At 44.8% G+C, this 54,626-nt stretch carries 49 protein-coding genes and 4 tRNA genes (1 of these 53 cut by a window edge); 14 read left to right on the top strand and 39 right to left on the bottom strand.

From position 1 onward, the window contains the following. Window positions 1-246 precede the first annotated feature (246 nt). From E7027_05265 to E7027_05210, 12 genes are all read right to left on the bottom strand, one after another. Window positions 247-810 (bottom strand): prepilin-type N-terminal cleavage/methylation domain-containing protein, encoded by a 564-nt coding sequence (locus E7027_05265; protein MBE6421519.1) that lies wholly within the window; start codon window positions 808-810, stop codon window positions 247-249. A 150-nt stretch (window positions 811-960) separates the two neighbouring features. Continuing rightward, window positions 961-1,584, bottom strand: coding sequence for a hypothetical protein (locus E7027_05260; GenBank protein ID MBE6421518.1), 624 nt, complete (start codon window positions 1,582-1,584; stop codon window positions 961-963). A gap of 19 nt (window positions 1,585-1,603) precedes the next feature. Then, window positions 1,604-1,674: transfer RNA gene (locus E7027_05255), tRNA-Gly, on the bottom strand. Window positions 1,675-1,730: 56 nt separating this feature from the next. Continuing rightward, on the bottom strand, window positions 1,731-3,284 hold the full coding sequence (locus E7027_05250) for a CCA tRNA nucleotidyltransferase (protein MBE6421517.1): 1,554 nt from the start codon (window positions 3,282-3,284) through the stop codon (window positions 1,731-1,733). Next, a complete protein-coding gene (locus E7027_05245) occupies window positions 3,253-4,875 on the bottom strand; it encodes a long-chain fatty acid--CoA ligase (protein MBE6421516.1) in 1,623 nt (540 codons plus the stop codon). The genes E7027_05250 and E7027_05245 overlap by 32 nt, the downstream gene beginning before the upstream one ends. Window positions 4,876-4,930: 55 nt before the next feature. Then, entirely contained in the window at window positions 4,931-5,806 is an 876-nt protein-coding gene (locus E7027_05240) for an ABC transporter permease (protein ID MBE6421515.1), read from the bottom strand. Between the two features lie 3 nt (window positions 5,807-5,809). Continuing rightward, window positions 5,810-6,835 carry an ABC transporter permease gene (locus tag E7027_05235; GenBank protein ID MBE6421514.1) on the bottom strand — a complete coding sequence of 342 codons (1,026 nt, stop codon included), beginning with the start codon at window positions 6,833-6,835 and terminating at the stop codon, window positions 5,810-5,812. A 22-nt stretch (window positions 6,836-6,857) separates the two neighbouring features. After that, the gene (locus E7027_05230) at window positions 6,858-8,003 is read right to left on the bottom strand and encodes a M20/M25/M40 family metallo-hydrolase (GenBank protein MBE6421513.1); all 1,146 of its coding nucleotides are present in this window, start codon (window positions 8,001-8,003) and stop codon (window positions 6,858-6,860) included. Window positions 8,004-8,005: 2 nt separating this feature from the next. After that, on the bottom strand, window positions 8,006-8,812 hold the full coding sequence (locus tag E7027_05225; protein ID MBE6421512.1) for an ABC transporter ATP-binding protein: 807 nt from the start codon (window positions 8,810-8,812) through the stop codon (window positions 8,006-8,008). After that, entirely contained in the window at window positions 8,809-9,786 is a 978-nt protein-coding gene (locus tag E7027_05220) for an ABC transporter ATP-binding protein (protein ID MBE6421511.1), read from the bottom strand. The genes E7027_05225 and E7027_05220 overlap by 4 nt, the downstream gene beginning before the upstream one ends. 112 nt (window positions 9,787-9,898) lie before the next feature. Beyond that, a complete protein-coding gene (locus E7027_05215) occupies window positions 9,899-11,062 on the bottom strand; it encodes a tetratricopeptide repeat protein (GenBank protein MBE6421510.1) in 1,164 nt (387 codons plus the stop codon). A 16-nt stretch (window positions 11,063-11,078) separates the two neighbouring features. Further along, window positions 11,079-11,837 (bottom strand): hypothetical protein, encoded by a 759-nt coding sequence (locus E7027_05210; protein ID MBE6421509.1) that lies wholly within the window; start codon window positions 11,835-11,837, stop codon window positions 11,079-11,081. 285 nt (window positions 11,838-12,122) lie between these two features. Between E7027_05210 and E7027_05205 the strand changes: the two genes are divergently transcribed. Then, window positions 12,123-12,194: transfer RNA gene (locus E7027_05205), tRNA-Arg, on the top strand. 602 nt (window positions 12,195-12,796) lie between these two features. Here E7027_05205 and E7027_05200 read toward each other — a convergent pair. The 8 genes from E7027_05200 to E7027_05165 all read right to left on the bottom strand — a co-directional run bounded on the left by E7027_05200 (window position 12,797) and on the right by E7027_05165 (window position 21,893). After that, a complete protein-coding gene (locus E7027_05200) occupies window positions 12,797-16,114 on the bottom strand; it encodes a DUF4145 domain-containing protein (GenBank protein MBE6421508.1) in 3,318 nt (1,105 codons plus the stop codon). Between the two features lie 4 nt (window positions 16,115-16,118). Beyond that, window positions 16,119-16,859, bottom strand: a complete 741-nt coding sequence (locus E7027_05195; GenBank protein ID MBE6421507.1) for a hypothetical protein — start codon at window positions 16,857-16,859, stop codon at window positions 16,119-16,121. Next, the gene (locus E7027_05190; GenBank protein ID MBE6421506.1) at window positions 16,843-17,421 is read right to left on the bottom strand and encodes a hypothetical protein; all 579 of its coding nucleotides are present in this window, start codon (window positions 17,419-17,421) and stop codon (window positions 16,843-16,845) included. Before E7027_05190 ends, E7027_05195 begins: the two co-directional genes overlap by 17 nt. 27 nt (window positions 17,422-17,448) lie before the next feature. Next, window positions 17,449-18,096, bottom strand: coding sequence for a hypothetical protein (locus E7027_05185; GenBank protein MBE6421505.1), 648 nt, complete (start codon window positions 18,094-18,096; stop codon window positions 17,449-17,451). Beyond that, the gene (locus E7027_05180) at window positions 18,060-18,635 is read right to left on the bottom strand and encodes a hypothetical protein (protein ID MBE6421504.1); all 576 of its coding nucleotides are present in this window, start codon (window positions 18,633-18,635) and stop codon (window positions 18,060-18,062) included. The genes E7027_05185 and E7027_05180 overlap by 37 nt, the downstream gene beginning before the upstream one ends. Continuing rightward, window positions 18,635-20,098 carry an SAM-dependent DNA methyltransferase gene (locus E7027_05175; protein MBE6421503.1) on the bottom strand — a complete coding sequence of 488 codons (1,464 nt, stop codon included), beginning with the start codon at window positions 20,096-20,098 and terminating at the stop codon, window positions 18,635-18,637. Before E7027_05175 ends, E7027_05180 begins: the two co-directional genes overlap by 1 nt. Window positions 20,099-20,205: 107 nt before the next feature. Further along, complete coding sequence (locus tag E7027_05170) at window positions 20,206-20,772, bottom strand: hypothetical protein (GenBank protein MBE6421502.1); 567 nt, start codon at window positions 20,770-20,772, stop codon at window positions 20,206-20,208. Further along, window positions 20,769-21,893 (bottom strand): hypothetical protein, encoded by a 1,125-nt coding sequence (locus E7027_05165; protein ID MBE6421501.1) that lies wholly within the window; start codon window positions 21,891-21,893, stop codon window positions 20,769-20,771. The genes E7027_05170 and E7027_05165 overlap by 4 nt, the downstream gene beginning before the upstream one ends. 903 nt (window positions 21,894-22,796) lie before the next feature. Between E7027_05165 and E7027_05160 the strand changes: the two genes are divergently transcribed. Both E7027_05160 and E7027_05155 read left to right on the top strand, forming a co-directional pair. Continuing rightward, a complete protein-coding gene (locus E7027_05160) occupies window positions 22,797-23,252 on the top strand; it encodes a MarR family transcriptional regulator (GenBank protein ID MBE6421500.1) in 456 nt (151 codons plus the stop codon). 11 nt (window positions 23,253-23,263) lie between these two features. Next, on the top strand, window positions 23,264-24,505 hold the full coding sequence (locus E7027_05155) for a heavy metal-associated domain-containing protein (protein MBE6421499.1): 1,242 nt from the start codon (window positions 23,264-23,266) through the stop codon (window positions 24,503-24,505). 61 nt (window positions 24,506-24,566) lie between these two features. Here E7027_05155 and E7027_05150 read toward each other — a convergent pair whose 3' ends face one another. Beyond that, window positions 24,567-25,001: a GNAT family N-acetyltransferase gene (locus tag E7027_05150; GenBank protein MBE6421498.1), complete on the bottom strand. Its 435-nt coding sequence runs from the start codon at window positions 24,999-25,001 to the stop codon at window positions 24,567-24,569. A gap of 89 nt (window positions 25,002-25,090) precedes the next feature. On the opposite strand from E7027_05150, the gene E7027_05145 reads away from it, so the two are divergent. After that, complete coding sequence (locus E7027_05145) at window positions 25,091-25,714, top strand: chloramphenicol acetyltransferase (GenBank protein MBE6421497.1); 624 nt, start codon at window positions 25,091-25,093, stop codon at window positions 25,712-25,714. 43 nt (window positions 25,715-25,757) lie between these two features. Here the strand turns inward: E7027_05145 and E7027_05140 are convergent, their stop codons facing one another. The 5 genes from E7027_05140 to E7027_05120 all read right to left on the bottom strand — a co-directional run bounded on the left by E7027_05140 (window position 25,758) and on the right by E7027_05120 (window position 33,488). Further along, a complete protein-coding gene (locus tag E7027_05140; GenBank protein ID MBE6421496.1) occupies window positions 25,758-26,555 on the bottom strand; it encodes a hypothetical protein in 798 nt (265 codons plus the stop codon). Beyond that, the gene (locus E7027_05135) at window positions 26,552-30,964 is read right to left on the bottom strand and encodes a hypothetical protein (protein MBE6421495.1); all 4,413 of its coding nucleotides are present in this window, start codon (window positions 30,962-30,964) and stop codon (window positions 26,552-26,554) included. Before E7027_05135 ends, E7027_05140 begins: the two co-directional genes overlap by 4 nt. Window positions 30,965-31,022: 58 nt before the next feature. Further along, entirely contained in the window at window positions 31,023-31,799 is a 777-nt protein-coding gene (locus E7027_05130) for a hypothetical protein (protein ID MBE6421494.1), read from the bottom strand. 237 nt (window positions 31,800-32,036) lie between these two features. Then, a tRNA-Arg gene (locus tag E7027_05125) sits at window positions 32,037-32,111 on the bottom strand. A gap of 63 nt (window positions 32,112-32,174) precedes the next feature. Next, complete coding sequence (locus E7027_05120) at window positions 32,175-33,488, bottom strand: Na+/H+ antiporter NhaC family protein (GenBank protein MBE6421493.1); 1,314 nt, start codon at window positions 33,486-33,488, stop codon at window positions 32,175-32,177. Window positions 33,489-33,644: 156 nt separating this feature from the next. On the opposite strand from E7027_05120, the gene E7027_05115 reads away from it, so the two are divergent. Next, the gene (locus E7027_05115) at window positions 33,645-34,883 is read left to right on the top strand and encodes a competence/damage-inducible protein A (protein ID MBE6421492.1); all 1,239 of its coding nucleotides are present in this window, start codon (window positions 33,645-33,647) and stop codon (window positions 34,881-34,883) included. A 14-nt stretch (window positions 34,884-34,897) separates the two neighbouring features. Here E7027_05115 and E7027_05110 read toward each other — a convergent pair whose 3' ends face one another. The 3 genes from E7027_05110 to E7027_05100 form a co-directional block, all read right to left on the bottom strand. Next, window positions 34,898-35,650 (bottom strand): hypothetical protein, encoded by a 753-nt coding sequence (locus E7027_05110; protein MBE6421491.1) that lies wholly within the window; start codon window positions 35,648-35,650, stop codon window positions 34,898-34,900. A 22-nt stretch (window positions 35,651-35,672) separates the two neighbouring features. Next, entirely contained in the window at window positions 35,673-36,455 is a 783-nt protein-coding gene (locus tag E7027_05105; GenBank protein ID MBE6421490.1) for a hypothetical protein, read from the bottom strand. A 119-nt stretch (window positions 36,456-36,574) separates the two neighbouring features. Beyond that, window positions 36,575-36,988, bottom strand: a complete 414-nt coding sequence (locus E7027_05100; protein MBE6421489.1) for a sel1 repeat family protein — start codon at window positions 36,986-36,988, stop codon at window positions 36,575-36,577. Window positions 36,989-37,051: 63 nt separating this feature from the next. On the opposite strand from E7027_05100, the gene E7027_05095 reads away from it, so the two are divergent. Continuing rightward, window positions 37,052-37,870 carry a radical SAM protein gene (locus E7027_05095; GenBank protein MBE6421488.1) on the top strand — a complete coding sequence of 273 codons (819 nt, stop codon included), beginning with the start codon at window positions 37,052-37,054 and terminating at the stop codon, window positions 37,868-37,870. A gap of 55 nt (window positions 37,871-37,925) precedes the next feature. On the opposite strand, the gene E7027_05090 is transcribed toward E7027_05095, so the two are convergent. The 9 genes from E7027_05090 to E7027_05050 all read right to left on the bottom strand — a co-directional run bounded on the left by E7027_05090 (window position 37,926) and on the right by E7027_05050 (window position 48,612). After that, window positions 37,926-39,320 (bottom strand): PTS sugar transporter subunit IIC, encoded by a 1,395-nt coding sequence (locus tag E7027_05090; protein MBE6421487.1) that lies wholly within the window; start codon window positions 39,318-39,320, stop codon window positions 37,926-37,928. A 99-nt stretch (window positions 39,321-39,419) separates the two neighbouring features. Further along, entirely contained in the window at window positions 39,420-39,677 is a 258-nt protein-coding gene (locus E7027_05085) for a hypothetical protein (GenBank protein MBE6421486.1), read from the bottom strand. 124 nt (window positions 39,678-39,801) lie between these two features. Further along, the gene (pckA, locus tag E7027_05080) at window positions 39,802-41,418 is read right to left on the bottom strand and encodes a phosphoenolpyruvate carboxykinase (ATP) (GenBank protein MBE6421485.1); all 1,617 of its coding nucleotides are present in this window, start codon (window positions 41,416-41,418) and stop codon (window positions 39,802-39,804) included. Window positions 41,419-41,420: 2 nt separating this feature from the next. Beyond that, complete coding sequence (locus E7027_05075) at window positions 41,421-42,629, bottom strand: pyridoxal phosphate-dependent aminotransferase (GenBank protein MBE6421484.1); 1,209 nt, start codon at window positions 42,627-42,629, stop codon at window positions 41,421-41,423. Window positions 42,630-42,733: 104 nt separating this feature from the next. After that, a complete protein-coding gene (locus E7027_05070) occupies window positions 42,734-45,376 on the bottom strand; it encodes a hypothetical protein (protein MBE6421483.1) in 2,643 nt (880 codons plus the stop codon). A gap of 94 nt (window positions 45,377-45,470) precedes the next feature. After that, window positions 45,471-46,310 (bottom strand): Mrp/NBP35 family ATP-binding protein, encoded by an 840-nt coding sequence (locus tag E7027_05065; GenBank protein MBE6421482.1) that lies wholly within the window; start codon window positions 46,308-46,310, stop codon window positions 45,471-45,473. Window positions 46,311-46,323: 13 nt separating this feature from the next. Beyond that, complete coding sequence (locus E7027_05060; protein ID MBE6421481.1) at window positions 46,324-46,773, bottom strand: hypothetical protein; 450 nt, start codon at window positions 46,771-46,773, stop codon at window positions 46,324-46,326. Continuing rightward, window positions 46,742-47,716: a DUF4401 domain-containing protein gene (locus E7027_05055; GenBank protein MBE6421480.1), complete on the bottom strand. Its 975-nt coding sequence runs from the start codon at window positions 47,714-47,716 to the stop codon at window positions 46,742-46,744. Before E7027_05055 ends, E7027_05060 begins: the two co-directional genes overlap by 32 nt. Continuing rightward, window positions 47,713-48,612 carry a DUF2157 domain-containing protein gene (locus E7027_05050; protein MBE6421479.1) on the bottom strand — a complete coding sequence of 300 codons (900 nt, stop codon included), beginning with the start codon at window positions 48,610-48,612 and terminating at the stop codon, window positions 47,713-47,715. The genes E7027_05055 and E7027_05050 overlap by 4 nt, the downstream gene beginning before the upstream one ends. A gap of 122 nt (window positions 48,613-48,734) precedes the next feature. Here E7027_05050 and E7027_05045 point away from each other — a divergent pair, with 122 nt between their 5' ends. Together E7027_05045 and E7027_05040 are read left to right on the top strand one after the other, a co-directional pair. Continuing rightward, window positions 48,735-49,610, top strand: a complete 876-nt coding sequence (locus E7027_05045; GenBank protein ID MBE6421478.1) for an alpha/beta hydrolase — start codon at window positions 48,735-48,737, stop codon at window positions 49,608-49,610. Window positions 49,611-49,692: 82 nt separating this feature from the next. Further along, window positions 49,693-49,777 (top strand) — tRNA-Ser (locus tag E7027_05040). Between the two features lie 233 nt (window positions 49,778-50,010). Here E7027_05040 and E7027_05035 read toward each other — a convergent pair. Next, window positions 50,011-50,961, bottom strand: a complete 951-nt coding sequence (locus tag E7027_05035) for a DUF3137 domain-containing protein (GenBank protein ID MBE6421477.1) — start codon at window positions 50,959-50,961, stop codon at window positions 50,011-50,013. A gap of 32 nt (window positions 50,962-50,993) precedes the next feature. Here E7027_05035 and E7027_05030 point away from each other — a divergent pair, with 32 nt between their 5' ends. The 6 genes in view from E7027_05030 to trmD are tightly spaced (at most 47 nt apart) and all read left to right on the top strand, a layout consistent with a single transcriptional unit that may run on beyond the window. After that, window positions 50,994-51,950, top strand: a complete 957-nt coding sequence (locus E7027_05030) for a methionyl-tRNA formyltransferase (protein ID MBE6421476.1) — start codon at window positions 50,994-50,996, stop codon at window positions 51,948-51,950. After that, complete coding sequence (locus tag E7027_05025) at window positions 51,950-52,951, top strand: PASTA domain-containing protein (protein MBE6421475.1); 1,002 nt, start codon at window positions 51,950-51,952, stop codon at window positions 52,949-52,951. The genes E7027_05030 and E7027_05025 overlap by 1 nt, the downstream gene beginning before the upstream one ends. 14 nt (window positions 52,952-52,965) lie before the next feature. Next, window positions 52,966-53,643 (top strand): ribulose-phosphate 3-epimerase, encoded by a 678-nt coding sequence (gene rpe / locus E7027_05020; protein MBE6421474.1) that lies wholly within the window; start codon window positions 52,966-52,968, stop codon window positions 53,641-53,643. Between the two features lie 47 nt (window positions 53,644-53,690). Continuing rightward, the gene (rpsP, locus tag E7027_05015; protein ID MBE6421473.1) at window positions 53,691-53,939 is read left to right on the top strand and encodes a 30S ribosomal protein S16; all 249 of its coding nucleotides are present in this window, start codon (window positions 53,691-53,693) and stop codon (window positions 53,937-53,939) included. Window positions 53,940-53,956: 17 nt separating this feature from the next. Beyond that, window positions 53,957-54,187, top strand: coding sequence for a KH domain-containing protein (locus tag E7027_05010; GenBank protein MBE6421472.1), 231 nt, complete (start codon window positions 53,957-53,959; stop codon window positions 54,185-54,187). Further along, window positions 54,187-54,626, top strand: partial view of a tRNA (guanosine(37)-N1)-methyltransferase TrmD gene (trmD, locus tag E7027_05005; GenBank protein MBE6421471.1) — the 5' portion only. It continues 277 nt past the right edge of the window; the window shows 440 of its 717 coding nt (coding positions 1-440); its start codon is at window positions 54,187-54,189; its stop codon lies off the right edge, out of view. The genes E7027_05010 and trmD overlap by 1 nt, the downstream gene beginning before the upstream one ends.

Raw genomic sequence — 54,626 nt, 5'->3', positions numbered from 1 at the left:
AAGAAAAAAAAAAAAACGGGTCAAGTCCTCGTCGAGAAACCCCTTCTTTTTCCGCGCGCTTTCGACAAGGGTAGCCACACTGTTTTAGAAATGTTGCTCTTTTTTTCTTCAATAAAAAAACAACTTTTTCTTCCACCGGAAAAAGAACCAAAAAGAGTGCCCGCTTAACAGCACAAAAAATAAAATTTTCCTAAAGATGAGCAAAAAAATCCCCGATACTAAAATATCGGGGAGTTAAAACTAATACTAATCTAAAAAATACTGGGAAGCCGTTGATGAGGTCCGCTTGCTTTCCCCGCCTGCCATTTTGGCACACAACTTTAGGGAACGACCGTTTCCTTTACACACGATTCGGCCCGCAGCCTGTGGTATGCGATATTGTTTGGGATAAAAGACCAACCACATTTCGTTATCGTCCGTAAAGTCCACCTGCATGGAAATCACCCCGCCTTCTGCCGCATCGCCCGGGCGCAAATCTACGCGTACACGCTCCCCGGACATACTTTGGTTAGAGGAACCCGTCGTCCTATTAAAAAAGGCACGTTGGCCGGCGCCACCGTCCAAGGCGGTATCAAACAATTCTGTACCTGCCGGCAAAGAAATGTCCATTTCATCAAAGGTACTGCAATATACGCCATTGGCCAAATAGCACAATTCCTGCGAAGCGGACAACGCTTTTCCCAACACCAACCAACGCGATAAGCGGCTTTTGGAAACCGCATCTTGGTATTGCGGAAGCGCTACGGCAGACAAGATGCCGATTATCAGCACGACCACTAATAATTCAATAAGTGTAAAACCCTGTTTCATAAATAATTCCTTTGAATAGATTTTGTTAAGTAAAATTTGTAGGTTTTTTTGGGATACAGAATACCTACATATATAGTTTAATACAGGAAACTATTTATTTCAAGAAATAAAAAACCCCCGATTTCTCGGGGGTTTTTTATTAAAAAATCATTATTCTAACACCAACAGAGAGCGTCCGTCTTTTTCGTCCGAGTAGGGATCCAGGGTGTTCACACCGTCGATAACATATAAGAATTTATAAGTACCGGGCGCAATGGAAAGGGTGGTTTCCCAATAGCCGTCTTTCTTTTTGAGGGCTTGCGGTTTAGCCATGGTAAATCCGCTGACGATGGATACCTTTTTCCCTTCGCCAAACCAACGGAAAGTAACACGGCGATATTTGCTTTTGGGGTTTACTTTAACCAGAACACTTTCCTTTTTATCGGCAGCGGAAACTTGTTCCGTTTGTTCGGTTACGGCCGCCACTACTTCGGTCAGTTTTTCTTCTTTGGGGGTTGCCTTTTCTTCTTTGGGGGTTGCGGCCACAGATTCCACCGCAATGGGGGCACTTTCCGTTACCAACACGGCCTCGTCCTCAATGGCCAACGGTTCCACCACTTCGGTTTGTTCTTCCACAGAAGCAATAGCGGAAGGGTTAAAAATTTTAGTGGAAAAATGCTTGTACAGGAAAAACCCGAACACGCATAATAAAATGATGTCTAATATAATGAGAAAAAGCCACAGGTCTTTATTTCCGGCAGGTTTTACGTCGAATTCCAGGTTTTCGTTTTCCATAGTCTTTCCTGATAAAAAAAGCGGGCGAAGGGAATCGAACCCTCGTCTAAAGCTTGGGAAGCTTCCATTCTACCATTGAACCACGCCCGCATAACGTAAGCGTTCACAGCACATTTATTGTAGCAAAGTTTTTCGCCCCTGCACAACTATTTTTTACAGGGAGCGGTGATATGTTGTTGTTTAATATCCAGCGTACGAATAAACGCGAGAGCGCTTTCGCGGTCAACCACCAATCCCTCCACCTGTGCAACGGCCACCGCTTCCAAAATTTCGCCGATTTTGGGACTGGGCGGCAGGCTTAACGCATCCATTACATCCCGTCCGGTAATCAAACGGCTGGGCGTTACTTTTTTGGGCTGGTCAAAATATTTTTTGAACAAAAGCGAAAGCACCTGCATATGGCGAAGCGTTTTGCCGATATTAGCCGTGCGCTGGGCTTGGGCAAGAGTCATCATTTTTTCACCGCTTTTAGGCATAATGCGCTTAAGTTGATAGTCGCTTACATAACTGGCGTAATCGCTCCAACACAAAAGGAGCATGGGAATTGCCGCTTCTCCCAAATCGCGGAAGAAGTGGTATGCGCCGCGGTCGGTAATTACATCGTTACTGGCCAAATTGGAGGGGCGCAAATGCTCGCCGATCATGGCACAAATCAAACGGATTTCCGCCCGGCTGTAATGCAACCTTTCCAAAATGGTTTTAGCCATTTTAGCGCCCTTTTCTTCGTGATAGAAAAACCGCAAGCGGTCGCCCTTTACTTTGGCGGTAGCCGGCTTGGCAACATCGTGCAGAAGCGCCGCCATTTTATAAAGGGCTTTATTTTGAGCAAACGGAGCCAACTTTTTGGCATATTTGGGAAAAGCCTTGGGCAGGTTATCAAGTAAAAATTCAATGCGCTTAAACACTTCCAGCGTGTGTTTTAATACCCCGCCTTTCCCGTAATATACCTCGGCACAGGTGCGTTGGGGTTCCAATTCGGCAAACAAGGCCGTTAACAAGCCGCAATCATCCATCAAGCAAATATTTTCGTACGCTTTGGAAGTAGCAAACAACCGCTCCAGTTCTTCCCGCACCCGCTCCCCGGCAGATTGCGTAATCAGCGCGGCATCTTTTTTGATTTGCTTTAATGTGCGCGGAGAAATGGTAAATTTCAGTTCGGCGGCCGAACGGAAAGCCCGAAGCATACGCAAGGGGTCTTCCGTAAATACGCGGGGGTTGTTGCGGTCAATCACTTTGGCAGAAACGGCTTTCAAACCGCCGCTATAGTCCACAATCAAATTCTTTTTTAATTTTTTAAGCAGAATCCGCGCATGGCCATCTTTTTGTTTATTGATGACAATTTCCGGGCACGCCGATACAGGATACGCAAGAGCATTAAAGGAAAAATCACGCCGTAACAAGTCGGCCTTTAAGTCCTTTCCTTGATAAGCGGTTAAGTCTATTTGAATTTTTTCTTTATGGGTAACCAGCCGCCACACGCCAAATTCGGCATCCATTTCAAACACCGCGGCTTTTAACTTTTTAGCAAGAAGCATAGCGGCAGAGCGCACTTCTGCCGGCGGAAGTGCCAGGTCAATATCGCCGGACTCCCGCTTTAGAAGGCTACTACGAACAATTCCCCCCACATAATGAGCGGAGGGAATTGTTTCTGCCAAAATCTGCGCTAAATTAGGCAACGGAATCGTCTCCTTCTGCACCACCGCGCGCCGCCAATTTGGCTACGGCATCTTTGCGGAGTTCGCGTTTGAGTACTTTGCGTAAAGCATTTTTGGGAAGTGCCTCTAAAAATTCGAAATCACGCGGACGCTTGTAGTTGTCCAAATGCGTTTTCAAGAATTTTCTAAATTCGGCATCGGAATATTCCACTCCCTCGCGTTTCACGGCATAGAGTTTAATAAATTCGCCGCCGCGGCCGTCCGGCACGCCGATAATGGCGCACTCTTCAATGGCCGGGTGTTCGCAAATGACGGCTTCCACCTGGGCAGAAAAGACTTTCAAACCTTTAATGATAATCATGTCTTTTTTGCGGTCTTTAATAAAGATAAATCCGTCATCATCAATTTCCACGATATCGCCCGTTTTGAACCAGCCGCTTTCGGTAAAAGCATCGCGGGAAGCCGTTTCGTTACCCCAATAACCTCTAAACACATTGGGCCCTTTTACACAAAGTTCGCCTTCTTGGTTGCGGCCGACTTCGTTACCGTTATCGTCCAGCACAATCAAGTTCACACCGGGAATAGCCGGCCCCACCGATTTGATTTTTTGGAGTTCTTCGGTGTTCACGCTGACCACGGGGCTCGTTTCCGTTAAACCATACCCTTCCAATATCGGCACGCCGATTTTTTCTTCGAAACGATCTTTGATATCCTGCGTTAAAGGAGCCGCCCCGGATACCGCGAAGCGAACATTTTTGAACGGCCAGTAGCGCAAATACAAACGCTTGAGACCCTTGGCTTCTTTGGAAAGAACCGAGTAAATTTGCGGAACAGCCAAAATGAGGGTTACTTTTTCCGTACCCATCGCCCCCAACCATTTGCTGGCCGGCATTACATTGGCCACAATAACTACTTTCAGGTTGAGGTACATGGGAATAACCACGCAGGCCGTCCAAGCAAAAGAGTGGAACATCGGGAGCAGACAGAGGAACACATCGTCGTCCGTAATCTTGAAAATCTGCGCGCAGGAAATAACGTTGGAAGCCAAGTTACCGTGCGTGAGCATCGCCCCCTTGGGAAGACCGGTCGTACCGGAAGTGTAGAGAATAAAAGCCAAGTCATCTAATTCTGCTTGAGCAGAGGCCGTTTCTTCGTGGAAAGTAGATTTTTCGATTTCGTCCCAGAATTTTTGCACGACAGGGCAATCCGCCGCGGAGGAAGAGATTTCATCGGTTGTAAAAATATATTTCACTTCCGGGGTGTTGGGCAAAGCTTTTACATAGTGGCGCAAAAATTCGGCTTGTGTAACTACGGCTTTGGCTCCGGCGTTGTTTAAGATGTACTGCAACTCTTCCTGCTTGGTAACCATAAAGTTTATCGGGATACTGACGGCACCTAATTTGTAGAGCCCGAAGTTGGCCACCACCGTATCAATGGCGTTGCGGTGGGCAATGGCCACTCGGTCACCTTTGCGGATCCCGTGTTCGAAATACATATCGGCAGCACGGTCCACTTTCATTAACAGTTCGTGATAAGATACCTTTTTCCCTGTTCCGGCTTCTACCAAAGCAATTTTATCCGGAAAGCGAAAAGCACTATCGGAAAGAGCAGTATACAAGTCTTTGCGGCGAATCATAAGCACCTCATTTTAAAAATTAAGAAAGTAGGTCTTTCTTTCATTGTAGTATATATCAGGCCTGTCTGGGGTCTAAAATATCGCGGAAAGCATCCCCCAGCAGGTTCCAACCCAGTACAAACAAAAAGATAGCACCCCCCGGAACTGCTACGGTGTACCAATACGCAAGAGGGTTTTGGGCCGTTCCGAGTACCCAGTTGCGTGCCATGGCAATCAGTTGCCCCCAATCGGCCGTACCGGGCTGGGCTCCCAAGCCTAAAAACGACAGCGAAGCCGCCGTCAACACCACATAACCGATATCCAAACTGGCCACCACTACGGACGGATAAATGGAATTCGGCAAAATATGGCGCAGTAAAATCCGCGGGCCGCGCGCACCCAAAGTACGCGCCGCGGTTACATAGTTTTGGTTTTTAACGGATAAAATATCCCCGCGTACCAAGCGTGCATAAGAAGGCCAGGCTACTGCCGTAAGAGCAATCATCATATTTTTAACATCCGGCCCCAACATAGCGGCAATTACCATGGCAAGCACCAAAGACGGAACGGCAAACACCACATCGGTCAGGCGCATGAGCGTTTCGTCCACTTTCCCGCCGAAATAAGCGGCAATTCCCCCAACAAACAAACCAATCAAAAAAGCAAAAAAAGTAACGGTCAGCCCTACCTTAAATGCCAGGCGCGCGCCCCATACTACCCCGTAGTACAAATCATATTGTTGCTCGGTAGTACCAAACCAATTTTGGGTAGAAGGAGGCTGGGGTGCAATTTGATAACTTTTTTGTGGCATTTGATAGGGGTTATGCGTGTTTTGCACCGGAGCCAAGAACGGAGCGAACAACGCTACCAATGCAAAAAACGACACAAGCAAAAACCCGATTAAAGAGGTTTTATTCGTTAAAATGCGTTTTAGAATACGGTTATTTTTCATACTTTATTCCAACCGAATACGCGGATCAACCGCCGTATATAAAATATCCGAGAGTAAATTGCCCAATACAAACAGTACCGCTACCATTAAGGAAAAACCCAAAATGCCGGCAATGTCCAACTGTTGTGCCGCCATCACGCCAAAACGGCCGATACCGGGATAATCAAAAATAGTTTCCACAATCACGGTGCCGCCCAACAACCGAATAAACTGAATACTGGCCAGCGTAATCACGGGGATAATGGCATTTTTACCTGCATGCTTATATACAACCGCCCGTTCGCTGAGGCCCTTAGCGCGCGCCGCACGGATATAATCTTTATTTAATTCCTCCAGCATACTCGAGCGCATCACCCGTACCATTAAAGCAAACGAGCCGACACACAAAGTAACTGCCGGTAAAACCAAATGCCGCAGCACATCGGCAAACACACGCAAGTTTCCGTTTAAGAGAGAATCTATCAGCAAAAACCCGGTGTACATTTTGAAGGAAGGGCCATGGATAATCAAATCTGTCTGCACGGAGTATCCTCCGGGGGCAAACCAACCGAGTTTCCCGTAAAATACCATCAGTAGCAGTAGTCCCAATACAAAAATCGGCAACGAAAACCCGCCCACACTCACCAAGCGTGCCAAAATATCCTGCCATTTGTCTTTATGTACTGCCGACAAACTGCCAAACCATACCCCAAACAACACGACCAGCAAAATGGTAACAAACGCCAGTTGAATTGTGGCAGGCAAGTATTCCTTCATGGCTTGGGCTACGGGCATATTGGCACTTGGGCTATACCCTAAGTCGCCCCGGAGCACATTTCCCATCCACCGCCCATACTGCTTTAGCACATGGTCGCGCAACCCATATTGGCGGATCACTTCTTCCAACGCTCCCATTTGGCGCGGATCTTTTACATACAAGGAAGCGCGCATTTCGGGGCTTAGGCGTTGGGTAAGAAAAAAGAGCAAGAAGGTTACGCCCACCAGTACAAGTGGCAAGAGAAGAAGTCTTCTTAAAATAAAGCGTAACACTGTTTTGCTCTCCTAAAAAAAGTTATTTGCGGTAGGCAAGCACCGTAGCCAACGCTATCGCGCAAGAATCATAAAACTCTTTTAAGATAAGGGTTTCTTTAGAGGTGTGGCAATCGCGCACACCTACCCCCAAGTTGGGCAAAGTAAACCCTTGCCCGGCAAGCACATTGGCATCGCAACCGCCGCCCGACGCAAGCGCACGCAAGCGTACACCCAATTTTTTGGCCGCCGCCGTAGCCGCCTTTACCATAGGGTGATTTTTGGATACATTTACTGCCGGATAGCGGAGTACCGGCACAAATTTCACTTCGGGTTGAAAAACTTTCCCATCAATTTTTTTGGTAAATTTCTTGACGGCCTTATCAAAACAGTCTTTCATGTGGGCAGTTTGTTTGGCTAATTTTTCATTTTTCAAACTGCGCGCTTCGCCTTTTAAGTACACTTCTTCCATCACCACATTGGTGGCTTTTCCGCCCTGGATAATGCCGAAGTTCGCCACCGTTTCTTTATCGATGCGGCCCAATTTCATGCAGGAAAGGGCATACGCGGCCACTTCCACGGCAGAGATGCCTTTTTCCGGGCAGACACCGGCATGTGCGGTATGGCCTTTTATCCACACTTCAATGGTGTTAACAGCCGGGCCCTGTACCAAAAGTTCATCACCGGCTTCGTTATCCAAAATAAGCCCTTCACGGCCTTGTACCTTTTTGTAGTCCATGTTTTTAGAACCGTGCATACCCGATTCTTCGCCCAATGTAAAAAGGGCTTCTACCGGCGGATAAGTGGCATGGTGTTCTTTTAGGGTACGTAAAATTTCCAAAATAATGGCAATACCTGCTTTGTCGTCCGCCCCTAAAATAGTGGAACCGTTGGAAATAACACGATCTTTTTTAACAACCGGGCAGATGCCTTTTCCCGGAGAGACCGTATCCATATGAGCCGCCAACACAAAAGGTTCGCTTTTAACCGTACCGGGCAAGAAGCCGATTACATTTCCTTTGGCATTGGTGGGATATTTTTTCCCGGCATTATCTACGGTTACTTTGCAGCCGATTTTCTTCAGTTCAGCCACCAAAAACTCTTGCATTTCTTTCTCTTCAAAAGATTCGCTGTCGATTTTAACTAACTTCAAAAAAGTATCTAATAAGCGTTTATGGTTTATTTTCATAGTTATTCTCCTTGTTTTTGGGCAGGGATTTGCGGTACCGCCGCCAATAATTTTTTTGTATAAGCGTGTTGCGGATTGGTAAACAATTCCGCCGCCGTGGCCTGTTCCACAATACGGCCTTGGTGCATCACGGCAATATCGTCGCATAAAAAGCGTGCGACGGCAAAATCGTGCGTCACAAACAGCATAGATAGCCGACGCGTGCGTTGAATATGTTTAAGCAAATTCAAAATCTGCGCCTGGACGGATACATCTAACGCCGAAACGGGCTCGTCCGCCACTAAAATACGGGGGCTTAACGCAAGGGCGCGCGCAATGGCAATGCGTTGGCGTTGCCCGCCGGAAAATTCGTGCGGATAACGGTTTAGGTGTTCTGCGCTCAGCCCTACATCTTCCAACAGTTTTAATAAAAATTTTCCCCGTTCGGCCTTTTCTTCATATAACCCGTGGATATCAAGCGGCTCGCTTAAGAGTTGGCGCACACTCATACGCGGATCCAAACTGGAATAGGGGTCTTGAAACACCACCTGCATTTCGCGGCGCAATTCCTTCCACTCTTTTTTGGAAAGTTTCGCTACATTTTGCCCGCTTACAAGAACTTCTCCGGAAGTGGGTTTTTCTATCCCCAATAAAACCTTACACAAAGTACTTTTTCCGCAACCGGACTCCCCGACTAACCCCAGCACGCGCCCTTCTTCAATACGCAACGATATTCCTTTCAGCACGGGAAACAGCGTTTCCTTCCCTAACAACCACGGTCGGCGGGAATAGGTTTTATGTAAATCGGTAATCAACACGGGAGGGGTCATTTATTTTCCTCCAACCAACAACGAACGCACCGACCGTCTTTTTCAAAAAGGGGCGGAAGTTGCTGTTTACACTTTTCGCTTGCTTGCGGACAACGCGGGGCAAACGGACACCCTTGGGTAATTTCTCCCGGCACGGGCGGCGTACCGGCAATGGCGGGTAATTCTTCGGCGGTTTGATGCAAAGACGCCAGCGAAGAAAGCAAACCCTTTGTATAGGGATGTAAGGGGTTATTAAAAAGGTCTTGCGCGCAAGCCTGTTCCATACACAGCCCGCCGTATAGCACCAATACTTCGTCGGCGATATTGGCGGACAAAGCCAAATTGTGTGTAATAAACACCACCGACATACCGCTTTTTTGCTGAAGGGTTTTGATTAAATCTAAAATTTGGGCTTGAATCGTAACATCTAACGCGGTGGTCGGCTCGTCGGCAATCAAAACATCGGGCGACAACAAAAGCGCCATAGCAATCATCACGCGCTGGCACATACCGCCGGAAAACTGAAAGGGGTATTCGTCCAAGCGCTTTTCGGCTTCTTTAATACCTACTTGGCTAAGGAGTTGAGCCGCACGGGAGCGGGCTTCGGCGCGGGAAATTTTTTGATGCGCACGCAGGGTTTCCACCAACTGTTCGCCAATCGTCAACACAGGATTCAAACTGGCGGACGGGTCTTGAAAAATCATGGAAATTTTGCGTCCACGCAGGGAGCGCATTTCTTGAGAAGAAAGAGAAAGCAGGTTTTGTCCGTTAAGTAGCACCTCGCCGCCCGTTACGCGCCCAGCCGCTGGCAATAGCCCCAACAAAGAAAGGGCATGCACGCTTTTACCGCTGCCGCTTTCCCCCACCACCGCCAGTACGCGCCCCTTAGAAAGAGTGTAAGAAAGGCCCCCCACCACGGGCACGATGCCGCGCGGGGTGGAAAATTCCACTTGCAGATTACGCACTGCCAACACTTTTTCCTCGGACAAATTCATTATTTATATTATACAAATTTATTTATCCCTTCCGCCCAATAGAACACGAGGGAAAAGGCACAAAAAAGCAAGGCCCCGTTCGAAGCCTTGCTTTTTGGAGTAATCTGACAGATTAGCGATACATCAACGCACGAAATTCCTGCGTTTTATTTAAGCCCTTAAACATCCACCCCTTTTGCTCTTCATCATACAGAGATTCAAATTTTTTGAAATTACGGCGCATGGCTTTATCTAAATTTTGATACGCTTTTTTACGGTCTTTTTTCCACAACCAATGTACCCCTGCCAAATTGACATACGGCGTGGGACTGGAACCGTCCAACTTAATGGCGGTTTCCAAATCGCTCTTGGCACCGGCCCAATTCTTCAGGTTCATTTTCACAAAACCGCGGTTATTGTAGGGAATCGCCCATTTGGGGTTGAGTTCGATGGCTTTGGAATAATCGGCCACGGCCGATTTGAATTGCTTTAACTCTTCGTAAATAAGCCCGCGGCGGTTATAATACGAGGCCTCCGGTTGCAAGGCTATCAGTTTGGTGTAATCTTCAAGCGAGGCTTCCAAATCGCCTATATCCTTAAATGCGGCGGCGCGGTAACGGTAGGCCGGAGCATAGTTATCCTGCCGATGAAGGGCTTTGCTGTAAGAAGAAATAGCCTCATCCAAACGGCCTTGCCCGCCGTAAACGCGCCCACGCCAAAAGTATAAGTCGGCCGAGTCTTCGCCTTCCTTAGCGGCAAACTCCAATTGTTTTTCGGCATCTTCGTAACGATAGGCCCCCAAATAGGCTTGGGCCATTTCCAAGGCTAAGTCCGGCGGCGGGGCTTTGGCACGCAAGTATTTTTTGTAATCGGCAATCGCACCTTCGTACTTACCTAAAGCCGTGTAAGCACGCGCACGGGAAAGATAAAAATTGCGGTAAGCGGGTTTGAGCGAAATGGCTCTGGTTAAATCGGCCGCGGCCAGGGAAGGGCGGCCCATATCCAAATAAGTAAGTGCGCGGGCATAGTAGCGGAACGGGTCTTTGGGGCGCAAGCGAATCGTATGGGTATAGTCCTCAATGGCCTGGCGTGTATGCCCCAAACTTCGGTGTGCATCCCCCCGATAATGGTAAGCATCTGCCATGCGGGGCGCGCGCGAAATTACTTTGGAAAGCATTTTGATTTGGATATTCGGGTTCGGCTCCTGCTTGGCACGGGCAAACAACTGCGCCGCCGTTTCCGCAAACAAGGGCACGCACAACATACACAAACAAATACTGACTAGAAATTTCTTCATACTATTATAATAACCTTTATTTCAGCCACCACACAAGCAGACAGTTAGCGAAAAGCACCGTTCCCCCCACCCCGTAAACTAGCAACAAAAGTAATGTAGAAAACAAGCGCAAATTCAAAAAGATAGCTCCGATAATGGTAGCCCGTCCTGCAAAAACTTTGCTGAGTTGCACCGTGGTGCTGGAAATTTTGGCAATGCGCGCAATCAACACCGAGCGCATGGCAATTGTTACCGAACCCAAAAATAAAGCCGCCAGTAAACGCGGGAATTTTTTTAATTCCTGTTTCCGAACCGTACGGAATACATCGCGCACACTGCCCGATACAAGCACCTTGGCTTGATCCTTGGCGAGGCCTTCGTTCATATCGTCAATGCGGGAGGCGATATTTTCCTTCACTTGCGCCAAAATATTATCAATAAAATCTTCCAAGGTCACACATGCAGTGCGTAGCGCAAAAACGCTGGCCGCCAAACAAGAATAAAAGAAAACGACACAACCATAAAAAACAAAAAAGACAAAAGCCACTATAAAGTTGAGAGTGGACGGCAAGCGAGCCGGCTGTAACACCCACATATAGGTGGCAAACGCAATAATCAAAAACGCCCCCATACCCGCCGCCAAGTGGGGTAAGAATACCTTTTGGAGTACCAAAAAAATATTCTTCATGCCCTGCACCAATACCCCCGGTTTAGAGGAAGGCACGGGTTCGGGAGAAAGCGGGACGGAATCAGTCTTCATGGCAAGCACAGTGGCCGCAACAACCGTTGCACACATGCCCCGACCCCGCGGAAGATTTGACCGACGGGATATTATCGGACACTTTCACCACTTTTTTTAATTTTTTATCGTACACATAAGTACCGGTGTTTTGTTGTTTCATAAGGGTATTATAGCAGTTTGCAAGAGAAGGAAAAATAAAAATGCTATACTATAAAAGGAAAAACCCGATGAAGGGTAATAAAAATTTTAACTTTTTGAAAATTTATTGAAAAGTAAAAACAAAAATGTTAAAATAATTAGGTAGTCAAAAATCAGCCGTTATTATCCGCACCGATTTTCGCGCCCATAGCTCAATGGATAGAGTGTCAGCCTGCGGAGCTGAAGATACAAGTTCGATTCCTGTTGGGCGCACGTCTTAAAATATACCCGTTCTCCGTCGAGAGCGGGTTTTTTCTTATACTTCCTCGTCGTACTTTTTTAAGCAACATAAGCAACAAGAACAATAATAAACTATAATAAGCAAGGACAGAGTTTGGACACTAGAATGTTTGAATTGTCGTCGAGAAAATCGAAACTATATTGCTTGCTACGGGAATCGAACTAAAATCTTCAAAATCCCGTTATTTCCCTCACATACTATAATTACCATTTCTCGTCGAAGAAGTATAAAAACTACTAAAATTTTTTGCGAAAACTATGAATATACTGGGCACAGTTTGGACACTATAACGTATATCCACGTCCCTGCAATTATACGAGAAAATGGCCACTCTTTATTATGCCAACCTACATACTTTTGGACACTATATTTAAGCAACATAAGCAACATTATGTATCATAAGCTATACAAACGCTCGGCAGAAAAATGGCAGAAAGTAGCGATTTTGCAAAAAACGCAAAAAAAGCAAAAAAGACAAAAAAGTGTATATTCTTAGTGGACCCTTATGATACACTCTAACCGAAAAAAACGGTCCCAAACATGTATTTCGCACTACATTTGACGGGAACTATCATTATATTCGGTTTATCCAATTAGCGTTCTGATTGATGGATTGAATAGCCGAATAAATGTTATTCCAGATTGTAACATCGGGGAACAAATCTACAACACTTCCTTGATCCGTGAAGGGAGTGCGTTGGAGAATACTCATGTCTTTCAATACGCCATTTTGGGCAATATATTCTTTAATCCTATTTACGAAATAGATTTGGTTAGAATTGAGGTTGTGTTCATCTATAAATTTAGAAAAGGCTTCGTTGATGCTTTGTATGTCTAACCCCAGCGTAGCACGTACAAATTCGCCTAATGGAACATCTCCTACATCATGTTTGTAATTGTCTTTTGTGCCTAATTGGTTCCACAAGATCTGTTCCAACTCCTTAATGTCTTGTTCGGATAAGGGCTCATTGGTCGTTAGCTTTGCAATTGAGGGCAAATGTTTGTTTTCGCGCAGGAAATGCTCTGCTTTCTTTCTGTAATTTTCTAATTCGACGGTATCAGGATGAAATTCATCTTCATTATATCCCGTCACGCAATCCTTAAAGTTCGTTTCGTAGCGGGTACGAGCAGTAAGCGGAACAAAACGCATAATATCACGTAATTTTTTGCGGATATCTTCCAAATCGGGAAGTTCTGCACGAGTTAAATAATCCGTACGTAAAATTTGTTCTATTAGCTCTTTTTGAGAAAGGACCTCAGGTATATTGCCACAAGACGTTAGTCCCTCTACTCTCTTCACAAGATCTTTGTATGCTCTTGCACAAGATGTCCCACGTAATTTAGCTAATTCTATTCCATACACCAAAGAATCAAAGCGTAATGCTTCAAAATCATCTTGTTCCGGTAACACAAGTGGAGCGACTTCTGTACTTAAAGCATACACATCAGTCTCGGTTAATTGCCGAAATGCCTCTATCGATGAGAAACGATCTAAAATTTGCAGATGTTGGCGCACGGCAAAATTATTGCGGTTTAGATGTATGATGCTTTTATGGACGGCCTCTACCAGTTCTTTTCGCCAAGCAGTAAAGAAGTCATTTTGTAAGGACAGATCCTGTAACTTCTGAGCTAGCTCTAGTTTTAATTTGAATAGTTGTTCCTGCAAAGATACCGCCACGTTTCCCGTATCCTGACGAGCCGTTTGGAAAAACTCAAAGTTAGAACAGTAGTCGAAAATATAGAATCCGTTTTTGTCTTCACCATCCAAAAGGCCGGGGCACAAGCGTGTTCCACGCCCAATCATCTGCCAAAACTTGGCCTTACTCATCACTTTCTTAAAAAACACCAAATTGAGTATTTCGGGGACATCAATCCCTGTATCCAACATATCCACAGAAATGGCAATTTGCGGCATTTTACGAGCATTGGAAAAGTCGTCTATCAAACTTTGGGCGTAGTTGGTATAGTTGTCAATTACACGGCAAAAGCCGACAGGAAAATTGGGATATTCTTCATTAAATACTTGTAAAATTTTCTCAGCGTGCAAATGGTTCTTAGCAAAAATAATGCTTTTGCCAATTTTAGTTCCATATTCAACCTTTAGCCCCTTATTCATGAGGTCGTTTAATACCTGGACGATTGTATTCTTGTTAAATACCCAATCATTAAGTGCTGATCCACCAATCTTTTCAGGGACATTTCCATTCTCATCGGCAAATTTTTCCTCGTATTCTTGTTTCTCGGATTCAGAAAGATCGCTATATACAATCCCTTCATTTAAAAATTTAAGTTTGGTCTCGAAGGTTTTATAATCAACTAGATATTTATCCTTTACAGCTTGGGCTAATTCGTAGCCATAGGTTGGCACGCCTTCTTCCAACCCAAAAATCTCATAGGTATTGCGGTCAATATCGTTCTTTGGGGTAGCGGTTAACCCAACCATTAAGCCATCAAAGTAATTGAATATACTTTGGTATTTTTTATAAATACTGCGGTGTGCTTCATCAACGATAATTAGATCAAAGTGTCCACACGTAAACATCTTGCTTCCATCTGTATCTTCCGATTCATCAATGCAGTTCATCATGGTCGGATAGGTGGAAAATATTCCGCGTGCCTGTAAATTAGGTTTTGATTCACATAAATTGCTAACGGACACGCTGGGAAGTAAGTTTACAAATGCGCGGTTAGCTTGATTCACAAGTGCCGTACGGTCCGCTAAGAATAAGAAATTACGAATCCATCCTTGCTCTAAGAGGACTTTAACAAGAGAGATCACCGTCCGTGTCTTTCCGCTCCCTGTGGCCATTACCAATAAGGCTCTGCGGCGGTTTCTCTGCCCGAAGGTTTCACAAACCGCTTTGATAGCTTCTTTTTGGTAATAACGGTTCGTTATATTATCGTCAATTAAAATATGGTCTAAGGACTGCTTTTGTTCTAATAAGCTAAATAATTTCTCTAGATCTTTTTTGCCATAGATACTAGCCACCTTGCGTTCAGGATATCCACCCTCTTGATCTACCCAAATGCGCGTATCATATCCATTCGTTAAGAAAATAACCGGACGGCGGCCATAGCGGCGTTCTAAATCGTCCGCGTAGAGTTTTGCCTGCTGACGGCCTTTAGCGGGGTCTACGCTCGTTTTCTTGGCTTCTACAACTGCTAACGGACGGCCATCATCCCCATAAAGCACGTAATCAGCAAATCCCTCGCCAGAGGCATTAGGCATTTGTTCTATAGGTACTTCATTTTGCCAATTCTTTCCTTGTATCCACCCACCATCCGTAAGCATGACATCAATATAGGCCTTGCGGGTTTCGGCTTCAGTAGGATCAATGGGAACAGCCACATATTCAGGTTCTTTGGCCTTGCGCTGGTCGGTCAGAGTGGGAGCGACAGCTTTATTGGAGGCCAAAAGAGCGTCTAAGGATATTTCTGCAACAATCGGAGGCATAGCCGGAGCAGGTTGCTTGCCAACTAAATCACGGTTAAAAGTGTGTTTTTGGTAATTTTCGCCATAATGGAAGGCAATAAAGTCCATGAAATAGAACAAATTTTCAAGCGCAAAGAGTGCTTGTCCTTTGGTTATATAACGGGAACTATGAGTTGCGTTATTACCTACTTTTTGAATATATTTAATGCGGTTAAATAAATCTTCTTTAACAAGATTGCGAAATTCGTCGGTATAAATAAGCGCGGAAAGAGTATCTTCGTAAGGCCGAACAAGCGAAGAATCCACAGAATAAAGCCATTTGACTCCTAACTCAAGCGCTCTGCGACACGTCATTATGCAGGAGGCGGTATCAATAGCGAAGATATTCTCCGCCGCCACTGCTGCGCCAGAAAATGCTTCAAACCGCTTATCTTGAGTTAAAAAATCAAAGTTCGTCATAAAATTATTTTAGCAATTCTTCTGCCTTTTTTTGCCCCAGAGGGGAAAGCATTACAGTATCGTCACTATATTCCAGAAACCTTTCCGCGTGCAATTTTTTCAATATTTTTTTAAACATCGTAATATTTTGATATTCTATGTTTTCTCGTAGATCTTTTTCCGTCATAGATTTCACATATAGTAAACATAGGATTTTGTCTTTGACAAGCATTTTTGTATTTAAAACGCGAGTTTTGCCATTAATATTCCATAACAAGGGGATTTCAACAGAAACAATTGCTTCTATAATATCAGAAGTTTCGTGTTCTGATATTTTTGAATTTAGTCTAAATAATTCAGCTACTATCCATTTAGCCCCTATAAGCAACAATCTAGCATCCATTTTATTTGGATTGATTGAACCCGGATGAATGGCTCCTCGTTTATTACGCAAACAAGCCATCATAAACAGAACCCTAGGAATAATTATCCTATATTCTTCGTTTGCCTTACTAAACGATTCTAACCGTTTTAATTCTTCTTGAGAAAAAATACTTAATTTTTCAGTTAGAGGGCAATTTCTTCCCTCTAACTGAGATATAATCAACCGACGAACAATTTCTATAAATTGTCCTATCTCATTAATGCAATATTGCCAATTGCCTTTTCTATACTCTGCTAAGGATTTCAGATACGCGTTTAACAAAGCATCAACGAGATCATTAGAAAATTGTTTGACGAGTTCTTTTTTAATTTGATTTTTCATTTTTCGTAGTTAAACTGTCTAATAATTTTTTAGCTTCTTCTATCCCTGGAAAAGTTAATTCTATTTGTTGGGTTTTACCTTGTCCTTTTCGAAGAAATAGATTGGAATTTCGTTTTAAAATTGAAGCGAAATTACTTGAATCTAAGCAAGAATGTCTTTGAGCTAATATCTTAAAATCACTAGTATTAATTTTGTGATCTTTAGCAGCAAAGCCCATTAACAAAAGTAATTCTTGCATTTTCGCGGAATTATTTTTTCCAGGAAGATGCGGTAAAATTAATGTCGTTTCACCGTTGCTATAATGATAAATACCATGTTTGATATATTTCGTCATATCTTCTGTGGACGATTGATTGGAATATTCCGGTTTGTTTCCTAATAATTGCACGCCAGCATCTTCAGTTTTTTGAAATTGTGGTTTTATGCTTGTATTAGCTTTGTATTGTTGTACGCGTGACATATAGGTTGACAATATGCGTTCTACAAATGCTTCTGTGCCACTTACAGTTATGACTCCTTCTTTTAAATTTATGTTAACACTGGATTGATCTTTTGATTCCATATTATTACTCCTTTATTTAGTTTGTCCTCATCCAAAATACTCCTGCATGAGGGATTTGTATAAGGTTTCAAGGTGCGATAAGCGGGTAGTCAGTAAACCTTTTTGTGTTTCTATTTTTGCCACAAAATCTGCAAATTGAGTTTGTAAAGATAAGGGAGGTAGAATGACGGGGAAATTGCGCAAAGTGGCCATATCCACTCGTGGCATTTTGGCTCCAGCTACTTTATTCGATAGAAAGGTCACAACACTTTCATGACGTAACAGATAAGCTAAAAACGTAGCATTACATAATTCTGGTTTAGGATGCAAAGGCAATAATTCTGAAGTGCAAAATCCATCCTCGTCGACAAGAACTACTTTGTTGAGGTATGGACGCAATTTGGAATACAAAACATCTCCATTTTGAAAGTAATATGTAGAATTTCCTACTTGAGAAAGAGGTACCCTTTCCTTGGAAACAACTCTTCCCGTATTGCTTTCCACTTTATCCAAATTTAAAAGCCATACTAACAGACTTGTAATTGTTACCTTCCGCGAAATTTTTGGGGCTACTTTAGGCAAAATTAAGGTTGGCCAACCTTTGGGGTTTGTAATGGGGTCGCCGAAGAGTTCTATAAAACGGCTTTTGATAAGCTCATCTAACTTCTTAAGTTGTTTTTTTGTAAGGCAATTAATTTCTGCACCTTATCCAATCGCTCCGCAATCCGTCTTTGCTCAGAAATTAGTGGAAGAATTATCTTCATTTTATTTAAGTGGCTTGGGCCAAAATTTAGTTGAGCAGATCCTGTTATGTGGAATTGTATTTGTCTTGTAAAATACTTTGACGTTAAAAAATAGCGAAAATAGTTTATATCCAAAACATCTTTATCAATAACTTTGAATCTTATTGTGCTTGTATTCATGCATAAAGGTAAATGTTTCTTTTCCGCAAATGTGATTTTTTTATCAAAATACTCTACTTTAATACCGGAACTTGCAATGAGCAAATCTCCTTCATCAACTAAAAAGTGCTTATATTTTCCATATGCCTCTTCTTCCGAAATATAGATGCTTGTTTTATCAAGGACTAGTTTTCTATCGCAGATATTTCCGACGTTCAAGAGTTTCACTCCAGAAGTTCTAAATTGATTTTTACGAACCCCAGGTCCTTCTTGAAACCAAACTACCTTATTAAGATCGCATATTTTATAGTTTGACAAACAATTCGTTCCCATTACAATATTCCTTCCAATTCTTTCATGCCTTTGGTAATATCCCTTTCCAGCTGGGCAATATCAGCCAATAATTCTTTTGGGGCAGGATATTCCTCGGGCACATATTCAATTTGTTTATACTTGTTAATAGATAAATCGTAACCATTATCGCGGATTTCTTTTACAGGCACGAGGAAACTCTTATCCGTGCGTTGGCGTTTGGCTTCATCTTTTAAGTTCTTAAAACGGGCGATAATATCGGGAATGTCGTTCTCTTGCACAGAGTCACGTTTATCGTCCAAACTAAAACCATCAGCTTGCATATCGTAAAACCACACATTATCCGTGCCACCATGGTTTGTTTTGGTAAAAATCAGCACCGCAGTAGATACCCCCGCATAGGGCTTAAACACGCCACTAGGCATGCTAATAACGGCTTCCAACCGGTTGCCGTCAATAATTTCCTTGCGAATAGATTTATGTGCGTTAGATGCTCCAAATAGCACGCCGTCCGGCACAATGGTAGCACAACGGCCACCCATAGACAACATGCGCAAGAATACCGCCAAGAAGAGTAGTTCCGTCTTCTTGGTTTTGACTACTTTGGTTAAATCTTGTGAGACGATATTTTCGTTCAAACTACCCTTAAAAGGTGGGTTTGCCAAAATCTTGGTAAAACAGTTCTTCTTGGTGTTTTGGTCTGAAAGACTATCTTGGTAAGCAATAGCAGGGTTTTCAATATCGTGCATCATCATGTTCATGGCCCCAATACGGAGCATGGTGCGGTCCATATCGTAACCAAAAAACATGCCATTATTAAAATGGTCGCGGTTCTGCTTGTTATAGAAAACTTCTTTTAGGTATTTCTCTTTTAAATACTCGCCTGCTGCCACTAAAAAACCCGCCGTACCACAGGCCGGATCACAAATGACGTCATTGGGCTTAATGTCCAGCATTTCCACCATCATGCGGATAATATGGCGAGGGGTGCGGAATTGGCCGTTTGTACCTGCCGTGGCAATTTTGGAAAGCAGATATTCGTACACATCCCCACGCATATCTTTCTCGGCATACGACGGATTGGACATAATATCGTCCAAAGCAGAAACGATGCTATCCAAATGTTGGGCAGTCGGGATTTTGAAAATAGCATCAGCCATATACTTGGAGTAGGTGCTATTCTTGTCCCCATGCAGGTTTTTGATAAATGGGAATACGCCTTCTTGCATCACGCGATACATCTTTTCAGGCGGAAAATTGCGGAAAGTGGACCATTTGTAATCTGTTTTGTCCCCAAAGATGCTATGGAAAGGCACTTTGAGCATCACGCTCTCTCGGCGGTGTTTATCTTCCAATGCGTCCAAATCGTGAATGAACATTAGGTAAGTAATTTGTTCAATCACGTCGAGCGGGTTGGTAAGGCCACCGGAAAAGAAAATTAGCCAAAGGTTATCAATTTTGTTTCTTAATTCGCCTGTAATCATTTTAAATTACCTCTAAAGGGTCTTTCTTGTATTGTAGCAATTTTATGTATGTATGAGAGAGAAAGTGGCTAGACAAAGAGGACCCAAACGTATTTTCTTAAAAAGAGTCAAAAATCCCATTCATGATCCTTGTCTTTTAACGCTTGTTGGGTATTGAGAACAGATTGTAAATCTTTGAAGGGGCTTGAATCGGCTAATTGCTTGATTTTCTCCAAAATAAGAATTAATTTTTCCGAATTGGTATGCAGAAGGGCTTTATCAGCTAGAGAAAATAATTGTTCGAAATTTTCTCGTCGTTCATCAAACGTTTGATTTAAATACAGCAACACTATCTCCTTCGCCGCATCGATGCGTTTGATACATGTTTTGCATTGCGCATTAATTCGGTTACGTTTGAGTTGCTGAACAGCACAGAATTGCTGAACCCTCTCCATTTGCGTAATCAAATTAAGCAAAAATCCACCAATGTTGTCTGAAGTAATACGGATTGATTCTAATGCTAAGTCTTTTTTAAGTTGGGCAACGAAAGCATCTCCATTTTCGAATTCAGAATCAGAGATAGACAAACTCTTTGCTGGGGTTGTTTTTTTATTGACTTTTAAATATGTTCTTATACGTCGCCCTGCTTGTTTTAACAATTCTTGAAAGAGGATATCTTTAATTTTCTTTTTCATATCAATTTGTTATTCTCTATTACTTTGTACGAGGCTTTTAAGATATCAGTTCCATTAACGGACAAAGCCCCGTTTTTATCAAATAAAGGAATTTGAATAATATCAATTAGTGCCTTAACTAAAATTGCAGTTTTCTGAAAAATCTCGACGTCTTTTTTATTTTCAATATTGAAATTTAATATGTTTATTTGAAGGATATCTACATTTTTTTGGGCACAAGTGAATAATTTGCTTGTTACGTCTATCAGTTCTTTAATCCTAGCAATCTGTCCTTCCAATAATGGCCAATGTGCTTCAATACTTTTTATTTGTGTAACAATTTCTGCTGCACGCTTTGTGGATTTGGTTAACTGATTAGAATAATAACTTGAAATGAACAACCCAGTTGCTAATAAAGCAATTCCTCCGGTGGCTCCTATTTGAATCCCACCCAATACTGCCGATCCTAAAGCAACTCCACCACCGCCACTGGCAATGCTTCCTCCCCCTAACCAATCTATATTTGCATTGGTTGCAGCAGCTCCAGATAGTGAAGAAATAGCAGTTCCCGTGGATGCCGTGGCTACAGCACCAATGGTTGCAGTTACTGCCGCAGGAACGCTTGCGGCTGTAAGAGTGCCTAAGGTACCGATTATAGCTGTATTCCCGGCAATTTCTTTTTTTGACATGTCTATTTGGGCCATTTCTTGAAACATCTCGCTCATTTCTTGAAACTTTTGTTGCATTTGGGGAGAAACATTTATTTTCTCAAAAATTTTGTAAGAATTTTTTTTGTTTTTCTGATAAATTTTTTTTAAGCAAGATAGAAAATATTTAATCGGTTCTTTGATGGATTTAGCTTGCTGTTTTTTTAATTTTTCTAGAGAACGCTTAATTCCATCAATATAATACTCGGTAATTTTTTTAGACTCATCATGTAGCATTTTGATTAACTGCTCTAATTCCTTGGCCCTTTTTTTGTCCTGGTACCCTTGTAATCCAATTGCTACTTTACCTTTTTGTTTAATCTTTGCTAGTAAACCATATTTCACAGGTTGCTCAACAATCAATTGTTCATATTGGGCAAAGTGAGTTTTATAAGAATGTATTAATACTTTTAGTTGATTACTAGAAATAGACATGTTTTATCTTACTACAATAATATAAATTCTTTTCTTTTTCCATTGTAGCACATTTGAAACCCTCTCTAAAAAATCACAGAATTGGCTTATAAAATAAAAACCCACCGCCTTAATTAACTTGACTTCTCTCCCTATAAGAAGCGTGAATGTATATGACGCAAATGCTTATACTTCCAGGAGACAAAAATGGCAAGAAAAAGCAACAAAGCTACCTGTAAACTGGAAACATCCCTGAGTGAGTTCTGCTTTATGCCACAGAGATCCAGTATTTCTACCGTGAATAAGAGAAAGAATCGTTAAACAAGCCCCAAAATTGGCCCACAAACGGGTTTTCAGGCCCAATCCCATGGGTTTCTCGCATTTGCCCTTTTTTGAATTTGTGGGGCAGATGGCGCAAATCTACATTGCTTAAATCTTTGCACTAAGGAAAATCGAACTGAAAAATCTCGGTCTATAATAAGCAAAAAGAGCAAGATATTGTATAAGGAGCAAGGACAGAGTTTTGGACACTATATCGTCGGTACTTCGCCGCTTGTTGGGCGCACGTCTTAAAATATACCCGTTCTCCGTCGAGAGCGGGTTTTTTCTTGCCTTTCTTCGACGTGAATATCTGTGTCAAATACGTCATCTTATGTAGCCGGAACTATACAAACGCTCGGCAGAAAAATGGCAGAAAATTTTTCTGCCATATCCTTAGGCCAAATAAGCAAGATTAAGCAAATAAGCTATACGGAGAATGGACAGAGTTTGGACACTATATTTCCATTGATAGCCAAACAAAAAATAGAATCAAATTCGAAGATTATAGTGTCCTTTCTACATGCTTTTGGCAGAAAAAACCTCTCTTTTTGTTGATACAGAAACAAAATTATTATATATTGTTGATAAGGAAACAAAAATATTATGACATGTAAAGAGTTTGATGCACTGATACAATCTCTCCTATCTATTGCTTCGGATATGGATATGGAATTTAAAAATCAAGACGGAACGCTTAAGAATTTTACCGTCAACGAGATGCACTGTATAGATTGCATTGGAAAAATAGAAAACCCCAATGTAACAAAATTGGCCTACGCCCTGCATCTTACCCGCGGAGGTATAAGCCGTTTAATCAGGAAACTGATTACCAAAGGTGCTGTGAAAATTTACACAAACCAAAATAATAAAAAAGAAATTTATTATCGTCTAACAACATTAGGAAAGGACATATATGTGGCACATGAACATTTGCATAGAATGTGTCATAAGCAAGATGCTAAATTTCTAAAACAATTTAATAAAGAAGAATTAGAAAATGGGATAAATTTTATCAAAAAATATATTGCCCACGTTAAACAACAGATTAAAAAACAATAGGAGAGAAAGAAATGGAGTTTATAAAAGAAGTAGTAACTGTTATTTTTTCAATATTTAATACGATGTCCCCTTATTTGTTACTTGGTTTTTTATTTGCTGGGATTTTGCATGTGCTTGTGCCGCAGCAATGGTTTTCAAAATATTTATCCAAAAATCAGTGGACATCCGTTCTGTATGCCACGCTATTTGGAATTCCGCTACCGTTATGTTCCTGTGGGGTAATTCCTACTGCCATGGCAATGTATAAAGAAGGGGCATCAAAGGGATCGACAATTGCCTTTTTAATAGCTACTCCCCAAACAGGAATAGATTCCATTATTGCCACATATTCTCTGCTAGGGCTTCCCTTTGCTGTTATTCGCCCGATAGTGGCCTGTTTTACTGCTGTTTTTGCGGGATTGACAGCCAATGCTTTTTCTTCCCATGAAAGGGCATTAGCAACTATTGCACAAACGGATCACAAAGAACGGGTAGAAGTTTCTCTTACGCGAAAATTAAAAATGATATTCCAATACGGTTATGTGGAAATGATGGAAGATATCGGCAAAATGCTTTTACTCGGTTTAATAATTGCGGGTTTAATAACTTATTTTGTGCCGGATAATTTTTTTACGCTCTTTGGTAACAATACGATTTTGACCATGTTTCTTGTACTGGCGGTATCCATCCCTATGTATGTTTGTGCTACCGGCTCTATTCCGATAGCTATCGCTTTAATGATGAAAGGCATGAGCCCTGGCACAGCACTTGTATTACTTATGGCAGGACCGGCAGCCAATATTGCCTCCATGTTGGTAATAGCTAAGGTTTTGGGCAGAAAAACATTTCTGCTTTATCTAACAACACTTATTATTGGGGCTATTGCCTCGGGACTATTTATAGACAATTTCCTGCCTGCCAGTTGGTTCGATGTATCCAATTTCGCCATAACAGTGCATCACCACGGAAGTTTTTACTATTTTAAAGTGCTTTGTTCTATTATATTGCTTATGCTTTTCATCAACACGATGTTTCTTAAGAAGAAAAAAAATGTGCCAGGCACGCAACACAGAGCTATTAAGTTTAAAATTGACGGAATGACTTGTAACCATTGTAAAAGCAATGTAGCTAGGGTAATCAGCAATTTGAATTCCGTTAAACAAGTAACGGTGGATTTAAGTACCGGATTTGCATATGTCGAAGGGAATCCTACAGACGAAGAAATAAAATCTTCCGTAGAAGCGATAGGTTTTAAATTTAAAGGAAGATTTTAAACCTGCCTTCTACCCGGCATAACATATATATTTGGAATACTATAGAGAATTCTGTGGGCGTTTATTTTTCAAAAGTAATGCGTGGCATATTATCTTGTACTACGTGGATAATGCCGCAACGCGTAAAGCCCAGTTTTATCAGTAGCCGTTGCATAACTTGGTTATCCGGATGGGTGTCTACCCGTAGGTGGTGGCATTGTTCATAGCACCAGTTGATGCAATATGTCCCTATCCCTTTTACAGAGCCGTCTCCCGCTAAGCGATGTATAACTCCATATGGGTGGTCATTTTCCCATGTTCCGTTTTCAATGACAGCATAGGTGGGTTCAATATCTTTGCCGAAATTGAAAAAGAAAGTGCCTACTATTTGCTTATCATGCAAATATACATAACTATGGCCTAACTGAATATCCTGTTCAGTAGTTTTTGTATAAGAAATATGGGATCGAATAAGGACTGGCTCGTCGTGGTATCGAGCAGAATTTGGGCGCACCATTATAAAAACCACCGAGAGGTGGTTTTTTGTTTATCCTCACATAAAAATATATAATTAAATTTCATCATTTTTAACTTCAGGAGCCCTCTATGCCGAAAGAAGTAAACCCGCAAGATACCCCCCGCGCTATGGCGTACAAATTATGGTTAAAAGCCCCTAACCCGATGGTCACTTTTTTCAAAACGCTCGACATAACCAACTTAATTAAAATCAGCAAGAATAAGGGCCTAAAACTGAATATGTTGCTGGACTTTTGCATCGGGCGAGCGGCCGCGCAAGTGAAGGAGTTTTTCCTTCTGCCCGTCGGCGAAAAACTGATAAAGTACGACTCCCTTGCCGTAAATACGATTGTGAAAAATAAAACGGGCGAGGTAAGTTCCTGTGATATTCTCTTTGTCCCCGATTTAGATGCCTTTAATCAAGAATACCTTACCCACACTGCCCAAGTAGCCCAAACCTGCCAAGACCGCGACTTATCGGCAGACTGCATGGTTATCGGCACCTCTGCCATTGTGGATACGGAAATTGACGGAGCGGTAGGCATGAATAGCGGTATATTTAACAACCCGTTTCTTATTTGGGGAAAATACCGCAAAAAATGGTTCCGCTATACACTACCCATATCTTTTCAATTTCATCACACACAAATGGACGGGGCACACGCAGGCCGTTTTTTGGAAAATCTACAGCAAGAAATCGATAGATTGAAATAACTTTTCTTCTAATAAATATCCCCCTTTCACAGGGGGATATTTATTAGAAGGATTGGAGAACTTTTTCGTAATCGGCCGATTGGTAGGAAGCGTGTTCGGCATTAGCCGCCCATTTTTTCACCCAATAGGAAGGGGTCGTCTGTTGCCCCGCGGGAAGGAAAGGGAAAGAACCTTGTGGGTCTTCCTTCACCAAACTAAACAATTTCTCCGTTGGGGAGTAAGGCTTATCCGCTCCTTGTAAATTAAGAGCAAGGAGTAAATCGATATTATTGGTAAAAGCCGCCGCCCACACCACGGGCACTTTTTTCTGGGAAACCAACTCCCAGGTATAACGGGCCGATAACGCCTTGGAAGAAGCGTTCCAAAAATTACTTCCCCGTTTAGGAGTCACCTTCAACTCTCTCCCATAGTGTGTAGCAACTGATAAACACTGATAAAAATAATAGTCTCTCCGCAATCGTCCCAAAGCAGATTCCAAGGTTATTTGCAAGAAAAACAGATTAGAAAAAGCAGTTTCCCTCTTCTCAGCAGGGGCATGGATATCAGCGCCGTATCGCAACAGGAGTAACACCATATCCCAACGGTGAAAATCTATCGCATAGGCCAAAAGGCTACTCCCCGAAATATATGAATTGGGAGAATACCCTTTTTTAAGTTCCTCCTCCAACGCAGCGGTATTCTTGCCAATAACTATATCCACTATCTTTTGTTGCTTTTCCCAAATGGCACGGGCGGCCACCATACGCTCCAGTTGTTCCGGAGTCCAATTTTCCTGTGCATTTGCCACCCCGGTAAGACAAAACAAACTTACAAACAAAACTATTCCCACAAAACGGCTCATACTGCTTCCTTCCACTCTTTAAATAAAAATTCCAAAGTTCTTTGATTTCCCATATCCTGCTTTACCATTTGCGAAATGACACTGCTTCCGTCCGCACTTAACAAGCGAATTTGGTCGTCGATTTCCCGAATTTCTTTGGCAATAGCTTGGCTGAAAGGTTTTTGTGCCAAGGAAATGCGTTTTTTCTCCAATTTCCCTATTTGTTTAGCGATAGAAGCCAGTTGTTCGTGGGCTTTTTCCGCATTGGAAGAAATAGTAACTGCCGCACGCGGGACTGCTGTTGCGGCAACTTCCGTTTCCTGCGCATATTGCAGTATTTGCATCAGGGTTTTTTCAGTCCCCATTTTATTATCTACCATTTCACGCACGGTCAGGCGCGCTTCGGTTTCCAGGGAAGAAATTTGTTTTTGTACTTCTTTAATCTTTTTGAAGTCATCGGCTGAACCCACGCTTTTACTGCGCAAGTATGCCTCGTACTGCCGCAATTTTCCCAGTTGTTTTCCAAGCGCGTCCAAACGGTTGTATTCGACATTTACACGAGCCGCGGAAATTTCCTGGCCATACACTTGTGCGGCGTGTTGCAAATTGGCTTTTTGGGGCATGGTCAAATCGTCCATAAAGCCGACATATTCCTTCATCGGTAATTCTTTTGGGGAAACCTTCCCGGCATCATCGGCATAATAGAAAAGGGCCTTGGTGGGGTCTGTGGGGTGGCGTTCCATATACACAAGCCCGTCCGATCGCAATTCAAACAGGCCCGTTTCCTGTGCATTTTTGGGTACATCGGGCATGAGGGAGCGGTCGTTATATTTCCACCGTTGCGGACGCGCCGCCGCAGTGCGGGTTGGGGTGGGTGTTTTCAAGTTCATTTGGAAATAACTTCTCAGTGAACTTTCCGTCCCCAATTTATTGGAAGCCATGTCCCGAATCAGCATATTGCTTTGACCTTCCAGTTGCGCAATCTGTTGATCTATTTGGCGAATCCGAGCAAAATTATCCCCTTCGCCCCACACATAGGTATTGGGAGAAGAAGCAATTTGTTGGCGTTGGGCTCTTAAGGTATTTAATTGCTCGGCCATTTGGTCCAAACGGGCAAATTCTTTTTCTTTGCGGGCCGTACCAATTACATCGGCATACAAATCACCCGCGCGGGCCAACATATTTTTCTCAGCCGCACTCATAGATCCCATCAGTTCGTGATAACGCGTCATGGGAACTTCCTTCGGGGTTACGGCTTTGCCCATATCGTCTGCGTAGTAGAAAACGGCTTTGGTCGGGTCGGTCGGGTGAGATTCCATATACACCAAGTTATCAGGCAACGGCTTAAATTCCCCAGTCGGTTTACCACTGGCCTTAGGCATCAAACCGCCTCTGTTTGCATAACTTAAAGTGGAAGCACGCGGCTTAGCCGTGGCGGTAAAAGTTTCCAATTCATATTCAAACATTTGAGCCAAGGTCCGTTCGTTACCCATACCGTTTTTAGACATATCTTTTATCGTACGAGTAGCCTCTTGTGTTAAAGCCGAGATTTGATTGTCAATCTGACGAATTTGGGCAAAGTGCGCAGGGTCGTCCGCCACATGCGCTTTAGCACGGATAATATCGGCACGTTGGCTACGCAACCCTTTAATCTGACGGGCCAAATCGTTCAGACGGGTAAATTCTTTTTCTTGGCGGGCCGTACCAATCACATCGGCATACAAATCACCTGCGCGGGCCAGCATATTCTTTTCGGCCGCGCTCATGGAACTCATCATAGCATCATATTGAGCCATGGGAACTTCCTTCGGGGTTACGGCTTTGCCCATATCGTCTGCGTAGTAGAAAACGGCTTTGGTCGGATCGGTGGGGTGAGATTCCACATACACCAAATTATCGGGAAGCGGCTTAAATTCTCCAGTCGGTTTACCGCTGGCCTTGGGCATAAGTCCGCCTCTGTTTGCATAACTTAAAGTGGAAGCACGCGGCTTAGCCGTGGCGGTAAAAGTTTCCAATTCATATTCAAACATTTGAGCCAAGGTCCGTTCGTTACCCATACCGTTTTTAGACATATCTTTTATCGTACGGCTGGCTTCTTTTTGTAAGGCTGCCAATTCGCTATCTATTTTGCGAATCTGGGCAAAATGAGCCGGGTCATCGGCCACATGCGGGCGGGCTTTAATAATATCATTACGCTTGGTGCGTAAATTTTTAATTTGACGGGCCAAATCGTCCAAGCGGTCGTACTCACGGGTTGTACGAGCAGTAGCAATTACATCGCTGTACACACTTTGACCGCGGGCAAACATATTCTTTTCGGCTGCACTCATGGAACTCATTAACGCATCGTATTGTGCCATGGGAACTTCCTTCGGGCTTACCACCGAACCCATATCGTCAGCGTAATAGAACACGGCCTTGGTCGGGTCAGTCGGGTGCGATTCCACATACACCAAATTATCCGAACGAGCCACATAATGCCCCGTTTGCTTACCGGTGGCTTTAGGCATTAAAGAGCGTTCCGCATAACTACTGGCCTTCACTTGAGCGGTTTGCACGCGTTCACTTAACGGCCCCGTAAGTTCGCTTTCAATTTGGGCACGCGTAGGTGCTGCCGAGGTTTTTTCGGCTGCAGTAGCCGCCGCAGGTTTAGCATTACCGCTCGTCGGTTTAGTAGAAGCGGCAGGTTTTGCAGCGGAAGACGGTTTAGCGGCAGGAGTTTTTACCTTCTGTTTGGGCGTAGCGGCAACGCGGGGTGCACCGTTACCCGTTGTGGAAGCGGCCTTTGTAGCCGGAACGGTCGTTTTGGAAGAAACCCCTGCAGAGGCAGAAGACGGACGCGCAGACGAGGCTCGCGCGCCGCGCACGGAAGGGCTAGCAACCCGTTGGCGAACTTTTCGTTGTAAATCTAATAATTGCTTACCGCCCTTCATCCAAGTAGTACGAGAAGTAAGCGCGCGCACACACCCGGCCAATCCTTTTGCCATAGCAGGCAAACTAACTACCAAGGCACCCATCGACACAGCGGATACAACCATATCCCCCACTTCTCCCATATTTAACAAGCGAGCATTATACACATATCGCTCGTGCTTTTCCGGGTCTTTGGCCGGTTCCTTCCAAGTATAACCGCGTTGTTTGGCAAATTGTTGGGCCACATAATGTACACGCCGCTGGGTTCCTTCGTTAATATCCCACCAATCTCCTTTGTAAAAAAGGTTTAACAGTTCGGGTTTGGGAAGATAGATAAAAGTATTTCCGTGTTTGCGTAGTCCGCTCATAATACCTAACACAACCGGGTAATGAATTCTTCCGGCGGCATGGGTATCTTCTATGGCATACTCGTTTGCTTTATTTATAATTTTTTTGGATAAGGCCTGCGCACGCGGGTTTTCTTTACTGAGTTCTCCTAACATATAGCCGACATCTTCCAACAAGTTTCCTTGCGGATATTGGGCTTGGTAGGCTTCCATCGATTTATGGCCTTGTCGGCGTGCTTCATCTTTATCCAAGTATTGGAAACTTTCGTTGATACGGTTTAAGTAACGGGAATCCCCCCCGCGCAAGTTATTTACACCGCGTAGCGCCCCCCGGGCCACCCCGGAAAGAGAAACGGAGTGCAACACATCTCCCGCGGTGGTGGGGATCGTTTCGTCCAATAAAAATTTTTCAATTAAAGAAAAGGACTTCTGCGTATCCAAAACGGCCAACGCCGATATACAACCGGGAATTACAATGCCCGCGGCAGAGGAAGAATAAGTATCTTCCAATAAGTCATAAATTTTATCGGCGGCCTCATTTTTTTCCGTTGCGTTTTGGGCCAACATGGCAATAGCGGACAGGCCCGCCACCTCGGAAGCACAGTTATTCGATTTGCGTTCCCGCGCTTGGCGTTGGTCAGCCCGGTGCGCCGCGGAGCCGTAATCTATGGAGAAACCGGAATCGCAATCTTTATGAGCATCTTTTAATAAATCATAAAAATACTTAGTAGCCATTTCGGCATCTTTTTCCGATTGTACCCCATATTCCGTTACCAAAGCCGAAACCACGCTCCCCACCTCTTTAATGGGTTTACCTTTCCAGTAAGTTTGCTCCAACGCATAACGAATCCCGCCGCGCGCAAAAGCCAAGGCAGTCAAGCACACGCCATTTTCTTTTTCGTCGCACACAAAGGCTTGCAAAATATCGCCACCTGCTTCGTACTCGGCTTTGAATATGATATCGCGCGTACACTCAAAGGGGTCGTAGGGGCATTTTTCTTTGGCCATTTTGTAACCCAACTGAACCAAGGTTTCATCATTTTGGTTTTGCATGGCCTTTTCCGCCGCGGCGGAAATAGATTGTTCCAACGCCGACAATTCCTGCGACACGGCAAGCATCGGGGAACATACAAATAAAAAAAGCAGAACAAGGATTTGTTTTATTTTCATAGATTTCGTCTCTTTTTCGCTATTAAGATAGGATAATGTTTTCCTCACAAAAAGCAAGTCAGTCAACCGCTAAAATCTCCGGGTTACGGAAAAGCCAACTTAAAAAAACACTCCACACCAGCAATTGGTTAAACATACCGAAAATCAAATAAAAAACGGATAGAAAAATTCCGCCGGATACGCCCATTTTTAAGAAAACGACCGCCGGCAAAAAACCGGCCGATACAACGGCCAGAAAAAAGAAACTCCAAAAAAGCCAATGGGTTTTCAGCAGTTTCCGCGTTTGCAGTAAAGCCGCTTTTCCCTCTTCCGTTACGGCAAAGGCCGTGCCGAACACGAGAGTAGAAACAACCCAGCACGCCGTAAAAAAACAAACACTTAAAGAAGCGGAAAAGAAAACGGGCAGTAAAGTAAGGCTGGAAAAAGACGGTATCCAACCCAAAAACAGGCATAACACTCCGCCTAGCAACAATTGCCCCAAAAGAAGCGGTTTAAGCGCTCTGCCGGTAACTGCCAACAACCCACCCACAACCCCTTGTTTGGTAACCAACTCGTCCAATACACGGTAGAGGAAAACAAGCAAGAACACATCTAAACTGGCTATGGACAAAAATACATATACTAGGCGCGTCACGCCTTCTACCAACCCGTATACAACGGGGTGGCGGGCCAAAAAGAGCGGTATGGAAAAATGCCCGAAAGCCAAATCTGCCGCGTGCCCGATAACCCAAGGATACACATAAAATACTCCCCCACACAACAAAACCCCCGCTCCCAGGAAAAAGAGAAAGGTTTTAATAGACGGAAAGTTATTTTTGGAAATAAAATAATCCATGATATTATTATATCTTTTTTCGTACGCGCGCGTGAAGAGGAGAAAACAAAATTTTTTGACAGAAGAATTGTTTGGGAAGGGACAGACATAAAAGAACTAGCAAAAGCCGCATGTTGTGAGGGCAGGCCCCTCGCGCTCCTTTGCTAGTCACTATTAGTATAGCGAATAAAAAAGTTTATTTCAAGCAGTTTGCCCGTCCCTCGCGCATAAAAAAACACGCTTTCGCGTGTTTTAATATGGTGCGCTCGGCGGGAGTCGAACCCACATTTCCAGCTTCGGAGGCTGACGCTCTATCCATTGAACTACGAGCGCGCAAATCAGGTAGTATTTCTTTTATTTTATCAAAAATAAAACCACGCGCAAAGAACCCATGCACTACGAGGCGGGTGCTTCGGCAGGCTTCGTGTATTTACGAGGAAAACCGAGCCAAATGGCTATTAACGTCCCGATACCCAGCAAATACGGATAGTATAGATATTTCATAATATGTACGGGAGAAACCCCGGACAAACTGGCAGCCATTAAAAGTTGGGCCCCATAAGGAATCATACCCTGCACAAAGCAGGAAAAAATATCCAACAAACTGGCCGAACGATTGGGCGCAATATTGTATTTTTGGGCAATTTCTTTGGCTATCGGGCCCGCCATAATAAGGGCAATCGTATTGTTGGCGGTACATAAGTTGGCAAAACTGACCACCCCGGCAATACTCAGTTCCGCCCCTTTGCGGCCGGAAATGTGTGCGGTTGTTTTTTCAATAATCCAGGCAAGCCCGCCATTGTAGCGAATCATTTCCAGCATACCGCCGGCAAGCAAGGTAACGATAATCAGTTCGCCCATACTGTTAATACCGGCGCCCATGGAAGTCGTCCACCCCCACACATCAAAAGCGCCCGTCAGCAAGCCGATAACCCCGCACAACACGGTGCCGCCCAGCAAAACCACCATTACATTTACGCCCGCCACCGCGGCCGTCAGTACTGCCACATACGGAAGTACTTTTATCCAAGAAATCGCACCGTGCGTAAAGGTGTTGTGGGCTCCGCTACCCGCAAAAATATACAAAATGGTCGTCAACAACGCAAACGGCATTACGATTAAAAAATTAGTACGGAATTTATCGGCCATTTTACACCCTTGCGTACGGGTTGCCACAATGGTGGTGTCGGAAATAAAGGAAAGGTTATCGCCAAACATGGCACCGCTGACTACCACGGCAGCCATGAGAGCCAAACTAAGCCCCGTTTCTTGCGCAAGGCCAACCGCCACAGGGGTCAAAGCGACTATCGTACCCACCGAAGTACCGACGGAAACCGAAATCACGCAAGCGGCCAAAAATACCCCGGCCGCGAGTACATTGCTCGGCAAAACAGACAGCGTCAAATTAACGGTAGCGTCCACCGCGCCCATGGCCTTGGCCGTTTGAGCAAATGCCCCTGCCAGCACAAAGATAACAACCATCAGCATGATGTTGCTGTTTGCGGCCCCTTTACAGAAAAGTTCTATGCGGTTATGCAAACTGCCGCCTTTGCTCATCATCACGGCTACTACCGAGGACAACACAAACGCCACGGTAATGGGCATTTTATAAAAATCACCCGCCGCCAGCGAAACGGCTACATAAGAAATTAAAAATACCGCAAGCGGCACAAGCGCCAACGGATTGGGGACAATGGTTTCTTTCTTCATAATACTCCTGCCACCGGGCAAAAATAAACCGCCTGAGAGGCGGGCCGATAAAGGCAAAAAAACGGTGGAAATATAATAATATTATATAATTTTTACCTTCCTTCTGCCTACCGGGGCTCAAAAGTGCTAGAATATCGGCAAGAGAGGTCTCTTTTTATGAAAGCAACCATTATTACTATCGGCGACGAAATTTTACTCGGCCAAATTTTGGACACCAACTCCCGATTTATCGCAAAAGAATTAACGCTTATCGGCATGGAAACGGTGGAAATCCGCTCCGTTTCCGATAAGAAACCTGATATTTTGCGTGCATTGAAGGAAGCCTGGAACAACAGTCGGGCGGTTTTTGTAACGGGCGGACTGGGCCCCACCAAAGACGATATTACCAAAACGGCCTTGGCGGAGTTTTTCCATACCGAACTGACATTTCAACCGCAGGTATATGCGTGGCTGGAAGAAATGTTTGCCGCCCAACCCGAACGGTTAAACGCCTATAATAAAACCCAAGCCGTTCTGCCTAAAAGTTGCTTACCGTTAAGAAATCTAAAGGGAACGGCGTGCGGTATGTGGTTTGAAGAGGAAGACAAAGTGCTAGTCTCTCTCCCCGGGGTACCGTTTGAAACGGAACACTTGTTCCCGACGCAAGTACTCCCCCGTCTAAAGGCCAAATTTCAACAAGGTTTACTGCGATACTGTATGCTGACGGTATATAATATCCCCGAAGCGGAACTGGCCATGCAGTTAGCAACTTTTGAAAACAGCCTTCCCGACGGCATTTCACTGGCCTATTTACCGTCTCCCGGGTTTATCCGTCTGCGCTTGACGGCCACGGGCACTAATGCTGAACAGTTGGACGCTTTTTTTGCCCGGTTAAAAAAATCCGTTTCCCATTTGGCAAACGAAGAAACCACCCTCGAGGCAAGCCCGCAAGAAACTTTTGCCAAACGCCTCAAACAAGCAGGGGTTTCGGTGGCCTGTGCCGAAAGTTGCACCGGGGGAAATATCGCCAAAATGATTACCTCTGTACCGGGGGCGTCCGCTTACTTTTTGGGCGGTGTGGTGGCTTATGCAAACGAAGTAAAAGAACAGGCATTGCAAGTTTCCAAAGAAAATTTGCAAACTTATGGAGCCGTCAGCGAGCCGGTTGCCCGCCAAATGGCAGAAGGGGTGAAACATTTAACGGGAGCCCAATGGGCGGTTTCCACTACGGGGATTGCAGGGCCGGACGGCGGCACTGAAGAAAAACCTGTCGGGACGGTATGGATTAGCGTAGCGGGCCCGCGGGGAACCATAGCCAAAAAGTTTTTATTCTCCCGCACGAGAGAGCGCAATATCGCACGCGCTTCCCTGGCCGCCCTGCAAATGCTTTTGGAAGAAATAGAAAAGCCCGCTTAACAGCGGGCTTTTTATTACAGATACAAAAGTTTGAATCCTACCCCTAAACTCCAATCTTTACTGTCCCAATTTCCGGCGGCGTGTGTACTGCCGTTAATGTAAAAGGCTACCCCGTCGTTAACCAAAGTACCCACTTCCACTTCCGGCACAAACTCGGCTTTACCGCTATGTTCGAAATCCATGTAATAATAAAGGTTTGTCAGCACCCACCACTCGTCGGGTGAAGTGTAGCCGATATTTAAGCGGATACGCCCGAAGTTGATATCCTCACGGGCATGGTCTCCAAACAACGACACATAGTGCTTATACCCCACCGCAGCGTACATATTTTCCGGCAAAAACAATACCGCATAAACGGAAGGACTGGCTTGAAATTTTCCGCTCCCAAGCCGTTTATCCGTTGCCGTGGGAAGGAAAAATTCCATTTTGGCGCCAAAGGCCAAGCGGTCGTTGTTATTGGGTTGGAACCAAGTAGCATTGACCGCCGTATCACCTAACCCGCTGACCGATTTTTCAGGCGATTCAAAACGCGCTAACGGAACTTCTATCCCCCAGTTATATTCTTCGTTAATTACCCGATAGGCTTTTAAGGTCATTTGGCTGGTGGAAATGCCTTTGCTATCGTCTATGGTGGTAATGGAAGGGTTTACCTCAAAGGTGGTAATGTTTTCCGTAGGGATTACCCCATAATGGTAAGTTTTTTGAATTTGTCCCCAAGACGGAAAACAAAACATTAAAAACAACACAATCCATGTATATTTTTTCATACCGTTCCCCCTTTTTTTTACTCTATTCTTTTTTATTCCCGAAATCAATACCCGTTGCCTTACAAATATGTGCACGCCCGTTGGTACAGTTTTTCAGTTCTTTTTCCGTACGCGGGGCGGAAAATAACAAAAACCTTACCCCTTCGCACCGGGTGGAGACATATGCTTCGCTACCGTTGATATGCAAAAAAGTACGGCGGCCGAATTTTTTTCTTCCGGTTCGCCCGAAGGTTCCCTTTCCGCCAAATACATATATCCAAGAATTATTTTGGGGCCGCAACGGGAAAGACTCTCCCGCCCCCGGTAGCAATGTAATATCTAAAAAAGAAGTTTCGGGTGCTAAAAGCCCTTCCAACGGCCCGACTTTATCCTTCCAGCGCCCGCATAACACACGGACTTCTGCTCCGTCCTCTCGCACAAGCGGAACTTCCTCACTTTCCACTTCCGCCTGTTGACCAGATCCCATGGAATCTTTTTCTGTTTTGATACGCATTTGAACATTTAGAATATCTACCCGACGGGAAGGTTCGGCTTCCTGCAATCCCCCCACCTGCCCCGCCCATTGGGAAACATCTTCCCGCATTTGTACCGTTTCTTCCAATCCGGTAATGTGATAATCAAGCGCAAAACGGCACTCCCCCAGGGCCTCGTCCGGCACCCAAGTGCGCTTAAAATTTTCCCCGCAATAGCATACACACAAATACACACACGGATCAAACACTCGCGCATTATAGCGGCAAATCAATTCTTCGCTTTCTTTACAACCGTTACAGTTCGGTTGGAGCGGCTTTGTTTTCTCTCGCATTTTCCCCATAATCCCCCCTGCTTAATACTGGTAGTGTAGGAAAGAAAATTCTTTTTTCGCAGGGAAGAAAAGGATTAGTTAAAAAGAAAAGGTCTCTAAAAAGAGACCTTTATGAAAAGTTATTTCCAACCGATTTTGTTTCGAAGGTATTGTATTTCCCGTTCAACAGAGTTGACTTTTTGCCTGGATAACGGAGATTTTTTCCCTTGCAGGATATGTAACGAAAGGGTACGCTCCAACCACAATAGAGCCTGCGCCTCATCTGTTTCCACTCCATGCCCCAAGCGATACATTTGTGCCGCTTGCAACATCACCCCGGCATCTCCGCCGTGCTTGGCCAGGGAAAGAGTCCACTTAAAAGCCAAGGGATAGTATTTCTTTTCCTGCGGATATAAAGAAGAAAGTTTATAGCGGGCTTCTTTACTGCCTTGTTCGGCCAATGTTTCCCATTGGCGGTACAGGGCTTCCCGTCGGGCAGAAAAATTAAAAACTTCTTTTAGTTTTTGGAGTGTTTGATTCCAGGCGAGCGACATATTCCCCTCCCGTTTCTGATATTGTACACTATTGTAAAGTAATTTATCCAGCGAGAAAAACTTATGACTACCCTAGGAACCACTACTGTTAAAACACTCCTGTTAAAATCTAAAATTCCGGGTTTTGATTATACCATCAATCCCTATGTCGGTTGTCCGCATAAGTGCGTCTATTGCTATGCGGAATATATGCGCAAGTTGAGCGGACATGCGGAAGAGTGGGGCGATTTTTTAGATGTAAAAGAGTGCCCTGCCCCCACGCACCCGGCAAAACTTTTTCATACGCGGGTAATGCTATCTTCCGTTACCGACCCGTACAATCGCTACGAAGAACAATTTAGATTAACCCGCAACATTTTAACGCAACTTCGCTTTGCCCAGGCCGAAGTGTGCATTTACACCAAATCTCCGTTAGTGCTGCGCGATATGGATTTATTAAAGGAAATGTGGAAAGCGGAAGTGTGTTTTTCTTTTTCCACGGCAGACGAAACTTTCCGCCAACTGGCCGAACCCGGGGCCCCCTCGTTACAAGAGCGTATAAACGCGTTGCGAGTATTGCATGAAAACAATATCCCCACCGCTGTGATGATTGCTCCGATTTTTCCCGAAATTACCGATTGGGAAAAAATCATACATCTCACGCGGCCGTTTACCAACCGCTATGCTTTCGACAGCCTGAATATGCGGCCCGGATACCAGAAAAAAGTGATTTCGTTTGTGGAAAAAAATTATCCGCAATACTTACCCGTTTATTGCGATATTTATTTGGAAGAAAAAACAGCCTATTGGGATAATTTGGCCCAAAAAATAAAAGAAGTTTGCCAAAAACAGCAGATAGAGCCGGATATTTGTTTCCAAAAGAATCAGCCTTTTATGCCTTAACTTAAAAAGAAAAATACCCCGTCTCAAGACGGGGTATTTGTATGTGTAACAAAAATTATTTTTTACCCGCAGGGATATCATCAAATCCTAACTTCCAAGTGATGATAAACCCGGCCAACATTGCTACGGCATATCCCAACAAGTAAAACAACACGCTTTTTACATTGCTTAACACAAGCAAAAGAACCAGGCCCGATACACCAAACGGAACGGAAGATGTTACCTGCGCCAAAGCCACTACAGCTCCGCCGAACGCAGCCCCCAAACAAGCCCCAATAAACGGCCTGAAAAGAGGCAAGGTTACGCCGTAAATAAGCGGCTCGCCGATTCCCATAAGACCAATGGGAAGTGCATTTTTGATAAGGGTTTTGAAGCGGGCATTTTTCGTTTTGAAAAGCACGGCTAATCCTGCCCCCACTTGCCCCGCTCCCGCCATACATAAAATGGGAAAAAGCGGATTAGAGCCCAAGGAATCAACCAGTTGTTGATGAATCGGCACTAAACTTTGGTGAATCCCCATCATCACGAGAGGCAAGAAACTTCCCCCCAACACGGCTCCCGTCAACAAACCGCCGTTTTTCAAAGCAACTTGGGTATATTCGGCCAGTTTTTCACTTAACCAACCGGCAACGGGTTGAATTGCCAAAAGCGAAATAAAGCCCACCACAAGCACCGTTAAAGTAGGCGTTAAAAACATTTCCGCACTTCCTTTTACACGGTTACGCAGTTGTTTTTCAAACCAACTGCCGGCCCAACATACCAACAGAACAGCCAACACCCCGCCCTTGCCGGGCATTAAAGAAGAGCCGAACAAGGTGATTTGGGAAAGGGCAGGCATATTCAAAATACCGGCAAACGCCACACCCAAGGCGGGCGTTCCGCCAAATTCTTTATTGGCATTGTAGCCGACCACTGCATTTAAGTAGAAGAAAATACCGCTACCGAACACATTAAAAAGAGCGGCGGTATTCGGGTCGTTTGCCAAGAGGGTTTTGGATAAAATGTTACTGATTCCCAGCAAAAGCCCGCACCCGATATACGCCGGGATAAGCGGCAGAAAAATATTCCCGATACGCGCGCAAATTTGGCTTACCCGTCCGGAGTATTTGCGGCGAACGGCCACTTTGGCGCGGCGGGCGCGGTCTTCCGGCGATATTTGCACGGCTTCCGCCCCTTCTTTTTGTTCTAACGGTTGGAAAGAGTGGCGGGCATTAAAATAGGCTACTAATTTTGTGGCGGTGGAAGGCCCCACAATTAACTGATGTTGTACCCCCGAATAAAAATATCCGGCCACATCGGGCACTTTGCGCAAGGCCTCTACTTTTACCAAGGCCTCATCTTTTACCGTAAAGCGAAAACGGGTCATACAACAACCCAAACTCACAATATTTTCAACCCCGCCCGCCGCGGCTAAAATATCGTTATACATGGCTTCCAAATTTACCGGCATAATAAAAAACCCCTTCCGTAAAATTGATGAGAAAATATAGACTTCTCTGTTATTGTAACATAAAAAAACCCCGCCGAAGCGGGGTTTTTAATACCCAAACTATTTGGACAAATGTTTAGAAAGGTATTTGCTCATGTCAAACATGCTGATTTGTTTTTTGCCTTCAAAGATAGGGGCCAATTTGGCATCAGAGTTGATCATGCGTTTGTTTTTGGCATCTTGCAAGCCGTTTTTCTTAATGTAATCCCACATTTTTTTGACGACTTCGGTGCGGGGCAAGGCAGCAGAGCCTACCACGGCCGCGAGTTCGGCGCTGGGGGTTAAAGGGGCCATAAATTTTGCATTAGCTTTAGCCATAGTTGTAATTCTCCTGTTGTATATAAATTGTAAGTGTTTCTTAAATTTTAGTATATTTGGAGCCCTATTGTAAGGGGTTTTCCCAAAAATAGGGCTCCGCGTAAAAATTCCGACCGGCGCAAAGTTATTTCACTTTGGGCGCAGCAGCCAAAACTTCCTTGGAACAGCCGTCTTCGTATTTTTTGAAGTTTTCGATAAAAGACTTGGCCAAGGCTTCATATTTTACCATATATTCTTCCTTGTTTTCCCAAGAGTTAATCGGATTCAAAATTTCAGCCGGCACGCCGTCGCAGGAAGTGGGAATTTGGAAACCGAATACCGGGTCGGTAATGAAATCCACTTTCGCCAATTTGCCTTCCAAGGCGGCATTTAAGAGAGCACGGGTATATTTAATGCTGATGCGGTTGCCTACGCCATAGGGGCCACCGATCCAGCCCGTGTTTACGAGCCAGCAGTCCACATTGTGTTCTTGAATTTTCTTTTTCAAGAGTTCGGCATACACGGAAGGGTGCAAGGGCATGAACGGCCCGCCGAAACAGGTAGAGAACGTGCTGGAAGGTTCTTTTACGCCTTTTTCCGTACCGGCCACTTTGGCGGTGTAGCCGCTGATGAAGTGGTAGAGGGCTTGGTCGGCGCTGAGTTTGGAAATGGGCGGCATCACACCGAAAGCATCACAGGTTAAGAAAATGATGTTTTTGGGGTGAGTGGCGCGTTTGCTTTCCACGGCGTTATCAATAAAGTTAAGCGGATAGCAGGCGCGGGTGTTTTCGGTCAAGGTATCGTCGTCCAAGTCGAGTTTGCCGGTTTGAGGGTCAAATACTACGTTTTCGAGCACCGTACCGAAACGTTGGGTGGTGGAGAAAATTTGCGGTTCGGCTTCTTGGTTCAAGCGGATTACTTTAGCATAGCAGCCGCCTTCAAAGTTGAAGATACCGTCGGCATCCCAACCGTGTTCATCGTCGCCGATGAGCCCGCGGGTAATATCAGCAGACAAGGTGGTTTTACCGGTGCCGGAAAGACCGAAGAAGATGGCACTGTCTTGTTTATCGCCCACGTTGGCAGAGCAGTGCATGGTCATAATGCCTTTTTGCGGCAAGAGGAAGTTCATGATAGTGAACAAGGCTTTTTTGTTTTCGCCGCCGTATTCGGAACCGATAACGAGCACGATTTTCTTTTCAAAGTTAATCAAAATAGCGGTTTCGGAAACGGTACCGTCCGTGGCCGGATCCACTTTCATTTTGGGCAAGCATACCAAGGTAAATTCCGGTACGAAAGATTTAAGTTCTTCCTGTTTGGGTTCGATGAACATATTTTTTACAAACAGGTTGCTCCAGGCGCATTCGGTAATGGCGCGCACTTTCAAGCGGGAGGCTTCACTGGAACCTACATAAGCATCACGCACGAACAAATCTTTATCTTTCACATATTCTTGTACTTTAGCGAAAATTTTATCAAAGTATTCGGCTTTAATCCCTTTGTTGCTTTTGCAATAGAAAAGTTTGCCTTCAACATCTTTGGTTTCCACGAAATAGCGATCGTTGGGGCTGCGGCCGGTGTGTTTACCGGTGCTGACGCACAGAGGGCCGCCATATACGACATTTCCTTCCTCACGGTTCAAAGCTTCTTGGTACAAGGCCGGAGTGGAATAGTTCCAATAAATGGTTTTTTCCGTTTTCAATCCAGCATTTTCCAATCCAAAATCCGGTTTAAAAAAATCCGGTGTTGCGTTTACTGTTTTCATAATTAATCCCTCGTAAGTAATTTATCCCCGATTTGTATTTCGTTGGGAGCGGACTCATCAAGCGCCCAGCGAATACGGCGTACGCCTTCCACAATGGAGGCTTTATCCGCACAATAACTGATGCGCAAGTACCCATCGGCTCCAAACGCCTTTCCGGGCACAACGGCCACCAATGCTTTTTCCAACAAGTACTGCGCGAGTGCTTCGGAATCGGCATTGTAATGGCTAAAATCTGCGAAAGAATAAAAAGTCCCCGCCGGTTTTTCCACTTTTACATGCGGAATTTTAGCAAGTTCCGCCAAAAGGGCGTTGCGGTTATCTTCCAATATCCTTCGTAAATCCAAAATGCAAGCCTGGTCGCCCAAGAGGGCTGCCGCGGCGGCAACTTCGGATAAATCGCTATTGCAGGACGTGCTTTGCGCCTGCATACGGCCCATGGCCGCTATCAGTTCCGTATGGGCCGAGACAGCCCACCCGATACGCAGACCGGTAAGTCCGTATAATTTGGAAACTCCGTTTATGATGACCAAATTTTTCCCCTCATGCGCGTAAGCACACGGATTGGGAACGGTGTTTCCTTCAAAAACGAGTTGGTGGTAGATATCGTCCATTACCAAGAAAATATTATTTTTCTCAGCGTATTCCACCACCGCCTTAATGGTGCTTTCCGGGTAAATCTGCCCGGAAGGATTGCAGGGACTGTTTAATAAAATAGCCTTGGTTTTAGGCGTTATAGCATCTAAAATTTCTTCGGCCGTAGCCAACAAACCGCTTGCCGGACGGACAATCACCGGGGTTCCTTCCGCCAAGCGAACCATTTCCGGATAACTTACCCAATAAGGAGCGGCAAAAACCACTTCGTCTCCCGGGTTCACAACCGCCAACAAAAAATTAAAAAGGGCTTGCTTCGCTCCCGCCGATACCAATACCTGGGCCGGCTCAAAGCGGCGACCGTATTGTTTTTCGGTATAAGCCAAAACGGCTTGTTTCAATTCGGGCGTACCGGAAGAAGGCGAGTATTTGATTTTACGGCTCTGTGCTTTTTGGATAATGGCATCTACAGCCGCTTGCGGAGCCGGATAGGTGGGTTCTCCCCCTCCCAAATGAATAACAGGTTGCCCGGCTGCTTTTAACGCACGAGCCTTGGCATTGATTTTAAGAGTAGGCGAATCACCGATTCGTTCGGCGCGGTTACTAAGTGAAATAGACATTTTTTCCCTCTACGCTCATTGTAACATTTAATTTATGAAAAATGAAGAGGAACACAAAAAAATATCCCCGCTGAAGCGGGGATATTTTATCAAAGAAGTCTGTTTTATTTTTTCTCGGGAGTAGCGGGCGTTTCAATCCGATCTTGTACCTGTTCGGTAAATGTCAGGTGATCGCGGTGAATAAAGCCGGACAAAGTAGGCACTTCTTTACGGATAAAATATTCCGGAACAAGTTGCCATTTGCCGTCCACCTTACGCAAGCGTTTAACTGTTTTAATCGGGTAGAAATCCGGCGTGAATAACGAGAGGTACGCTCCAAGCCCGCCACCCGTTAAATACTGAGGGAGATTCCAACCGGGCAAACGGCTGTGCGGATAAATGGTAGCCTTCAAATGCGGCACTTTCAACACGGCCACTTCGGCTTGTTCCACGCTGAGCAAGTCGCGTGTAGGATCCAACCCGTCACCCACCATGGTGCTGGCGCGCAATTTATCCACTTCGGGTTTTTTAATATCCTTCACATACGGCACGCTGGCCAATGTTACCACGCGCGGCGTAAGGCTGGGGAAATCGAAAGTTACCACCGGAACATGCTCGTGCGTAACCAGTTCAAAACGGTTTACTAAAGAGGTGCCGTCATACCCGGCTTCCACACGGCCCATATAACCGCCGTCCCCGAACGAGGCTTGGCACACACCGCCGACTTTATCAAAATTATTCACGCGAACCTGCAAACTTTCCGGTTTTTCCCCTTCCGGTTCAGCCAGCATATCTCCCCCTTGCGGGGCGGAAGACAGAAAACCGCCGAAGGTTTTTCTGTATTGGGCGGCCATAATATCGCCGAATTGGGAAAGAGTTAAGTATTTATCGCGGTTTCCCAACACAAAGAAATCTTGCACGCGTTCCAACCAACTGCGGGGAGCGACATTTTCCTGAGCGATATATTCTTGCGCGGCCAAGTTGCGGCGTTCGTTTTCCCACGATACCCATTTTTTGCTGTTCAAGTAAAACTCGGGCATACGGCCTTCCTTAAAGAAGGCGGTGGGACGCGTTTGCGTAAAATATTCACGCAGGCTGACCGTTTTGCCGTTTGTAAGATTGACGGGTTTTTGCCAAAGTTCGTTGATTTTGGCGCGATTCATATTGTAGCCGGAGTTTTGAATTTCCGTTACCAACTCTTTCCAGTTTCGGCGCAAGGCGGCAGCCATAGCAGGATCATTAGGATAACGGAAACCCTGCTCAAAAGAATAATCTTCCATGGCAATAGCCAAATCTTTCAGTTCCGCATAGTGCAGGAAAGCGGAGCCTTCTTCTTCGGCTAATTCCACAAAGCGTTTCACATTTTCGTTAAATTTGTTTTTGTAATATCCGGCAGGCAAACGAACCGTTCCTTCAATCAAGCGCGCATCGTACATAAAGTCCGGCAGGCGGCCTTGAGTTTTAAGCGGTTCCAAAATCAAGCGCTCGGCTTCTTCCAACGGCATATAATAGAGGTATTCCATCAAGTTATTGGCTTTAGCCGCACTCATACCGCTGATGGCTTCGATTTGGTCGCGCGGGCGGAAGTAGCCGTTTTTGAAGTATTCCAACCAGTTGCTGATGATGTATTCTTCGTCCTGTAAACCGGAAGGATAACGATGCGAAACCGCCCCGCGGGAAGGTTTGCGTTCCAACACGGGTACCACCGGGGAATAATCGCCTTCCACTACCGGGGTTTCTTCCACGGCAGGGGCTTTTCTTTCCACTAATCCTTCTTGGGGTTTTAAGGACAAATCGATAGAAGGCAAATCTAAGGTAAGCCCGCTAAAGGGGTTTACTTCGTCGGGGATAGCACCTTTCTGGGTAGCAGATACCTCGGCAGGCTTTTCGGCAACCACCGCCGCTACTACCGAGGCGCGGGCTTGTTTTACATAGTTCAAATAAGTTTCCGTCGCTTCGGGCGTAAATTGAGCGTGAATTGCCGTCATGGGGCTGGTGTTAGCAAGCAAAGAAGCAAAAATTTCTTCATCGCCCGGGTTTACTTTTCCCGCGCGGGCCGCTAATTCCCCGGCCGCTTTGTTTTCGCCTATGGCCAACAGCGCCCGATGCACCGATTGAAAAGCCACCGGCTCCAATACCGTTTGGGCGGCTGCCTTGTAAAAAGACAAAAGGAGATTCACATCTTGCGCGTTGCCAAAAGCCCCCAAAGCACTCACATCGGCAAAGGCTTGCAAAGCAGACGGCCCATACAATTCTTTCCCCGTCTTGATGGCTTGTTCCAATTCAGCAACGGAAGTATAAGAAACAAGGTGTGAAAAAGCATTGGTGTTAATGATTAACCCGCGGCGGAACAAATGCAAGGCCAGTTGGCTTTGTTCTACGGAAACCGATACCTTTTGTACCCCGGTCAGTGTTAAAAATTCATGGCGAAGCAACGAAACCATTTCGTTGGAAGGAGCCGAAAAAATAGAAGCAACCAAACGCGGAGAACCGGCCTTTATGGCCGTTAAACGCCGAATTTCCGCCGGAGAAAACGGAGTGGCAAAAGCCGCTTTGGAAGCCGCCAACACACGCTGGTGCAGTTGGGCAACTTGCGTTTGGGCCACTTTCCCTGCCATGCCGGGAGCATGCATGTAAGAACTTAAGGCTTTTTCCAAGCCTTCCCCCGTCAGGCCTTTAACCACCTGCCCAGCCCCTTTAATGGGTTGGGCCTGCGCCGGAAGTACTACCGACAACAACAATAAAAAGAAAAGAAAATTTTTATTCATAGACACAAAACTCCTTCCTTTTATTATTTAATAATTCTCCTTTTTTAACAAGGGCCTTTGGGCCTACTTATCAAGGTGCCAATGGGCCTATTTGTTAATTATCTTTTTCCAAACCGGCCAGTTTATCGGCAAGCGGGTAGAGGGCTTCTTCGCGCACGAACTCAATGCGCCCGTCGTCCACCGCGGCGGCTACGGACGGATTAAGCGGCAAACGCACCACCGGGGAAAGGTTAAAATTCTTGCCCATTTCTTCGGCTTTGCTTTTACCGAATAAAGGCAGTTCCTTCCCGCACTCCGTGCATTTAAGGTAACTCATGTTTTCCACAAGCCCCAAAACGGGCACATTCATCATTTGAGCCATTTTGACGGCTTTACCTACAATCATTTGCACCAAATCTTGCGGGGTGGAAACAATTACAATCCCGTCAATGGGTAACGATTGAAAGACCGTCAATGTAACATCACCCGTACCGGGGGGCATATCAATAAACAAATAATCTACATCTTTCCAAATAACATCTGTCCAAAACTGTTTGACCGTTCCCGTGATTAACGCTCCGCGCCAAATGACGGGGTCCGTTTCATTTTCTAACAGCAGATTAAGCGACATTACTTGCACGCCTTGCTGACTGGAAACAGGGTAAATACCGTCCTGGTCGCCGCCGGCCCGTTCGCGGATACCAAACATTTTGGGAACGGAAGGGCCTGTGATATCGGCATCTAATACCCCGCAGGAAAAACCGCGGCGGGTCATTTCGCTGGCCAAAAGGCCCGTCACCAAACTTTTACCGACGCCCCCTTTCCCGCTTACTACACCGATTACATGTTTAATACGGCTTAACAAATGCGGTTTGTCTTTGGGCATTTCTCCCGGTTTACGGCTGGAACAATTGGCACTGCAAGAACTGCAATCATGGGAACAATTTTCGCTCATAAAAATAAAACTCCTAATCTATTAAATTCAAATTTTCATCGGTAAGACCCACTAAAGAAAAAGTATTTTTTCCTATTTTCTTTAGAGCGGCATAACGGGCATTTTCGTACTTTTGTGCGTGTCCTTCCTGAAAAAAGTATTGGTGCGGAATACGATAACGCCCTTGTTCAAATTTTACTAAAAACTTTTCGCCGGCAGTTTCTTTTTGTTGCAAAATATTTCTTTCGTTCAAATAGAGAACCGCGTCTTTTTTATCACTTGGCCCTTCAAAAGCATACCCCACTTCCATATAGTCGCCAAACAGAAGCGCACGAGGATCAACAGGCGCCATTTCCGCATACACCATGGGAGATTTTTCTCTTACCCAAAAAGTATGATACGCTTGTCCCGCCAAAAGGGCTATCATACATAGCGTTACAAAAAAGAAAATTTTACCGCGCATATTTCCTCCGCATATAAGCATAAAGGGCCAACACCACCAACCCGCTCCCGACTAAACAACCCGACTTATACAGCAGTGTTCCGGATAGACTAAAATACAAAAACCAAAGACCTGCGCAAAACGCAGCCATTCCCAACCATTCCGCAATTTTTTCACGCAATAAATACCCCGCCACGCAAACAACAATTCCCAAGAAAGAAAGGGCGTTTAGACAACAAGCCAATACCGCCGTCAAAAGACAAAGCAATAGTTTTTCCACAAATTTAACAGGCAAACGGGAAATGCCAAAAGCCACACTTCCGGCCGCCAACACCCGTACAAGGCCGTGCCATATTTCGCCGGGCATTCCCGGAATACAATTACTCAAACCTATCCCCAATAAAGCATACGCCAAGGGACGCAAAACAACTTTACGGGTAGCAAAAAACCAACCGGACGCCGACACCAAAACCAACGAAATAAACCCAAAGTAAGAGTTGGACACAAGCCGTTCTTCATGCAAAACTTCTGTCCAAACAAACAACGATATGGCCGAAAAAATAAAGCGGTCCAATTTATGGGTAAAGAAAGGATAACTGATTGCCGCTACAGCCGTTACACACAAAGCCTCGACAACCGGATTGGATATATTTTCCGTCAACAATATCAGTATAACCGCACGACCGCCTATGCTTAAAATCAGTCCCAAATACTCCACAAATACATAGGCGATATCGCCATGTTGTTTCCCCAACCTCAACAACCAGTAACCAAAACCCGTCCAACAGAGGCCCCATAGCAACATAGAATCCATTCCCCCTATCAGCCAGGTTCCCAACACACATACAGCTGAAGATAAAAAAGCCCCTACAAACAAAATAATTTGTATCCCGATATGTACACTTAACGAACGACTGTGCAGAAGGGCCTTTGCCTCTTCTTTCTTTTCGGCGGGAACTTGGTTTAATAATTCTTGTTCGGTCATTTCTTCCCCCTAATATATTGTACCCCTCTCCAAGCTGCCAATCCGGCCCAAGCAAAGATAAAAGCCGAGGCATATCCGTAAGATAAAATGTGGTCAAAGGTCATTTTTTTGAACAATTCCACATTCAAAAATATCGTTAACACAAGTACACTGGTACATAAAAGAGAAGCAGACTTAAGCATTTTAAGCGAAAGAACAATCCCAAGTAAAGCCAGTAGCGGCATTACCCAAAATTTAATCGTATTATACGCCTCAAACAGAAGGAAAGAATGAATTAATAAATAAGCAAAGAAGGGAATAAAAAACCAATTTCTAAAAGAGGCGGGCCACACCTTTTTGTATATCATCATTTCGCAAACGGCCCACGCAGCCAAACCACACCCTACCATGCCGTAAAATTCAGCCGCCAGCGAATATTTTGTTTCCAAATAAACAGCGAAAGCATAAAACGCCATCAGCCACAACCAGCGTACTTGGCTGATAAGAGCCAACACCGCTAAAATAATTGTCCAAGAAGAAAAAAGTTCATAAACAAAAGCACCTGTTTGGAACTCTTGTCCGTATCCCGCCATAAAGGTACCGGCAAATACCCCGGTTGCCACACAAAAAGCCGCCCCTACGGGGGTCTCGGGGCGAAACTTCCACCCCCCTAATGCACAGAGAAACATTCCCAATAACGGAAGACCCAACCTCAGGGACACCCCTATCTCTTTCCAGTTGTATGCAAAAAAACAAACGATCCCCGCTAAAAAGAGGCCGCTTCCCACCCCTAACAGGCGGCGAAGGGCCCAATCCTTTGGATTTTCCCGCGGAAGAACAGACAAAGCGCGTTCGTAATCGGGTTTACTTATAAAACCATGCTCTAAAAAATTATCCAATACTTTTTTGTTTATCATATACCCGATTATACCAAAATCTATTCCGCGCCTTATCACTCATAAGGGCCGCCTCAAAAAATTCTTTTACAAAACTCTTTCGTAAAATCATCTTTTTTGCTACTATATCGCAAGAGGTTCTTATGCGAAAATATATTCCCACTTTAGTGCTTGTGCTGTTACTGATCGGTTGGGCTTTGTTTTTAGACCACGCCAGTGACTTTTTTATTTTTCAGCCGAACCGCCAAGTTTATAATTTGAAACCGTCTTTTCAGGAAATTTCTTTTCCGGCCCGTAACGGCGAAAAACTCTATGCCCTGTACCTGTCCGCTAAAGAAAACAAACCGACGGTGCTGTTTCTTCACGGCCAAAAACACAACGCCTATGATTTTCAGGACTTCGCACTGGACTTAAACAAAGAAGGCTATGGGGTTTTAATGCCCGATTACCGCGGTTTTGGTAAAAGTAAAGGAAGACCCAGCGAAAAAAATATGAAAGACGATGCCGCGGCTTCGTTTTCTTATATGATGACGGACTTAAAACTTTTACCGAAACAAATTGTCCTGTGGGGGTTTTCGTTAGGGGCTACCCCAGCCTTACATGTAGCCGCGCAATTTTCCAAACTTCCCATCAAATCGCTTATCTTGCAAAGTCCGTTTACCAACATGACGGAAATGGGTTACTACGTATTGGCCCGTAAGCACGACCACAATTCCCCCGGCCGTAAGATTATCGTTCTCTTTCTCAAACCGTTGCTTTGGAACAAAACTTTTGACAATGTAAGTTTAATCCAAAAAGTACGCGCACCTATTTTGGTAGGCTATTCCCAACAAGATGCCACTATTCCTTGGACTATGAGTCGCGATTTAGCCGCCAAAGCCCCTTTGGGAACGGCAAAGTTTATGTCGCTTACGGGTGTGCACCACAGTTTTGATTGGCTTATCCCCTCGGCTCATATTTTTATCGAGTCCTTAAATACGCCGCAGGAAACGCAACCGCAAACACAAAACCCCGCCTGACCATCCTGCGACAGCAAGCAAAAAAGTTTGATATAATATGTATAGGCGTTTAGTGGTTCGCCACTCGGCCCGAGCGCAATTTGGAGAGGTGTGTGAGTGGTTGAAACAGCAGGTCTCGAAAACCTGTAAACCGCAAGGTTTCGAGGGTTCAAATCCCTCCCTCTCCGTTGAATTTAAAGGCTCCCGCGAGGGGGCCTTTTTATTTTAACGGTTGGAGCCATACAAACTGCTTTGTGTGGCGTAGGGATTTGAAAGGCGGAGCGTTGTACGAGTTTTGCCGTTAGGCAAAGGCGAGTACCGCGAGCCCGGCCTGCAGGAAAATTCCGTCAGGAATTTTACCGGAAGGCAAATCCCTCCCTCTCCGTTGAATTTAACCCCGCTTACAGCGGGGTTTTTAATTTTACTTTTGTTCTTTGGCTACTAACTTGTAGTGCAAAAACGCCGGTAAGTGGCTTAAAAACCACAGGCTGACAAACAACTCTTCCCATTCTTTTTCGGCTGTATTTTCAAAAATGCTTAAAGAAGAACTTAATGTTTCACAACAAAAACATATTTTCCCTTCCGAAAAGGCAAAAAACGAATCCGACACCGGGGCAAACTTCTCAGCAAAATCATAAATAGCGGTCATCACATCCGGCGTAAAAATTTTGCGTACCGCACGCTCTTGGTCGCAAAATAAATCAAATTTCTCTTCAAAGGCCAACCATTCCAATTTCACGCGTTGCAAACCGGCGAAACTTCCCTTCCACTTAGCGGATAGAGAATCCGAAACCAACAGCGTGGTGCCCGGATAGTTTTTTTCCATATCCATCATTACCAAGAAACCCGCTTTTTCTTTAGGTGACTTCTCGCTATTCTGCAAAGGGACAAAAAAACGAACAATTTGCACCGTTACACCGTTTTGTTTTCCTATCATACGATAGGATTGATGATTGGAAACCTCGCATAACCCTACCCGCCACGCCAGGTGCATTCCTTCCGGGAAATGAATATCATCTTTAACCAGTTGAAGGCCCAAATACTCGGTAATTTTTTGCCAAGAAAAATCGGTTATATCCTTCCCCATTTTGGACGACTTAAAAAGTAAAAAGACTATTACAAAAACACAAGGAAGCCCTACATTCTTTAACAATTCTTTTCCATCAAAAAAAGCAAAACTCACCCACCCCAACCCCATGATGATAAAGAGGAGAATACAAATCATATTCCAATCTAGCGGCTGATATATTTTTTTCATCTCCGGCTGTAGGGTGGTGTGGATATGGGTTTTGAAATCTTGGTAGTCTTTTTCAAATTGATTTTTTAATTCGTCCATGTCTTTATGTCCCTCTCGGTATTCTTTCATTATCATACTATTTTTTACAATTTGCTAAAATATAAATAATGGCAAAACTTAAAACAATTTTTTTTGGAACCCCCGATATTTCCGTTCCCTATTTAGAACTTACCCACCAATTAACCGATATCCAATTGGTGGTTACCCAGGCCGATAAACCGCGCGGACGCGGCATGGAAATATCCCCCTGCCCCGTTAAAAAACGTGCGTTGGAATTGGGCCTTTCTGTTTTGTCTCCCGAAAAATTAAAAGACAGTTTTGACCAAATTTCCGCCGTTCCTTTTGATTTAGGAATTGTGGTGGCTTACGGAAAAATTTTCCGCCCTAACTTTTTGGCTCTTCCTAAATTGGGACTAATCAATGTGCACTTTTCGTTGTTACCGCATTTGCGCGGCGCCGCCCCCGTGCAGCAGGCTCTTATCCAAGGTTATACCCAAACGGGGGTTTCTACTTTTTGGATTTGTGAAGGCATGGACGACGGCCCGTTGTTCTTGCAAAAAGAAACCGCCATTGAACCGCAAGATAATGCCAAAACCCTTTTTGAAAAGTTAATTCCTTTGGGAGTTGATGCCTTACGCGAAACCATTACCCGCGCCGAAAACGGCGATTTACCGCGTGTTCCCCAAACAGGCGAACCCACTTTAGCGCCGATGATATCCAAGGAGGAGGCCGTTTTGCGCCCGGCGGAATTAACCGCTACGCAACTGCACAATAAAGTGCGCGGCCTTGCCTGCGGCCCTAAACCGAAAATTCCGTTTACCAAAAACGGAAAAAACGATTTGTTACAGTTAATTTCCACCCAACTCTCTGCGGGAAACACCGCCTCTTCGGCTTTGCCCGGAACGGTGCTTAACATTGAACGCGGAAATGGAATTTTAGTAAAATGTAAAGAAGGAAGCCTGTGGTTAAAAGAAGTACAGCCCGCAGGCAAAAAGCCCATGCCTGCAGAAGCCTTTGCAAACGGGTACGGAGTGAAATCTAACGACGGAGCATTCGTAGAATAATGCCTACTGATAACCAACAAAATTTTGATGATTTCTTAAACAAGCCCAAAAAATCCGGCCGCACCAAATGGATTGTTGCCGGGGTGATTGCGGCTTTTTTTGCGGCTCTTATTTTTGTGTCCATTGATTGGGTGTTCGGTGCGCTCGTACATACCCGCAAAGAAGTTACCGTCCCCGACATTACCAAAAAACCCATTACCCAAGCCTTGGATATGTTGGCCGCCCAAAACTTGGCCCTTAAACAAGCAGGTATCGAATACGCCCAAGATGTTCCCCCCGGTTCCGTACTTCGCCAAATTCCTTCCGCCGGTTCCACCGTGCGCGAAGGACGCGTAATTCGCGTGTGGATCAGCCAAGGGGACGAAATGGTATTTGTTCCCAACACGGTAGGTACCGATTTGCGCGCCGCGCAGTTGGCCGTTCGCCAAGCGGGTCTTCTCGTGGACAAAGTAGAAAATGCCTATTCCCTTACTTACGAAAAAGGCTTAATCGTGGCGCAAACCCCCAAAGCCGACAGCATGGTTCAAAAGGGAGAAAAAGTATCTTTAACTCTTTCCAACGGGGCCCCGCCGTCCAGTGTAGTATTGGTACCTAACTTTAAGAGCAAAAAATTAGCAGTTGCCACCTTGTGGGCCAGTTCCCAAAATATCAATTTAATTATTCGGGAAGATAAAGATTCCGTCTTCCCCAACGGCACTATTGCCGAACAACGCCCTGCGGCCGATACACAAATCGCCCCCGGAACCAATGTGGAAGTGATTGTCAGCCGCCGCGAAGTTGCCGATAACGAAAAAACCTATCATTTGCACTACGAAATGCCCCAAGGCAAAAACGCCAGCCGCGTGCGCGTAGTGCTGGAAGATGAAACCGGTGAAAATGAAATTTTGAACGAAACCAAGCAACCCGGCTCCAAAATTGACCTGGAAATTCCTTATTCCGGCAAAGCCACGGTGCGTGTGTTTACAGACGGTATTTTAGTCCGCGAGCGGGAGGTTTTGTGATACCCCCTTCCAAAATGCCCCCTGTAAATGGTAAAATATCTATTGCGCCTTCCATATTGTCTGCGGACTTGTTCCGTTTAGGTGAAGAAGTAAAGCGTGTGGAAGACGCGGGTGCAGATTGGTTGCATGTGGACATTATGGACGGGCATTTTGTACCGAATTTAAGTTTCGGCCCGTCGTTAGTAAGTTCTTTGAACGGAAAAACAAGTTTACCTTTAGATGTACACTTAATGGTGGAAAAACCGCTTCTTTTTATTGAGCCTTTTGCCAAAGCGGGTGCGGATTTATTAACCGTACACATAGAAGCAAAAGACGATTTGGCCGAATCTTTTAAGAAAATTAAAAGTTTAGGTGTAAAAGCGGGTCTTTCCATTAAACCCGATACCGACCCGGAACTGATTACCCCGTGGTTGGGTAAGTTAGATTTAATACTTGTGATGAGCGTATATCCCGGATTTGGCGGACAGGCCTTTTTGCCTTCATCCCCCGAACAAATCCGCCGGGTACGCGAAATTATAAACCGTTCCGGCAAAGCAATTTGGCTGGAAGTGGACGGCGGCATTAACGCCCAAACGGCTCCGTTAGCCATTGGCGCGGGAGCAGATGCGTTAGTCGCCGGAAATGCAATTTTCAAAGCCGCGGACCCTGTATTGGCCCTCAAGCAAATCAGACAGGCGGCCCCGGACATTTAATTATCAGTCTTTTGCAACAAGCAAAAGCATAATAAGGAGAGTCATAAATGGCAGTAGTTATCAGATTACAGAGAGTCGGCAAAAAAAGCCTTCCGCAGTACAGAGTTGTAGCGATTGAAAAATCTTGCGCGGTAGGCAACGCAGCCAAAGAAGTTTTGGGTATCTATCACCCCTGCAACCCCAATGCCGCCGAACAAGTTAAACTCGACATGCCCAGAGTGGAATATTGGATGAAAGTGGGTGCCAAACCCTCTGAAACCGTAGCCAGTTTGATCAAAAAAGCCAGCGCTAAATAAACGCGGCAAGGCACGTTATGAAAGAACTTGCAACGCTGCTTTTGAAATCGCTTTCTTCTACCCCGGATAATGTGGTTGTGGAAGAAAGGATTGAGCAGAACAAAGTTTACCTGTCCACCAAAGTGGACACCGCTGATAAAGGTAAAATCATTGGCAAAGACGGATGCATCATCAAGGCAGTTCGCACGGTGTTAAATGCAGCCGCCGCCAAGCAAGACAAAAAAGTTACCCTAAAGTTGGAAGACTAATGAAAATAGACGTTATCACCGCGTTTGAAGAAATGGTTGAAAGCACGCTTTCCCACAGCATTGTCGGGCGCGCGCGCAAAGCGGGGATAATTAAGTTGGCAACGCTGAGCCCTCGGCAGTTTACCGAGGATAAGCACAAAACCATCGACGACCGCCCTTACGGCGGCGGGCCCGGAATGTTAATGAAAGCCGAGCCGCTGTACCAGGCGATTAACAAGTTACGCAAAAAAACTTCGTTCGTCATTTTAACCAGCCCGCGCGGGCAGACTTTTAACCAGGAACTGGCAAAAAAGTTAGCCAAAAAGCGCCACCTCATTTTTGTGTGCGGGCATTATGAAGGAATTGACGCACGGATTTATCCCGAGGTGGATTTGGAAGTTTCTTTAGGCAACTTCATTTTAACAGGCGGAGAACTCGCCGCTTGCACTATGATAGATGC

Origin of the sequence: Elusimicrobium sp. (assembly GCA_015062115.1) — a bacterium.
Lineage (GTDB): Bacteria > Elusimicrobiota > Elusimicrobia > Elusimicrobiales > Elusimicrobiaceae > Avelusimicrobium.
This window is presented reverse-complemented; position numbering and strand designations above follow the sequence as displayed.

Coding starts and splice junctions, on each gene's coding strand:
- E7027_05265 (MBE6421519.1), bottom strand. CDS start 810: ATGAAACAGGGTTTTACACTTATTGAATTATTAGTGGTCGTGCTGATA.
- E7027_05260 (MBE6421518.1), bottom strand. CDS start 1,584: ATGGAAAACGAAAACCTGGAATTCGACGTAAAACCTGCCGGAAATAAA.
- E7027_05245 (MBE6421516.1), bottom strand. CDS start 4,875: ATGATTCGCCGCAAAGACTTGTATACTGCTCTTTCCGATAGTGCTTTT.
- E7027_05240 (MBE6421515.1), bottom strand. CDS start 5,806: ATGAAAAATAACCGTATTCTAAAACGCATTTTAACGAATAAAACCTCT.
- E7027_05230 (MBE6421513.1), bottom strand. CDS start 8,003: ATGAAAATAAACCATAAACGCTTATTAGATACTTTTTTGAAGTTAGTT.
- E7027_05225 (MBE6421512.1), bottom strand. CDS start 8,812: ATGACCCCTCCCGTGTTGATTACCGATTTACATAAAACCTATTCCCGC.
- E7027_05220 (MBE6421511.1), bottom strand. CDS start 9,786: ATGAATTTGTCCGAGGAAAAAGTGTTGGCAGTGCGTAATCTGCAAGTG.
- E7027_05215 (MBE6421510.1), bottom strand. CDS start 11,062: ATGAAGAAATTTCTAGTCAGTATTTGTTTGTGTATGTTGTGCGTGCCC.
- E7027_05210 (MBE6421509.1), bottom strand. CDS start 11,837: ATGTGTGCAACGGTTGTTGCGGCCACTGTGCTTGCCATGAAGACTGAT.
- E7027_05200 (MBE6421508.1), bottom strand. CDS start 16,114: ATGACGAACTTTGATTTTTTAACTCAAGATAAGCGGTTTGAAGCATTT.
- E7027_05195 (MBE6421507.1), bottom strand. CDS start 16,859: ATGAAAAATCAAATTAAAAAAGAACTCGTCAAACAATTTTCTAATGAT.
- E7027_05190 (MBE6421506.1), bottom strand. CDS start 17,421: ATGGAATCAAAAGATCAATCCAGTGTTAACATAAATTTAAAAGAAGGA.
- E7027_05180 (MBE6421504.1), bottom strand. CDS start 18,635: ATGGGAACGAATTGTTTGTCAAACTATAAAATATGCGATCTTAATAAG.
- E7027_05175 (MBE6421503.1), bottom strand. CDS start 20,098: ATGATTACAGGCGAATTAAGAAACAAAATTGATAACCTTTGGCTAATT.
- E7027_05170 (MBE6421502.1), bottom strand. CDS start 20,772: ATGAAAAAGAAAATTAAAGATATCCTCTTTCAAGAATTGTTAAAACAA.
- E7027_05165 (MBE6421501.1), bottom strand. CDS start 21,893: ATGTCTATTTCTAGTAATCAACTAAAAGTATTAATACATTCTTATAAA.
- E7027_05160 (MBE6421500.1), top strand. CDS start 22,797: ATGACATGTAAAGAGTTTGATGCACTGATACAATCTCTCCTATCTATT.
- E7027_05155 (MBE6421499.1), top strand. CDS start 23,264: ATGGAGTTTATAAAAGAAGTAGTAACTGTTATTTTTTCAATATTTAAT.
- E7027_05150 (MBE6421498.1), bottom strand. CDS start 25,001: ATGGTGCGCCCAAATTCTGCTCGATACCACGACGAGCCAGTCCTTATT.
- E7027_05145 (MBE6421497.1), top strand. CDS start 25,091: ATGCCGAAAGAAGTAAACCCGCAAGATACCCCCCGCGCTATGGCGTAC.
- E7027_05140 (MBE6421496.1), bottom strand. CDS start 26,555: ATGAGCCGTTTTGTGGGAATAGTTTTGTTTGTAAGTTTGTTTTGTCTT.
- E7027_05135 (MBE6421495.1), bottom strand. CDS start 30,964: ATGAAAATAAAACAAATCCTTGTTCTGCTTTTTTTATTTGTATGTTCC.
- E7027_05130 (MBE6421494.1), bottom strand. CDS start 31,799: ATGGATTATTTTATTTCCAAAAATAACTTTCCGTCTATTAAAACCTTT.
- E7027_05120 (MBE6421493.1), bottom strand. CDS start 33,488: ATGAAGAAAGAAACCATTGTCCCCAATCCGTTGGCGCTTGTGCCGCTT.
- E7027_05115 (MBE6421492.1), top strand. CDS start 33,645: ATGAAAGCAACCATTATTACTATCGGCGACGAAATTTTACTCGGCCAA.
- E7027_05110 (MBE6421491.1), bottom strand. CDS start 35,650: ATGAAAAAATATACATGGATTGTGTTGTTTTTAATGTTTTGTTTTCCG.
- E7027_05105 (MBE6421490.1), bottom strand. CDS start 36,455: ATGCGAGAGAAAACAAAGCCGCTCCAACCGAACTGTAACGGTTGTAAA.
- E7027_05100 (MBE6421489.1), bottom strand. CDS start 36,988: ATGTCGCTCGCCTGGAATCAAACACTCCAAAAACTAAAAGAAGTTTTT.
- E7027_05095 (MBE6421488.1), top strand. CDS start 37,052: ATGACTACCCTAGGAACCACTACTGTTAAAACACTCCTGTTAAAATCT.
- E7027_05090 (MBE6421487.1), bottom strand. CDS start 39,320: ATGCCGGTAAATTTGGAAGCCATGTATAACGATATTTTAGCCGCGGCG.
- E7027_05085 (MBE6421486.1), bottom strand. CDS start 39,677: ATGGCTAAAGCTAATGCAAAATTTATGGCCCCTTTAACCCCCAGCGCC.
- pckA (MBE6421485.1), bottom strand. CDS start 41,418: ATGAAAACAGTAAACGCAACACCGGATTTTTTTAAACCGGATTTTGGA.
- E7027_05075 (MBE6421484.1), bottom strand. CDS start 42,629: ATGTCTATTTCACTTAGTAACCGCGCCGAACGAATCGGTGATTCGCCT.
- E7027_05070 (MBE6421483.1), bottom strand. CDS start 45,376: ATGAATAAAAATTTTCTTTTCTTTTTATTGTTGTTGTCGGTAGTACTT.
- E7027_05065 (MBE6421482.1), bottom strand. CDS start 46,310: ATGAGCGAAAATTGTTCCCATGATTGCAGTTCTTGCAGTGCCAATTGT.
- E7027_05060 (MBE6421481.1), bottom strand. CDS start 46,773: ATGCTTATATGCGGAGGAAATATGCGCGGTAAAATTTTCTTTTTTGTA.
- E7027_05055 (MBE6421480.1), bottom strand. CDS start 47,716: ATGACCGAACAAGAATTATTAAACCAAGTTCCCGCCGAAAAGAAAGAA.
- E7027_05050 (MBE6421479.1), bottom strand. CDS start 48,612: ATGATAAACAAAAAAGTATTGGATAATTTTTTAGAGCATGGTTTTATA.
- E7027_05045 (MBE6421478.1), top strand. CDS start 48,735: ATGCGAAAATATATTCCCACTTTAGTGCTTGTGCTGTTACTGATCGGT.
- E7027_05035 (MBE6421477.1), bottom strand. CDS start 50,961: ATGATAATGAAAGAATACCGAGAGGGACATAAAGACATGGACGAATTA.
- E7027_05030 (MBE6421476.1), top strand. CDS start 50,994: ATGGCAAAACTTAAAACAATTTTTTTTGGAACCCCCGATATTTCCGTT.
- E7027_05025 (MBE6421475.1), top strand. CDS start 51,950: ATGCCTACTGATAACCAACAAAATTTTGATGATTTCTTAAACAAGCCC.
- rpe (MBE6421474.1), top strand. CDS start 52,966: ATGCCCCCTGTAAATGGTAAAATATCTATTGCGCCTTCCATATTGTCT.
- rpsP (MBE6421473.1), top strand. CDS start 53,691: ATGGCAGTAGTTATCAGATTACAGAGAGTCGGCAAAAAAAGCCTTCCG.
- E7027_05010 (MBE6421472.1), top strand. CDS start 53,957: ATGAAAGAACTTGCAACGCTGCTTTTGAAATCGCTTTCTTCTACCCCG.